This is a genomic window from Ensifer adhaerens, from assembly GCF_020035535.1.
Lineage (GTDB): Bacteria > Pseudomonadota > Alphaproteobacteria > Rhizobiales > Rhizobiaceae > Ensifer.
Genome location: NZ_CP083350.1, coordinates 1,206,596 through 1,264,266, shown reverse-complemented (window position 1 = coordinate 1,264,266; position 57,671 = coordinate 1,206,596). Strand labels below are relative to the sequence as shown.

Sequence of the window (57,671 nt, the reverse complement as noted above, 5' to 3'; positions counted from 1 at the left end):
CCCCAAACAGTAGAGCCTGAGTGTAGAGGTTGGCGTAGGCCGGGACCGAAAACAAAATAGTAACCGGCTTGGCGGCCTTTTCAACTTTGGCCGTCCCAAGCTGTTCGACGGTAAACGTCTGATCGCAAACCATTGGAGTGCGTTCTTCGTCCGTGAGAGTGAGTTCCTGAGCATATGCATTTGTCATCATTGTGATGGTGAAAAATGCGGCTGTGGTGGTCTTATTGATACGCATCGTAGTTCCCCTTATTGGTTAGAAATGCACGTAGTTCACATTCAGCGTGTAAGCACCCTTAGAAGAGATAGAAGTCCGCCAGTGCGGGCTTTTGAAACGATAACCGCCACGACAAGAACCACTCCGGTGGCGATCTGCTGCATGAATGGATTGACGCCGGCGATATCGAGACCTGTCGTGAGGACCGTTATAAACAACACGCCGAGAACAACGCCCGTCAGGCGTCCAGAACCACCGCCGATCAGTACACCGCCAATTACGGAGGTTGCGATCGAAAGCAATTCATAGCCTTGACCTAGGCTGCCCTGAGCAACAGATATCCGTGCGGTGAGCATCACCCCGGCGAGTGCGGCAAGAAGACTGCACATAACGTACGCCAGTAGTTCGTATGCTGCGACGGACACACCCGCAAGCTTAGACGTTTCGCGGCTTCCACCGATTGAGAATATGTAGAGGCCAGCCCGTGTGCGATGCAGAAGAAACCAGGCGGCGACAAGCGCTAACAAAGCGATGCACGCAGCACTGGGAAGCACGCCCCAGTTACTTCTGCCGAACATCGACAACGCGCGAGGCAGCCCGGAAATCGTTCCACCGTTCGCGAGTTGGTTGGACAGCCCTCCGACTGCCGTCATCATGCCAAGCGTCATGACGAATGGCGTCACACGAAAAATCGCTACGCCAATACCATTTAATAGCCCTACGAGCGCACCGACTAATAGGGCGACAGCGATGCACAGACTAACGTCCATTCCGGTCTTCATGAGAAGTGCGGCGACGACACTTGCAAGTCCCATCACAGCTGCAACCGAGATGTCGAAGCCGCCAACAATGAGCGCGAAGGTCTGACCAATTGAAACCACGGCAAGAATTCCTGCAACTCGTGCCATGTTCGTCAAGGTAGTGCTGCTTGCAAAGCTTTCCGGGAATGAGATCGAAAAGGACACTGCCAGCACGACGATTGCACCAAGGATTTGCATCTCTGCTGGGGTAAGCATTCCACGAACCAAAGAGCCCAAACGTGGGATCCTTGCTTCCGACATCTGAGAATTGATAGCTTCCATGACAAATACTTCCTTCTCGCTTGACGGGAGGTGGCCAGTAGCCCGCGGGGCTACTACGACCTCACCGAAAGAGGCGCATTCGGGCTGTCTAGAAACTCGACCGTGGTAAACATCAGGGTCGTAGCGCCGGTGTTTTCCAGATCATGGATCATGAACTGACCTGCATCGAAGCGATAGTGCTTAGTATCACCTGCCTCGTATGAGACATTCGCTACGTGACCGTCAGCGTAGTGTGAGCACGCACTGCCCGCTGTGACCGCAGTCCAGAAATAGTTGAGGACGTGCGTGTGGAATCCGATCCTCTCGCCCGGTTGAAGGGTCAAGGACCACACTCGAACATTGTCGGTCTCTGACAGCAATCGGGATCCTACACGACCATTGCCCAGACTCTCGGTGAAGTCGCGGCGACGCTCCTCACTGAAGGTGCTTGGGGCGGGTGGCCATTGGTCGACGACATATTTTCCCATTTTATTTCTCCCTCAACAGTCATTCAGACGGTTGCTCTTTCAAATAACGATGCCTGCGGTGACAGCGGTTTCTGCCATGACCCTGTCGGGCCTTCTGTGGATTTCGGCCAGCTTCCGCTCCTCGTCGGTAGCAATTTGCGCCTGCATGTACACTCCCAAGTGTCGAGCGCGCTGAACGACTGCGCGACCGAACGCAAGACGTTGGGTTGCGAAGGTCTTCAACCCTTGACCGATGTCGTCGGACTCCGCGGCGAGTGATTTGGCAAGCACATGGGCGTCGCCCGCGGCCTTTGTCACCCCCATGCCGACATGCGGACGGGCAACGAAAGCAGCGTCACCAATAAGTGCAACGCGGTTATTTACAACCATTTGCGGAGTTTCCAGGTCGAGTATCGCCTGGATTAGCGGTTGTTTGGTCTTGGTAACAACCTCCGCAAACTGCGGTGACAGAACATCGATGGCGTCTTCTCGGACCGCCTTGAGCACTGGCGGCCGGATGAGGTGCGGTGGGATTGATAACTCGTGAGTTGCTCCCTCCGTGTCCGTTAGCAGCTCTTTCAACACCGTGTCGCGGGGTGCGGGCCGATACCAGACGAAGTTGAAACGCCGACTTCCAGGCTCGGTTGCCTCATCCGCTCCGGCGACCGGGTAGCCTAGCATCTGTTCCCCGGGCGGTAGCGAGAATGCGAAGTAGTCGCAGATATCCGCCCGTGTTTTAGGTGAAAGGTCCCGCTCGTCGACGAGACCCCGCCACGCGATGTAACCGGCGTATGTTGGCATCACATCCGGCAAGAGCTGCTTGCGGATCGTTGAAAAGATGCCGTCTGCACCAACCAACAAATCAGCACTTACCTCTTCGCCATTTGAAAAGGCAACTGTGACGCCCGCAGAGTCGGTGTGCACGTGCTCCACATTGTAACCATGATGATAGATGCCGGCCGGAAGGAGGTCCCAAAGCAAGCGGTAAAGTCGACCCCACGAGGTGAGAACTTGGGCGAGCGGCAACTCGCCGATCATCTCCCCATCATTCGCGAAGACCCTACGGCCAGCAACGGGAACCCCGATTTTAATCGCCCGACTGTCGATCCCACACTCATCGAGGATGTCGAAAAGCTCCGGATGGGTAACAATACCGGCGCCTCGGCCTGCCATCTCCGAGTTGACCCTCTCGTAGATCCTTACAGCCCAACCCTCTTTTAAAAGAAGATGGGCTGCGAAGAGCCCCGCCATGGAACCTCCCGCGATGACGGCCTGCTTTTGCCTACGCGAGGCGTTTCTTCCACTTGCCATAGTTTCACCCCCAGCGCGGTTCGTGACCGCCACCGTACTCAGCCCGCCTTACGGACCCACATTCAAATTTCGTCTGTACTTCTGCTACGCGTTAGTTGAGCCGAGCGTCTCCGGCGTTCATGTCATACCAGTCGAACGGTTGGTCGCCGACATTCACCATGACCGCCTTCACGTCGAAGTAGGCGTCAAACGCCTCCTGTCCGAACTCTCGACCGATACCTGATAGTTTGAAGCCGCCCCAAGGGGAGGCCGCGTCGACGCGATGATGGTCGTTGACCCAAACGATCCCCGCCTCGATGCGATCAGCCACCCGATGAGCCCGCGCTACGTCGCGCGTGCGGATAGCTGCGGCCAGGCCGTATGGGGAATTGTTTGCGATCTGCACCGCTTCGTCTTCGTCGTCGAACGGGATGACTACTGTGAACGGCCCGAAAACTTCTTCCTGCGCTATCCGCATCTCGGGGCGAACGTCGGCAAAGACAGTAGGCTCGACATAAAACCCGGTTTTGTTCGGCGGGTTCTCAGGAACGCGCCCGCCCGCGACGAGTTTTGCTCCTTCGTCCAATCCCACGCGGACGAAGTCGAGAACACGATCCCGTTGTCTCTGGGATATAACTGGGCCCATTTGCGTCTTCACATCGAAGGGATCACCGACCCGAATGGACTTGGTTTTTTGAGCGAGCTTCTCGACAAAAGAATTGTAGATACTACGCTGCACGATGTGGCGCGCGGCGCAGACGCATGTTTGCCCGGCTCCAACGAAAGCGCCGAAGGCGGCGTAGTTTACCGCTTGATCCAGATCGTAGTCGTCGAAAACAACCACCGGCGTCTTGCCACCAAGTTCGAGCGTTTGCCGAGCAAAGTTTGCAGCCGCCGCAGAGCCTGCGCGACGACCGGCCTCCGTACCGCCGGTCAACACGAGTTTTCGAATCATCGGATGCTCAGAAAGTGCCCTACCCGCATTCGCTCCGTGTCCCGTCACAACGTTGAACACCCCTGGGGGCAAACCGGCTTCGGAAAACAGTTCCGCAAGTCGGAGTGTCGTCAAGGGCGTGTATTCGGACGGCTTGACGACTGTGGTGCAGCCTGATGCGAGTGTTGGCGCGATATTCCGAGACGCAATGAGAAGTGGATGATTAAATGGCGTCACATTTGCCACCACTCCGACCGGCAGTCGGCGGGTGTAAGTCAGATAATCCCCTTCAACGGGAATTACATTATCCCGGCGCGCAATGGCGAGACCTGCGTTGTAGCGAAAGAGGTCGGGCACCCTGCGCAACTGCGCTCTGGTTTCTCGAACAGGCCGACCATTGTTGAGCGTTTCTAGTTCGAACAACTCATCAAGATGGGCCTCCATCACGTCCGCGAGCTTGTTTACCAGGCGCGCCCGTGTGCGCACCGACATTTTGCTCCACTCCGCGCTTCGAAATGCGCGATCCGCGCTCCGAACTGCGTTGTCGACGTCCTCGGCAGTGCATTCCAGCACCCTTGCGATGACCTCGCCGGTTCCAGGCGAGACAATAGGCATTTCGTCCCGCGGACCCGGGTTCACCATTACGCCATCGACGAATAGACCGCGCTTAACCTCGTCGTCACCGGATGGCTGCGCATAGCGAATAGACTGAGACATCTCATTTCTCCGTTTGATCAAGCAGCAATGAGGCGAAGCGCATTTCCCCCGGCGACGAGGGAGCGCGCCGTATCCGACAGCCCTTCGATGGCATTGAGCGCGCTCATCGGGGCGAGATCGGCCATGTCGAACGGGATGTCCGTGCCGAGCAGAACCTGCTCCGGACCGACGAGATCCAGCAGGAATTTGAGGGCTTGGACGTCGTGAGTGATCGTGTCGAAATAGAATCTGCGGAGCAGTTGCTTGGCAGACAGACGCGTTGTCTGCGCTTCCTTGCGGACTAACTGGCCATGGACAAGTCTGCCAACCTGGTACGGAATAAACCCACCGCCGTGCGAGAGGCAAATCTTCAGCTTCGGCAGCTCTTCCATAACTCCGCTGAAAATCAAGTGAGCGGCGGCGACAGCAGTATCCAACGGGTTACCGATGAGATTTGTAAGGTAGTAGTCTTCGAGACCCGGTTTCGAACCAAAATAGTACGGGTGGAGAAGGACAAAGACGCCACGATCAGCTGCATGCTTGAGGACTGGACGGAATTGTGGCGCCGAAAGTTGCACGCCGTCAATGTGCGTACCGATCATGACTGATCGGATACCGAGATGGTCGACAAGATAATCCAGTTCGGCAACACTGTCCTCGGGCGACTGCATCGGCAGCGTGCCCATCCCCAACAAGCGGCCCTCTCCCTGCGCTGCGAAAGCCGCGATGTCCTCATTCAGTTGCCGCACGAACTCGACGTTTCGACGGGCCTCCGCGCGATAGAAGAAGAGGGTCGGCGATGGTGAGATGACAGCCTTGTCAAACCCGCGCTCGTCTAGCTGGCGGAGCTTTTCAATTGGATCGATAAACTCCCGGAACAGCGGGTAGGCAAATCCTTCGCGATGCGCGATCCGTCCAGCGTCCGCGTCAATGGCAACGCCGAACGTTTCAACGTCGGCGAGAAGCCTGTTGATCGACGCCTGAGGAATGATGTGGTTATGCATATCTACGATCATGTGTCCTCCCAGGGAGGCCGACTCCCGCGGCCCCCTCAACTAAAACTGATTGCCTCTATCACGAGGTGTGATATGTTATTTATCGTTCGATAAATGTAGCGCCCAGAAAATTCAGATGTCAAGGGAGAGCCTTCCCCTTTTTTTGGGCAAACGTTCGCCACCTTCTTTACAGAGCCTACTAGGAATAGATATCACTCGATAATCAACCTGCGGAGCCATATTGGTATGAGCGATACATCAACAGCACCCAAGACGGGCAGGGCCGTAGACCTTAAGGCGGAGCGGCACCGGTCACCAAAGGGCGAGGAAGTGGAAAAAACCAAACGTCTTCCGCCCGCGCAACGCGAAGAGTTCATCGTTCGAGAAGCGGTTCGCTTTTTTGCGGAATTCGGTTTTGAAGGTCAGACGCGCGAGCTTGCTAAACGCCTTCAAATCACCCAGCCCCTTCTCTACCGGTACTTCCCCACCAAAGATGCGCTCATTGAACGCGTTTACGACGAGGTGTTTCTGCGACGTTGGAATCCGTTCTGGGAAGAAGAAATCGCCCGCGCCGGGAGACCCTTGATCGATCGTCTGACGAGCTTCTATCAAGACTATTCCAAGGTAATCCTTACCTACGAGTGGGTTCGGCTCTTCACCTTCGCCGGCCTGAAGGGCTTGGATTTCAACACCCGTTACCTCAACCTTCTTAACTCACGAATCTTCAGGCTGGTCATCGCCGAACTAAGATCCGAGTTCGGTCGTCCCGGCATTGATGTTCTCGACGTCACCGAAATGGAGGTCGAAGCGATCTGGAGCTTGCACGCAAGCATTTTTTACCTCGGCGTGCGCAAGCATATTTATCACATGCCCGTCCATGACATCCCGGCCATAGTATCGATGCAAGTTTCGATATTCCTGAACGGCGTAGACGCGATCATAGGAAAGGAAAACTAGGAAGCCGCACCATCCTTTCCGTCTCGACTGCATTTGCTAGATGGCGCGGCTGCACATTTCGTGGTCGCTATATTGTTAAAAATGCCACCATGGCGTCACACCGCTTGGAACCCCACCTATCCCCACACATCCAAAAATGTCCGCGCAAAATGTCTAGCGCTGGCGGCCGATCGCCTTATTCCGAGTTGAGAGGCAAAGCAACGTTCCTATCCTACAGATGGGGCTCCGTTATTACACGATGTTTCGTAGGCGTATCTGCAATATAGATTGCGCAAAATTGCCCAGAGAGAGCATCCACCGGAATTCATGTTTCCGCTTACCGTCGCCACAGGGTTAGAGGATACGGTTCACCTGAATTCGCGCGGAAAGCACAACTTTGTTCAATTTGAATTTGCGGGAATTAAGCTAGCGTCGGGACGTTGAGCTCATGCTGGACCGACGTAAACTGAGGTCAGGAACGCCGCTGGGACAACATGGCGATGGCCAGGTCGACGAAGGCCCGTTGGCGTGCAGATCGGCGCGTATCGCGATGGAAACCCATCCAAATGTCTCGGGTTGGAGGGTCCTCACCAAGATCGACCCTCATTAGCTCGGCCTGCTGGTCACCCACGGGCCGAGGAAGCACGGATATGCCAATGCCAATACGACTCATTTGGGCCTGAACGTTTCTGTTGTTTGATCGCAAAGCTACTCGGGCTGCCGGAAGCTTCTGACGCAACCATTCGATATCGGGGAAAGCGCCTAGCGAAGTGTCCATCGTGACCAGCGAACAACCTAACCCTCCTCCCACTTCGGGAGGTTCTTTGTTCTTCGCCATGTAAACGCCGTAAGGCATCACGAGTAGACGCCTTTGTACAACGTCGGGCTCCTCAAATTGTGTGATCCTAAATGCCACATCCGCTTCTCGCTGGGCGAGGTTAAAAAGGCGTGTTCCAGTTAACAGCTCGACCTCCACGTGGTCATTGGCACGTGCGAACGCTGCTATAACTGGAGGAAGCACCCACGCCCCGAACCAGTCCGGCGAGGAGATGCGTAGCGTCCCTTCGAGCTTCCTCACGTCACCTGATAGACGGCGCTCGATCGACAGGGCGCTCTCCTCCATCTGCTCCGCCATTGTAAGCACCGCAGCTCCTTCGTCGGTCAGAACATAACCATCACTGGTTCGCTGGAAGAGCATCTGCCCTGTCGCGTTCTCCAGCGCGCGGAGTCTTCGACTTATGGTGGGATGGCTTAGGCGCAACGAACGCCCCGCAGCTCCGAGAGTACCTTCTCGCGCCACGGCCAGAAAAACTCGGATGTCGCTCCACTCCATGTAGCCCCCTTTATGCACGCGCCGATGCCGCCAAAAATTGCCCTGTTCAAGTAGAACGTTTCACCAAGAGCGCGGAGCCAAGATCGACGACCCCGCCACTTTCTCAAGTATCGCGGCTGGTCCCGCGTCACCTCGGCGCCGGAGCAACAGGTAATGCGGAATTAAGAACTTCCGCGAGGAAATCGATAAAGGCACGAACTTTCGGCGAACCTCTACGGTTAGGAAGGTATACAGCGTTTATATCCCCGGGAGAGTTTGGTACAACCTCCCATTGGCTCAAAATCTGCGTGAGCGCTCCGGTCCGCAAGTCGTCTGCTATGAGCCAGACCGGAAGCAATCCGACGCCGACACCTTTCAAAACCGAGTGTCGCAGGACAATCGAATTGTTGACGCGCAGATTGCCCTGCACCCGTACTCGACGAGCCTCGTCCTGTGACGTGAACGTCCAGAACCTGTGCGCCTTGCCGTAGTTGAATGTCAGGCAATTATGCGAAGTGAGCTCGTCTGGAATTAGCGGCAGCCCACGCTTGCTGAGATATTCCTTAGTTGCACATGCTACCCGCTGATTTGATCCAAGGCGGCGAGTGATCAGGCTCTGCATCTCTACCTGACCCAGCCGTACAGCAACATCAACGCGGTCATCGATGAGGTTGACGATTTGGTCGGTTAGCGTGAGATCGATTTCCACATTTGGGTAGCGTTCAAGGAACTTTGGGAGCTGTGGCGCGATATACAACTGTCCGAAGGCCACGGGGGCATTCACACGCAAACTGCCGTGCACTCGATTGCCGACGAGAGCCGCGCTGGCGTTGGCCTCTTCTAAGTCCTGCATGATCTGGAGCGCGCTGTCGTAGTAATCCGTGCCTGCATCGGTCAGCGTTAGACGCCGTGTGGAGCGATTGATCAGAATCGTTCTGAGATGTGCCTCGAGGCTGTCGACCTGGCGTGTGACTGACGACGTCGCCAGTCCTAGCTGCTTCGCAGCCCGGCTGAAAGCGCCCTCGTTCACGACAGCGACAAACGCTTTTACCGCGGCGAACATATCCATATGGACTTCCAACCTACAATTTGTAGCTCTCGACATCATCCGGAGTTTTGCGTCGTCCGCAAATGACGTTCGCATTGCCGACCAATTATCAAACAGCCCGTGGCTCTTCAAATACAGTTTGTCGCGGTTAAGACCCGTATTTCATAAGAGAGAGATTGAACGTGTCGGACAAACTGTTTTCGCCCATCACGCTGGCGGACCTCCAGCTTCCCCACAGAATTGTAATGGCACCCCTTACTCGTTCGCGCGCCTCGCAGCCCGGGAATGTGCCGAACGCAATGAACGCCACCTACTACAAACAACGCTCTAGTGCTGCACTTATTATTTCCGAAGCAACTCAAATTTCCCAGCAGGGACAGGGCTACGCCTGGACTCCGGGCATTCATACGAGTGAGCAGATTGCCGGGTGGAAATCGATAGCCGATGCAGTTCACGAAAGCGGCGGACGAATCTTTCTCCAGCTATGGCATGTTGGCCGGGTGTCACATCCTATGTTCCAGCCCGATGGAGGCCTGCCCGTGGCACCAAGTGCCCTCCCCGTGCCAGGTAAAACGTTCATTGTGGATTCGAGCGGTGCCGGCACTTGGGGAGATATACCGGTTCCTCAAGCGCTAGGTGAGGAAGGTATTGCATCTATCGTCAGGGACTATGCAACGGCCGCGAGGAATTCAATGATCGCCGGGATGGACGGCGTAGAGATCCACGCAGGAAATGGATATCTCCTAGACCAGTTCATAAACAGCAACAGTAACCACCGTTCTGATCGATACGGGGGATCGTCAGAGAAGCGTGCCCGTTTGCTTCTTGAAGTGACGGACGCCGTCTGCGAAGCCGTGGGGCCAGCTAAGGTCGGTGTCCGTTTAACCCCAATGGGCCGGTTCATGGGGATGGGCGACGACAATCCAAAAGCGACTTTCGGATACATCGCAGAGGCTTTGAACGAACGCGGCTTGGCCTACTTGCACCTCGTGGAACCCAGCGTCGTGGGCAACACCGTCGAACAGCACCACGACCCTGAATGGGATGAGATAATGTTTCTCTTGAGGCAAAAATTCCATGGCAGAGTCATCGTGGCCGGGAACTATACATTAGAGACGGCGCACGCCGCTCTTAACGACGGGCGGGCAGATCTAGTTGCTTTCGGGCGTCCATTCATAGCCAACCCTGACCTGCCTTTGAGGCTATCGAAGAAAGCACCACTTAACGAACCTGATGGATCCACATTCTTTGGGGGCGGCGCGAAGGGCTACATTGATTATCCTGCGCTGCCAGAAGAAGCCATCTAGCAAGCGTGACTTGAAAGCCACTCCGGCTTTTCTCTATCGCCTTCCGCAGCGACCGGCAACAGGGCTACGCGGATTGCCCGACGCGTTCTGTGAACTACCTGCCACAGAATACTGATTCCAAAAGACAAACGAATATTCAGGCGATCGCGTATTGAAATCGCCTGAATACTGCCTCGCTGTAGATGGATGGAGCCAGAAATCGATTGGCTCGTTGACGTTGTTAAGACGCTCTAATGGCTTTGATGGCTAGCGCCGCTACTGGTAGGACTCCTCCCACCACAGTTACTGCGTTCCAAGACCCGTACGTCCAGGCAGCCAAGGCTAGTGCCGAACCCGCAGCTCCCCCTAAGAACATTCCGGTCATAAAGATCGTGTTTAATCGGCTACGAGCCTCTGGCTCAAGTGCATAGATTATATGTTGATTCGACACCAAAGCACTCTGGATTCCAAAGATCAGGACGATCACTCCAATCGCGAGAGCAACAATCGACGCTCCGATCCCAAAGATCACCCACGAAAGCAGAGTGAGCATTGCTCCAACCCACACGACGAAATGAGGCCCTCGCTTATCAGCAGCCTTGCCTGCGATCGGAGCGGCGAACAAACCGACCGCACCAATGATTCCGAATAGGCCCGCCACATCTGCACCGAGCCCAAAATCTGGTCCCTCGAGATAAAGGCTGAGAACGGTCCAAAATGCTGTGAAGGACGCGAACAATGATGCCTGTACAACAGCAGCGGTTCGAAGCGATGGCTTGCCTTTCCAGAGATGCGCCAGGGATTTGATTGCGTCGCGGTAAGCCATACGTGAAACCGGCGCGTGGTCTGGAAGTGTGAGAAACATCATTAAAGCTGCGGTAAGGGCCATCGGAACGGCGATCCAGAACATTTCGCGCCATCCCGAGTATTCACCAACAAGCCCAGAAAGCGCGCGCCCGAAGAGTATCCCTGACAGTACACCCGCGGTCACCGTGCCAATGGTGGCACCCCGCTTTTCGGCTGGCGCAAGCGAAGCAGCGAACGGAACGATTTGCTGAGCTACGGTAGAACTTGCACCGACAAGAAATGATCCTGCGACCAGCATCCATGCGGACTGTGAAACGGCAGCGAACGAGAGTGCAACGGCTAAAATCACGAACTGCCCGATGATCAGCCTGCGTCGATGAACCAAATCTCCGAGCGGCAGCAATAGAAATAGTCCTAGTGCGTACCCGAGCTGTGTGGATGTTGAAATTAGGTCAGTGGCGGACTGGCCCGGAAACTCGGCTTCGATGAAGCCTAACATAGGCTGGCTGTAGTAGATGTTGGCAACGGCGATCCCGCTGGCCGCCGCCATCGCCAGCAAGGTCGCCTTACCCAGCTCCGTGTTCGGATTTTGATCTAGCGTCGCGACGTTCATTTCACTGCCTTTCGAACTGGTTAATATTCATCGGAGTTTTCTCACAAGTATCACTATAGGTTTAGTCATTTTTCGCGCAGACTATATTATTTTTCATCAATGGATATTGATGACGTTGCTTACGTTGTTGGGATGCATTCTCAGGAGGCATTGTCGTGGCGGGACGCCGCGTCGTTATAAGCCGACCTGGGCGTACGGCTACTGAACCAAACGATCCCTCCGTCACCTCGGAAGGAGAGCTTTCTGCCGCTCGCGCTCGCCATCGTGGGAAACGAACAGCAAAGTCGTGCGCGAGTACGTTCACCCAGGCACTTATTGTCGGAGTGGACCGTAGCAGGTGATCGATAAGCAGGGCGGCTGCGCCAAGAGTGCATGCGTCTCCCGAAGAGATCGGAATTTGGGCCGTCTCGCCGACCGCCCAAAAATGTATTGCCAAAGGTTCGCGTCTTCGTATCCGCTATTCGTTCGGCTCCAAAGTTGCCGGCATCGATTTGCTAGAGATTCACAACGGCCGCCCGTACAGTTGCCGGCGTTATCGGCATATCCCTGAAGCGAACCCCAGTCGCATCCGCGACTGCGTTGGCGAGAGCTGCCGACGTGGGTCCCTGCCCACACTCAGCAACCCCTAGGAACGGGGCCCCCGGCTGCGGTTCGATGGAGACGTTTATGTTTCCTGGGATATCAAGGAAGCGGAGTATGGGGTACCCACTCCAGTCGAACGTGGTGCGTAATGAAGGGGTCCGACCAACAGCTTCTCTTGTACACCAGCTAAGCGATTGGATAATTGCGCCTTCGACCTGATTGCGGATCCCGTCCGGGCTGACCGGCTCGCCGCAGTCAATTGACGCCTCCGCTCGCACAACACTGATCTGACCTGTGTTTTGTTCCACCTTAACTTCAAGGCATACCGCGAAGTAGGCACCGATATTCTTGTAACGAGCGAAAGCCATCCCGAAGCCATGCATGGGGGTCTCTTTCTTTCGACTCCGCCATCCGAATGCTTGAGTCGCGCTCTCCATTACCCGCCTCGCCCGCTCATCGGACATATGGGCTAGACGCAGATCAAGCGGATCCACGTCACCAACGAGTGCCAGTTCATCAAACATGCTTTCGATCGAAAACACGTTGAGATGAGCTCCTAATGAGCGGAGAGCTGAAACTCTGACAGGCATATCTTTGATGAAGTGATACAGTACATTCATGTTTGGCAGATCGTAGAGGGGATTAGAGTTTCGACTTCCGTCGCCCTCGGGCATTGGAATGGGCTTACCCACCGGCACAGGGAACGCAGGCACTACCTCACTACCGACCAAAACGCCTCCGGCGTTGACGGGACGGTTATTGTGCGGGTTGCTCCAAACCTCGTATTTCCAAGTCACGATTCTCTTACTAGCGTCGAGACCGGCTTGCACTTCAGTAATCATGCCGGGGCCCAATGGCTCCCAGCCAAACTCCTGCTCGCGCATCCATTGCAAGCGAATAGGGCGGCCAGGCACGGACATTGCGATCAGCGCCGCTTCGGCTGCGACGTCGTCTGCACCGTTCTGCCCATAGCAACCGGATCCTTCGACATGGATCGCTCGGATTTTTTCTATGGGGTACCTTAGCAAGTCGGCGGCGACGCGACGCACGTCAAATGTTCCCTGACTATGCGTCCATATCGTTAAAATGTCGCCTCTAAGCCAGGCCAACGCACAAGACGGACCGATCGAACCATGGCTTATCCAGTGCCGGGAGTATTTCGCGGCAACCGTTTCCACTGGGTCAGCAGCTGGCTTATGAACATCCAAGATAACGATATCTTTTGCGGGCAAGCTTTTTAGCGTTTCCTCTACGGAACCTGTCGGAAATTCCGCTCGTGCCAACTCGAATGGCGATGCCTGAAGCTTTCGCATCAGACGAATAGCGTCCCATTCCTTGTTTGCAAGTACCGCCTGAAAGCTACCATGCTGTACGAATTTCACTAGTCCGGGCATGGCCTCGATTTCCGAGCGCTCTGGCAATTTTAGACGAGTGCCTTCACTTGGACCGCGAACAACCCGCGCATGCAGCATCCCCGGCAACCTCATATCGTGGATAAAAGCCTGACCTCCGGTCGTTTTGGCCGGGATATCCAGGCGCGGTATACTCCGTCCCATGGTGCGGAAGTGCTCGGTTTGCCTCAATGGCGCGTTGGGGATCGCTTTGACATGCAGAGCAAGCGAGCTGGCAATTTCCGCGTACGACAGGGATCGGCCGTCGGCGGCCCTGATAGTACCGTCCCCTTGAGTCTCCAAGTGATCTACGGATACATTCAGCCTAGCAGCGGCGTTCTGTATCAGAAGCATCCGGACGTTGGCAGCGGCATTTCGGATCGCTGTGCCGCTGTCTTGCATAGAGTGGCTCCCCGCGGTGAGGCCCTCGTCGGGGGTCAGATCCGTATCGACGGTAACTACAGTCACTTTCCCGGGCTCGAGATCCAGCTCTTCCGCGGCCACTTGAAGCAAGGCAGTCTTGATTCCTTGGCCAAGCTCAGCCTTCCCGGTGAAAACAGTCGCGTGGCCAACGGCGTCGATCTGAATCCAAGCGTCGAGGTGAGGCCACGACTTAAGGCTACCCAGCAGTTCGGGAGCCACGACCGCGGGACCAGCGCCACCTTCACCTCCACCAGCATGCTGCGCTAGCGCGGGTCCGGCTAGGGCAAATGCCACCGCGATGCCGCTTGAAGCGAGGAAGGAACGCCTGGATAGCAATCGGTCTTGTGTCATATTATTTCGAGGCTCCGGTCGCCGCGATGATCGCGTCGCTAGCTCTGCGCACGGCTCGCAAAATACGAGCGTGTGTACCGCATCGACAAAGGTTAGGTTGCATGTGGACCCGTATTTCTTCATCGGTCGGCGACGGGTTGTTGTCCAGAAGGGCTTGCGCTCGCATAATCATCCCCGCAATGCAGTAGCCGCATTGCACAGCTTGCTCTTCCTGAAAGGCCAATTGAACTGGACCAGGCTTGTCTGCAGTGCCTAGACCTTCGATTGTAGTTACAGCGCGATCAGCGATGACCCGGATTGGCGTCAAGCAGGAAAAGATGGGATTGCCATCTACAATGACGGTGCAAGCTCCGCACTGTCCCAATCCGCAGCCGTACTTCGCGCCATTAAGTTCCAGCTCATCACGCAGAACGTAGAGCAATGGCGTACTGGGATCGGCGTCAACGGGATATTGGTCTCCGTTGATGTTCAGTTTTATGGTCATGGGTTATTCCTTGGATCGACTTGACGCCACGATTTCTTCGAGATTTTTCCACTCAGTTTGATGTGTGAACCGAGCGCGTACGTAGCCAAGCACCTGTGCAAGGTCCTTGTCGCTCATATTCCTCCCAAAGGCAGGCATGAACGCCCCCTTCCCCGGAAGGGCCGCAACCCCCTGCAACACAGCGGCGACCGCATTTGTGGGATCGCCCGTCTTGACCGATGTCAGGTGGGAAAGCGGCGGCCGACCTTGATGTAGCATCGGGGAACCAGACTCATGGCAACTCGCGCATGCGCCTTGGAAGATTTGCGCACCTTCTGGGAAATCGTTGGCCGCTCTCTGCGCATTGTCGATTGGGTCCGCTGGCTCCTTGACCGCTTCTGTGCCATCGTCTTTCATGATCGAAGAGATGTAGGTAGCGATTGCGCTCACATCGGAGTCGGCCAAGTTCGACAGACCCTCTGACACTGGGCCCATCGGCCCGGCTGCAACACCATGCATCTGATCGAAGCCCGTCTTGAGGTAGTCGAATAGCGATTCCTCAGACCACGTAGCCGCTGAAGGGTTGCTGGAATCAAGCGCAGGAGCAATCCAGCCTTCTGCCATGCCGCCAGCAAACTCGCTGCCTGACTTCTCCCCGCCAGCAATGTTGCGGGGAGTATGACAGCCTCCACAGTGCGCCAGCCCGTCGACGAGATATTTGCCACGGTTCCATTCATCTGTTTGCGAGGCGATAGGCTCAAAGTTCGCCTGATCGAGAAACAACATTTTCCAGCCCGCTAAAAGCGGCCTAAATCCCAGTCCTGGCAACAAATCGTTGTCTGGGGCTTGTTGCATGACCGGCTGACGGGTCATCAAAAATGCGTACACGTCTTTCAAGTCTTCGTCCCGGACATGAGTGAAATGTTCATAGGGCAGAGCTGGATAAAGGTGGCTGCCGTCGCGACGCACGCCCTGCTTCATTGCCCGGATGAACGCCGGCTCAGACCAAGTTCCGATCCCGGAATCCTCGTCGGGCGTTATATTCGTGGAATAGAGCGTTCCGAAGGGCGTCGGAAGTGGCCTGGCCCCTGCAAAGGGTTGGCCACCTTCCGACGTATGACAGACGATACAGTCGCCGACAGTAGCCAGTTGCTCTCCGCGCCGGATCGCGTCGGGGCTAAAGCTCTCGCGGTCCGGTCGAGAAATTTTGTCGATAGCCGGTTCATAAGCATACCAGAATGCAACAGCGATACCGCCAAGAGCAGCGATCGTCGTTGCGAATAATGCCGCACGGAGGCTTTTTCGGTTTGATGACATCTCGACTTCCGAAATTAACAAATGACCTCTCACTGTAGTGAGAGCTTTGGTGCGGTCTTGATCGAACGAACTTCGTTTGGATCAAAGCACTGAAAAATGCTGGCAGCATTCCTCACGGTTCCCTGCGGATCTCAGTTGCGCTCGGGACCTTTTTTTTGCAGAGGAAGCGGCTACCATTTGACTACACTCTGGCAGCCGCTTTTTCAGGGTAGCGCTTCAGATTGTCACGTTCATTTTCGAACCGCCTGTTAAATCGACGCCAGCGGCTGGGGGTCGTGCCGGTCGCACGACGAAATACCCGGGACAGGTGCGCTTGATCAGCAAGTCCACAATCCAACGCAATTTCGCTCAAGGGTGCGTCCGTTTCTGATAGCCTTTGCTTGGCACGCTCGACGCGTCTCCGCATGAGGAAATTGTGTGGTGACGTTCCAAAGCTCACTCTGAAAGCTACAGAAAAATAGCTCGTGCTCAATCTAACGACTTGGGCAAGGTCGGCGCGCGTCATGGGCATAGTAAGGTTTTGTTCGATGTATTGCTTAAGATGATTGATCTGCCAGGGGGCTAAGCCACTGCGCTCTACACGCTCGGGCCTTGGCTGAACGGAATGCACTGGGGATCGCAAGAGGGCCGCAGCCTTTTTGATCAAGTCGATGGCCGTTGTCTCATCGAGTTCGACACGGTTGATCGCATCTATCACCAGGCGAGATACCTCATCCGAAATTGCAAGATCGATTAGACCGTAGTGTTCTAGAAGCTCGCCGGATAGATCAGCGGGACACTTGGCCATTAGTCCCTCCGTAGCCGCGCCTTTTGCCCAGCCCTGCTGTCGCTCGCATCGTAATCCTCCTCCCCGTGAATTCCTTCATATCGGTGACGAGAGGTTCAATAAGGAATCTTGCGCCTACAAATTGCTGGAGATTGGAGTGTTGGGTCATTCATTGTTTCCCTAGTGGAGGGAACATGTCGGACGTTCCAATTCGTTTTGAAACCCACAAATCTGCAGAAGGGTCGTTCAAATCTGTACGGGAGCTACACGGAATCTGAAGCGGACTTGGATATGAGTTGGGAGTAAAATTGTTGAAGCTTGGATAGGCGTCTGTTGCCCAAGCGCCCGCTAAGGGAGGCGCTTTTAAGCGCTTTCGGGCAAATCCAATTTTTCCGTTCAAGCGCGAGTGATATCGTGCGCACATAAGTTGGGTAAATTTCGCCACGATTAACGATCCTATGACTGAGTTGCCGCTTTTCAGTTCAACACAATGCAAGTCGAACCATGGATGAATTTGCCCAAAAGTCAGATCGCCCGACAGAACTACAAAACTCCGGTATCACGGCCCCCAGAATGGGCCTTGTGACTGACGATGAGATCGAAGTATTGAAGTTTGCGGTAGACGCTTGGGGGAGCGGCCTCGGCTGCTGCCTTGTTACATTAGTGGAAACTCGTGGCGGCGCGCCGAGGGCTTTAGGCGCGCAAATGGCAGTACGCGAAGATTCTCTTTACTGTGGTTTCGTCTCGGGGGGCTGCACCGAGGCGGCGATTGCAGCGGAAGCGCGTGAAGCGCTAAAAAGCGGCGCGGATCGTTTTTTTCGTCTTGGCGACGGCTCTAAGTTCTTCGACATCGTCCTGCCATGCGGTGGGGGGATTGAGGTTTCAATCCATGTGTTACGGGAGGTCGAGACGCTTAGTGCGCTCTTGGCGAACATCGAACGACGGGTGCGGTCCTGTCTTTTTTACGATCCCGACGAACAAGCACTGCGCACCTACCCCTTTAGCGGGCAGTCAAGCTGGGAAGATGGCCGGTTTTTACGGGCGTATCGACCGCGTCCAAGGATTTGGCTTTCCGGCGGAATTGTCGAGACCACCGTTGCCGCCCGTGTTGCCACCGCAGTTCGGTATCAAGTCCACCACGACGGTGCACCGACCCCCCAAACTCCAGCGATCGATCAGGACACGGCGGTGGTGATTCTCCACCATGACCTCGAAAAGGAAATCCCGATGCTGCGGTCTGCACTAGACGCGCGCCCATTTTACATTGGCGCACTTGGGAGCAAACGTACGCATGAACGTCGATCAGAAGCTCTCCGTGAACTTGGGTACCAGGAAACTGATATTGCACGGATCAAGGCACCTATCGGCATTTTCGGCAAAACACGCGATTCACATTCCCTAGCGCTGTCTGTCCTTGCGGATATAGCGAAGGCGCGCGAAACGGAGCCTTGAGGCAATCGATAGGTCCGAACCAAAAGGGCGTCTTCATCGTAAGCGGGACGCCGGAGAAGGTCGCGGCCTCCAGGCGATATTGTCGTGGCGGGAACTTCCTGAGCGTTAAAGAGCGACGCACCAGCACGAGCCGTACATGGGATACATGGCCGCCAGACCTCGCGTGAGATACGGGGCAGAATCCAACTGCGTCCGTCAACACTCGATTATCGATAAGAATTCTTGATTTTCAGAAAGGCCGCGTGATAAGAGTTTGATTATAGGGGCTTTCCCTGGTCGTAAAATAAGGAGAGAGGATTGGGAACGGTCGAGACAACCCCTCCTCTGGAGCGTTATATCCGAATACTGGAAAGCATTGCAGTCTCTCAAGCGTGCAATGTTTCGGAAATCTCTCAAACCTGCGACCTTCCTATCGGCACCGCGCATCGCCTTATGCAAAATTTGCTGCAATCTGGTTTGATCGTTGCCGGCGGCGGAAAGCAAAAGGAATACCAACTCGGACAGCGGCTTCTTCGGCTTATTCACGCTGGATCGAATAGCGTACGGCTGGCTATCGCAGTACAGCCAATATTGGATGAGCTGGCGAACCGCCTGTCTTACACCTGCTTTCTTACCCGGTTGGTAGGCCACAAGGTCATTTCGGTAGCGTGGGCTGCGCCGGGTGACGGGCTCCATGGATATGTTGTTCCTGGCCATACGTTGGCACCACACGTAGCGGCTTCTGCGAAGGCGATCTTAGCCTTTCAGTCCAAGGACATCGTGGATAAGGCCTTGAGTGGCCCTCTACCCAAACTGACCGAAAGCAGCAAGATTGATCGCGCTGACATTGAGCGTGAATATGAACAGGTGCGGTTGAGCGACTACGCAACGTGTTGGAACGAGATGGAAAACGGGTTGGGAGCAATCGCGGTACCGGTGCCCCTCCCCATGGTCGGTGTAGCTTACAGTATCGGCACCGCTGGCTTGATCGACCGGCTTGTCCAGAGGCCGGAGCAGGAAACGGTCGAGATACTGCGGTCGGCTGTTGCTCCCATGCAGCGAGCGCTGCGGGAACCTTCACCAAAGTCCGACGAGCAAGCACAGATCTGATCCGTGCGCCGCCGATCCAGATCGCGGCGAGCCCCATCGGATTCATATTCGTCGATCCAAGCCGCTGCTTTCCACGACAAGGGTAGCCAAGCGCCTTGATGGTCCATGCCATGCAACGGCTGGCTCAAATAGTGCTCGACGGCAATCCGCTTCTGCTCATACGAATACCGTTGTTTGGTGCGAACATAACCTGCCGACAAGCCGGGACCGCGTTCGTACTCACGGCACCATTACTTGAGAGCATCCTTCGTCGGATCGCCTAGCTGACGGATCGTGGCCCTCACGCGTCTGCCGACGTCGATGTAGAACTGCACGGCTCTCCTGCGGTCTTCGTACGAATACATGAACTATCTCCTGTTAGTCCAAGTATTCGTCCGCACCTCCAAAGTGCCGAAGTAAAATTCTCCGATTATGCCGACGTGGACGGGACGGAGAATTGGGTATGTTTGGGCGGCCGACTTCTTGGACGTGGCGGCGGGGGGGAAGGAGGGTGGCGTAATCAAAGCTTTGGAACGGACGTGTCAGGCATCAGTTCAGCATGTTGGCGCAGACTGTAACTTGATCCTTCGATCTGGACGACAACGGCATGATGCAGAAGCCTGTCGAGCAGCGCGGTGTCGACCACCGCGCCTCCAAAAACATCGCCCCATTCTGCAAAGCCGCGATTTGACGTCAGGATCATTGCTCCGCTCTCGTAGCGGGCGTTGACGAGTTGGAAGAACAGATTGCCGCCGCCGTCGATGACCGGGAGATAGCCGATCTCATCGACGATCGGCAGACTTGGCCTGCAGAAGAAGCGGATGCGCTCTTGCAGCCGGCCCTCGCGTTCGGCCCTGGACAGCGCTGCAATGAGATCGGCCAGCGGCCAGAAGTAGACGCTCTTGCCAGCTTTGACGGCTTCGACGCCGAGCGCCACGGCGAGATGGCTTTTGCGGGTTCCCGGTGGTCCGAGAAAATGCACCGCTTCATGTCGGTCGATGAAACCCAGTTGCGCAAGCGTGAAGATCCGATCTCGATCGAGGGAGGGCTGGAAGGAGAAATCGAAGCCGGCGAGTGTTTTGATAGTTGCCAGGCGACCCATTCGCAGTGCCGTTTTATGCGGCTGTTCTCGCGCACTTCGGAGAGGATAAATTGACTCGATGAATCCGACCAACCAATCCAGATTGAAATAGCAAACCGCCCGGACACAAGTGTCCGGACGGCCGCCGTTTCCCCTGGGAGGAGGAACTTATTTGATGTATCCGGCGCGGGTCATTTCGCGCACTGTTGTGGTCTGCGCCTGCGCCAGCGCATCGTCAACGGAGGACTGTCCCGCGATGACCGCGGAGAAAAGCTGACCGACGGTCGTGCCAATGCCCTGGAATTCGGGGATCGCGACGAACTGGCCGCCGATATAGGGGACCGGCTGAACGGAGGGCTTGGTCATGTCGGCTGCATTCATCGCGGAAAGCGTCAGATCGGCGAAGGGGGCGGCCTTCAGGTATTCCGGATTCTTGTAGAGCGAAGTACGCGTGCCCGGAGGAACGTTTGCCCAACCCTCCTTGGAGGCGACCAGCTCGGTATACTGCTTGCTCGTCGCCCAGGCGATGAACTTCTGCGCGATTTCAGACTTCTGCGAACTCGCCGGAACCGTCAGGCTCCAGGCCCAAAGCCAGTTGCCGTGATTGCTTACCCCCTGCTTGGTGGGGAAGAGGGCATAGCCGACCTTGTCGGCGACCGTCGATTCCTTCGGATTCGAAACGAAGGATGCTGCAACAGTGGCGTCGATCCACATCCCGCACTTGCCCTGCTGGAAGAGTGCGAGGTTTTCGTTGAAGCCGTTCGAGGATGCGCCGATCGGGCCGGCATCCTTCATCAGGTCTGCGTAAAATTGAAGCGTTGCCTTCCACTCCGGCTTGTCGAACTGCGGCTGCCAGTTTTCGTCGAACCAGCGACCGCCGAAGGTGTTCGTCATCGTGGTCAGCAGGGCCATGTTTTCGCCCCAACCGGCCTTGCCGCGCAGGCAGATGCCGTTCACGCCCGTCGTACGGTCAGTCATCTTGCGGGCAGCATCGGCGATGAATTCCCAGGTCGGGGCTTCCGGCATCTTGAGGCCGGCCTTTTTGAACATGTCCGTGCGGTACATAATCATGGCGGACTCGCCGTAGAACGGAGCCGCATAAAGCTTCCCATCCAAGGACAACGCGCTGCGAACGCCGGGGAGCAAATCGTCGATATCATAGTCGGCGCCGAGTTTGTCGAGCGGCAGGATCCAACCCTGCTTGGCCCAGATCGGCACCTCGTAAGTGCCGATGTTCATGACGTCGTACTGGCCGCCCTTGGTGGCGATGTCGGTGGTCAGGCGCTCGCGAAGAACCCCCTCCTCCAACGTGACCCAGTCGAGCTGGATATCCGGGTTGTTCTTCGTGAATTCCTCGGACAGCTGCTGCATGCGCGTCAGGTCACCGGTGTTGACCGTCGCGATCGTCAGCGATTCTGCGTGTGCAGCAACCGAGAACATGGCCGCAACGCAGCCACCGAGCATCAGACTCATGCGCTTCATTCAAACTTCCTCCCTTACGCCGCCAACCGGCACAATGCCCCCGAGTGCGGCTCGGTAGAAACTTATTGGACTCTGTCCTACGTTGTCAATCGTATTTTATCGCTCTCTATTTTAACGATACTTGCAGGACTTGAATGGCGCTTACTCAATGATGACTACGTTGACATAACCAGTTGCGAGTATTACCAATAGACGCCGGAGTCGAGCTGGCGACCAAGGGAGGCTTTCAAAGGATGTGGGTGCCGAGAGCAGCCAAGAAGTTGGCGTAATCGCGTGAACGCTGCCACAGACAGGCGAAGGCGCCTTTCAATCAAATCAACCTAACACGGATGCCACTATGGCAGGAACCCTCAACTCTGCTGACCAGAGTTTGAGGCCGCTAGGCCCTTCGAAGATTTCACGGAGGTCGGCGCTGTAATCGATCGACGAATAGTGCCATTCGTGACGGATCACGCTAAGACTACTTGTCGAAAAGACTGGAAAGTTCGAGGATGATGACGGGACGGGTCAACAGAAAAGAAAGGGCCACGATTGCGAAACCCTTGCAGCGGGCCACAATGCGCGATGTTGCAGCACTGGCGGATGTCAGCATCAAAACCGTTTCGCGGGTTATCAACGGCGAGAGATACATATCCGAAAACATCTCACAACGCGTAAACGAGGCGATACAGCGTCTCAATTACCGCCACAATCTCGCCGCGAGCCAGCTTCGCGCCGGCGCCAACTCCTCTGCCGTCGGCGTTATCCTTGTCGATATTTCCAACCCCTTCTCCGCGGCTGTTCACCGCGCCGTTGAGGATGTCTTTCGCGAGACCGGGGTCGCCGTGTTCCTCGCATCCACGGATGAGGAATCCGATCGGGAAAGGGCCGCAGTGCACGCTTTTTCCAAGCGACGCGTTGACGGCCTAGTGATCATGCCGGCGAGCCACGACCAGGGCTACCTTCGCACAGAGATGGCAGCAGGAACGCATGTCGTCATTATCGACCGACCTCCAGCATTTCTGAACGTTGATTCGGTGGTCTCCGAGAATCGGAAAGGCGCAAAGATCGGCGTCGATCATCTTCTCCGCCATGGCCATCGGCGTATCGGATTCGTCGGTGATTGGCCGACGGTCGCCTCTTCTCAGTTGCGACTAGCAGGATACGAGGACGCCTTAACCGGCGCGAACATCGAACTGGATCCGACGATCGTTCTGCAGGGCTTTCCCGACGCGGTAGCTGTTCAAAGCGCAACAGAGAAGATGCTGGCGGCGGATCCCGCTATCACGGCGCTGTTTGTCGCGCAGAATGCGCTTTGCTCACCAGCGATGCGCGCCGTGTTTGCCTTGGGCAAACGCAAGGAGATCGCTATCGTTGGCTTCGATGGCTTCGATGGTGCCGACCTGATAGAACCCGGCCTCACCGTAATCGCGCAGGACCCGGCCTTGATCGGGAAGACTGCGGCAGAGCTTCTCCTCAAACGCATGAACGGAGAAAATCCGGAGCCGTCCGCACAAACTCTCCGCACTCATCTGATCATTCGCGGCTCGGGCGAGATCGCGGGTCCGTTCTTCGAAAACCGGTAGCCCGTCCGACGCCAATGTCGCAACAATCAATCCTCCGATCAGGAACGACCAAGACGAACCCGATCGAAGGATTTCCTTTTGAAACGCGCCCGGTGCGATATTGCAGTGCGCGCCAAACTTGTCGCTAGCGAATTGCCAGCCCGACCCGGTCGAAGCGATGGATGTGGGCGGGATCCGGCGTCAGGTATACGACGTCGCCATGCCTAATCTCGATGTTGCCCGGCGCTCGCACTGTCACATTGCCGGCCTGCTCCGTGTGGACATAGACGAAGGTGTCGGCTCCTAGGTGTTCCGCGACGCCGACAGAACCCCTCCATGCGCCCTCGGTTTTGGAGATCGCGATCTGTTCGGGGCGGACGCCGATCGTCTGCGCATTGAACGGGCCGGCTATATTGCCGGTGATGAGGTTCATCTTCGGCGAGCCGATAAACCCGGCAACAAAGAGGTTGTTCGGCCGATGGTAGAGTTCCATCGGGGACCCGACCTGTTCGATATTGCCGGCATTGAGCACAACGATCTTGTCGGCCATGGTCATCGCCTCGACCTGGTCGTGCGTGACATAGATCATCGTCGTTTTCAGCTGGTGATGCAGTTCGCTGATCTCCAGCCGCATGGACCCGCGCAGCGCAGCGTCGAGGTTGGAGAGCGGTTCGTCGAAGAGGAAGGCCGAGGGCTCGCGCACGATGGCCCGGCCGATGGCGACACGCTGGCGCTGGCCGCCCGACAGTTGGCCCGGTCGGCGCTCGAGATAGTTGGTGAGGTTCAGGACGCGCGCAGCGTCGGCGACCTTCTTGTCTATCGCCGCCTGCGACATCTTCGCCATCTTCAGGGGGAAGGCGATGTTCTTGGCGACGCTCATGTGCGGATAGAGTGCGTAGGACTGAAAGACCATGGCGAGCCCGCGCTTGGCAGGCGCGGCCGCGGTCACATCCTTGCCGTCGATCTCGATGGCCCCGCTCGTGGTATCTTCGAGGCCGGCTATGAGACGCAGAAGCGTGGATTTACCACAGCCGGACGGGCCGACGAAGACGACGAACTCGCCGTCCTCGATGGCAAGGTCGATTCCCGGAATGACCTGCGTTGCGCCGAAGGACTTGTTGACTTTCTTGAGAACGATATTGCCCATGGGTTTCCTCCACCGATTTTCGTTTACTTCACGGCGCCGAAGGTCAGGCCGCGGACAAGCTGCTTTTGGCTGAACCAACCCATGATCAGGATGGGTGCGATGGCGAGCGTCGAGGCTGCGGAAAGCTTCGCCCAGAAGAGACCCTGCGGGCTCGAAAACGAGGCGATGAAGGCGGTCAGCGGCGCAGCGTTCGTCGTGGACAAACGCAGCGTCCAGAATGCTTCGTTCCACGCCAGGATGATGTTCAGCAACATCGTGGACGCGATCCCCGGAACCGCCATGGGCGTCAGGACATAGACCACCTCGCCCCAAAGCGTCGCCCCGTCCATGCGGGCCGCTTCCAGGATCTCGCCGGGGATCTCCCGGAAATAGGTGTAGAGCATCCAGATGACGATCGGCAGGTTGATCATCGTCAACATCACCGTGAGCCCTGCCCGGCTGTCGAGCAGGCCCAAATCCCGGAATATCAGATAGAACGGCACCAGCACCGCAACGGCAGGCATCATCTTCGTGGACAGCATCCACATGAGGATATCCTTCGTCCTGTTCGACGGCGCGAACGCCATCGACCAGGCTGCCGGCACACCGATCAGCAGAGCGATGAGCGTCGAGCCAATCGACAGTACCACCGAGTTCAGGAAGAACTTGAAATAGCCGCTCTGGGCTTCCACCGCAGCGTAGCTCTCGATGGTGCCGGACGGGATAAGGTTGAAGCCGGTGATGGCTTCCGATTCCGACTTGAAGCTGGTGATGATGGTGTAAAGGATCGGGAAAAAGATGATGAGCGCCACGATCCATGCGATGACGGTGACAATGGCCACCTTTTTCTTGGAAACTGCTCGAGCCATGATCGCTCCTCCTACTTGTCGAGATTTTTGCCGACGGCGCGCATCAGGAAGAAGGCGACGATGTTGGCGAGGATGACGGCGATAATGCCGCCGGCGGACGCGCCACCGACATCATAGCCGAGGAGCGCGGTGCGATAGATCAGGAATGGCAGATTGGTCGAAGCGTAACCCGGCCCGCCGTTGGTCGTGACCAGGATCTCCGCATAAACACCCAGGAGGAAGATCGTTTGGATCAGGATCACCACGGTGACCGAGCGAGCGAGATGGGGAACGGTTAGATAGATGAACCGATTGTGCGCGCCAGCTCCATCCATCTCGGCCGCTTCCTTCTGTTCGGTGTCCAGTGATTGAAGGGCAGTCAGCAGAATCAGCGTGGAAAACGGCAGCCACTGCCATGCCACGATGATCACGATCGACAGGAGCGGGTATTGCGCAAACCAGTCGACCGGCTGCAGACCCAGGGCGCGACTGATGTCGGCGAGGACCCCATACCCAGGGTGCATGATCATATTCTTCCAGACGAGCGCCGCAACGGGCGGCATCACGAAGAACGGAGAGATTACCAGGATACGAACGAGCCCCTGCCCCGCGATTGGCTGATCGATCAGCAGCGCGAGCGCGATGCCGCCCGTTACGGTGATACAGAGCACGCCGAGAACAATGGCGAGCGTGTTCCAGATCGACTGGAAGAATGCCGGATCGGTGTAGAAATACTTGTAATTGAACAAGCCAGCGAAGCTGACGTTGGCGGGGTTGAGAAGATTGTAGTTCTGGAACGAGAACCACAAGGTCATCACCAAGGGCACGATCATCCAGATCAAAAGCAGCCCTACGGACGGCGCCATCATCATGCGCGCGAGAATTCGCGTGTTTTGCGTAGCCATGTACCCCCCTGAATTTCGAGCTTGGTCGATCCTCGTTGCATCGGCGCGACGGGAATCGGATTTCCTACTGAGAAAGGTCAGGCGCACCGAAAAACGGCCGATGAACCACGTTGCCGCACAAAAGCACGAGCAACGCCGCCACTTCCTCACATATGTCCCGCCATCTCCCCAACAGCGGCCAATGCGCGGCAATCGATCCGGAGCAGTTGTGAACTGGGGAGCTGTGAGCTGCCGGCTTCACTTGTCGACTCAGCGGCTGAGATAGGCTTCGAGCGTTGCCTTCGTGCCGTTGGACCAGATGCTCTCCAGGCCTGATTTGAAAGCAGCGACATAGCGGTCGTTTCGACGCAGGTCGCCGAAGATGTCCGTCATTTCGAGCCAGGCGCCCGCAGAGTTGCGCGCACGTCGCGCGAAGTCCTGGAGGCGATCCCAGTTTGGATCGTTGGCAGCAATCGGCGCGCCCCTGTCAGTCGCCCCGTAGCAGTACCGGCACCAGAACGCCGAGACGAGAGCGAGACCGTCCACGCTTGCACCGGCTTTCAGGCGGTCTGCAACTGTCGGCAAGATGAACTTCGGCTGCCTGTTGGTCCCGTCGTGGCAAAAGCGAGTGATCGTGTCGCCGATCTTCGGGTTGGAGAAACGCCGGTCTACCAGCTCGTAATACTCGTTCAGGTTCGTTTCGGGGACCGGCGGCACGACCGGGATGATCTCGTCGTGCTCGACCTTGCGGAAGAACCCGTTGATCAGCGGATGCTGCATGGCTTCATGAACGAAGTGGATATCGAGCAACGCTGCCGGATAGCCGACGATCGCGCCTCCACCATTGAGAATGCGGATCTTCATGAGTTCGAACGGAACGACGTCCGAAACGAACTGCACACCCACGTTCTCAAGAGCCGGGCGTCCGGCAGGGAAGTTGTCTTCCAGAACCCATTGCCTGTAGCTCTCGCAAAACACCGGCCAGTTGTCTGAAATGCCGTAGCTCTCCTCGAGCAGCTTTCGCTCGCGATTGCTTGTCAGCGGCGTTATGCGGTCGACCATGCTGTTCGGAAAAGCGACGTTTCCTCGAATCCACTCTGCGAATTCGGCATCGATCAGCTCTGCCAGCCCAACCACGACCTGCTGGGCGACATGGCCGTTACCGGGAATATTGTCGCAGCTCATGATGGTGAACGGCAGCATGCCAGCCTCCCGCCTACGCTTCAGGCCGGCAAGGATGAGGCCGAACGTCGTCTGGGGATTGGCCAGCCGATCCTCCACGTCCTTGACGATATCGGGGTGACCGGCGTCGAGGCGCTGCGTCGCCGGATCGATGAAATAGCCGCCCTCCGTGATGGTGAGCGAGACGATGCGTATGCCGGGCGCCACGAGGCACTTGATGATCGAGGCCGTGTCTCCGATTTCGAGATAGTCGATCATGGATGCGGTTACTCGCGCGGCCGATCCGAACGTCTCCTGCTCAACGACTGTGGTCAACCAGTCCTGCGCTTTCAGCTTTTCACGGATTTCCCCGTCGGCGCTACGCACACTGGCGCCGACGATTGCCCAATCCTGGTCTACGCCCGCATTGAAGAGATCGTCGAGATAGACCGCCTGATGCGCCCGATGAAAGTTTCCAACCCCAAAATGCAGGATCCCCGCGCGGAGCTGCTTTGCGTTGTAGTTGGGGATCTGAACCCTCTCGCCCAGCTTCGACAGGTTTTCCGGCGTCAATTGGATCGTCATAGGTTCCTCGGCGAGATGGGGCGGCGGACGATGGTCGGCGAGAACTCGCGCCATATATCGCGCCATGGATAGCTCAGAAGCGGAATTATGTCAACGTAGTCACAATTTGGAAATGGCCAGTCAGTTGAGACAATTCGCCGAAATATCACTGGAACTGACTACGTTGTCATGCCAAGGCCACTAAGGCCACCGCTATCGTTTGAGCACAACCCTATTGTCCGGCGCAAACTGCTCATACATGGGAACCAGAGCCGCACCGAGAGCGCGCGCATCAAAGCCGATGGAGCCCGCACGAAACTCGGGCAGATTGATCCCTTCGAGATTGTAGCGAGGAATCCGTTCACCGATCCGCGCGATCAGCCGGTCGAGAAGGACGCGGTGAAGCACGCCGTCGATCACGACGCTTTCTGCCTCGATGAAGCTTGTCCCTGAGATCGCGGCGTGCGCCAGGGCATCTCCAGCAAGGTCGCACCATTCGTCAAAGCAGGCCCAGGCGGCTTCGTCGAGGGCCGAGGCAGGGCCTCCATCCTCTCGGAAAACGCCTATGGGAACGCCCTGCCGCTCAGCGATCGTCTCCAGCCGATTGAGCGAAGCGGCCTCGATCAACTGTGCCGGCGGGCCGGATTTCGCGCCACCGGAAATGCCGAGCGGAACGGCGTTGACGGCGCCGGCATTGCCGGTTCGTCCGGTAATCAGGTTTCCCTCAAGGACCACACCGCCGCCGATAAGCGTGCTGACATAGAAATAGATCATCGACCGATTTCGCTGGTCGCGGCTGAAGTCTATCTCCGCAAGGCAGGCTGCAGTCGCATCGTTGAGCACGACAGCACTCAGCCCGGATGCCTTTTCGACTTGCCCGATCAGTTCCTTCTCTCGCAAGCGCGGCACGCTTCCGCCAGGGTCGCCGATCACCGCCTCCCCTGCTTCGATGGCCGTCGGCGCGGCGACCCCGACACCGACCAGTCGGGAGCGCTGCAGATCGGACAAGCTTTCAAAGAGGCGATCGAAAGCCTCGCCGATCAGACCCGAAAATTTTCCGGAATCAAGCGCATCGTAGGAGACGGTCTTTTTCACGACCACGCTTCGATCGAAGGAGAGTGCAAGAAGATCGAGAGAGCGCCTGCCGATTTTCATCCCGATCGAAATCGCTCCGTCCGGCGCAAGCTCTATCGGTGTCGAAGGCTGGCCCATGCGCCCGCGGATCACCTCTTTCTTGCGAACGAGGCCTTCCTCCAGAAGCTTGTTGACGATGGTGGTCACCGTCATGGACGAAAGCCGGGTAATTCGAGCAATCTCGGCCTTCGAGAGCGCACCCGCCTCTCGGACAAGGGCCATGATCAGGCGCTCATTGTATTGCCTGACACCCGCCTGGTTGCCGCCGCGGCGCGTGGCGTCGTCCATCAAATCTGTATAGTTACTATCGTCCGACATCGTCGAAGAGAGCTCACGTTTTTCTGGGGCACCGCCATTGGAAACGGCCGCGACCAGGTTGTTGGTGACGTTACGCCATCCAGCTCCTCGCCACCAAGATTTTCATCGGCCGACCAGAAGTTTCGTACCGTCACCACGTCTGTGCCATGGAGAACGACATTAATCAAACCGATAGCGATCGCAAGCTACTTTGTAAAGCCAGTGGATTTACTTATTGACGGCCAGCACGCAAATTGCGATAAAGCGCTCAACGCAGGATCTGACGTGAGGAGCGCTGGTCCCGCAGATTTCGCATCCGGAAACAAGGCAGTCCGAGCGTTCCATGCATCCGTACGCATGGGTTCGTGTGGCCTGCCGCCATTCGAAGTCGTCTGGCCCGACCAGCTCGACGCATGATCATTCGACGGAACCGACTGTGGGAGGCCGTAATGGACGACAATAAATATGGAACGCGCACAAAGCGCGGAGACTGGGCGCCGAACAAGCTTCTGGAACCCGCGCCGATTTGGTTGTTTCCTCCCAAGCCTTTGAAGGTCCTGAAGTGGCTGCCCGCCTACTTCTTCCCGTACAACCTCCTATTCATGGCCTCCGCCCTGGCCTACTGGTATCTCGTCGTCCCGGCTCCCGAGGTTCTTCAGAACTTGACGTGGGGCTGGCCGCTCACAATGATGGCGCTCAACGTCGTGCTGACGTTCCTCTGGTATCAGGCTTGGGAGTTGCCGCTCTACATCCGCCGGCGACAGGAAACCCGCTTCAAGTACAATCACAAATTCCCCGAAGATCAGCCGTCCGACGTCTTCTGGTTCCAGAAACAGACGCTCGACAACATGTTGCGCTCCTTGCTGATCGGCGTTCCGATCTGGACAGCGCTGCAGGTTTTGATGCTATCGGCATCCGCCAACGGCTACATTCCGTGGCTGAACTTTGCCGAGCATCCCTACTGGCTCGCGCTGGTCGCACTCGTTGTGCCGATCATCCACGATTTTCACTTTTACTGCATTCATCGCCTGATCCATGTGCCGGTGCTCTACAAGTACGTCCACTCGGTCCACCATAACTCGGTCAATCCGAGCCCGTGGTCCTCGCTGTCGATGCACCCGATCGAGCATTTTCTCTATTTCGGCACGGTCTTCTGGCACTTCATCATTCCGTCGAACCCGATCATCGCGCTCTATCAGCTGCATTTCGCCGGCTTCGGCGCTGTTCCCGGACACGTCGGCTTTGACAAGGTCGAGACCACCGAAGAAGGCGGCTTCGACACCCACGCCTACATGCACTACCTGCACCACAAGTATTTCGAGGTGAACTACGGCGGCGACGGCCTCGTCCCGTTCGATCGGGTCTTCGGCACCTATCACGACGGCTCCAAGGAGTCGGACGAGCAGATGAAGACCCGTTTCCGTGAAAAGAAGGAACGCCTGAAGGCGAAATCGCAGTGATGCTCGCGCGCTGATTTTCAAAGTTTCAATGAAAGAGAACGACCATGCCTTGGATTGATGTTTGCGAAGCAGAAGACCTTGAGGAAGAAAGCGGACGTCGCTTCGATCACGGCGGCAAGACCTTTGCGATCTTCCGCAACGATCGCAACGAGTATTACTGCACCGATGGGCTTTGCACACATGAGGAGATCCATCTCGCCGATGGGCTCGTCATGGAGAATACGGTCGAGTGTCCGAAGCACTCGTCTATCTTCGACTTCACGACTGGCGAGGTCGAGACGCCTCCGGCGTGCGAAAACCTGCGCACCTACGCTGTGAAAGTCGAAGACGGTCGCATCAAAATCGATGTCTGAGGATGCTCCAATGACCACCGCCAAACAGAAAATTCTAATCGCCGAGGTTACGGCGCGTCTCGAAACCGCCGACAAGGTCGAGGAATTGCTCCGCGACTACGGTCATGTCGTCCGCAACGAGCCCGGAAACGAAGCTTTCGTCTGCTACCGCGTCGATGGCCAGCGCGAAAAATTCGTCGTCTACGAGATCTATGCCGATGAAGTGGCCTTCCAGGCCCATTTATCAGCTCCCGAGAACGCTACTCTCAATGCCGCTCTCGCCCCGCTCGTCGAGGGCAATGGGTCGACCCTGACCTTCTTGCAGCGCGTGGATTGATCGAGACTGCGTTACAACAGCAAAGGGAGCGCAATGAGCCTGAAACAGAAACGACCGCACGTCGCGGACATCCGTGCACGCAAGCAGCGGGGCGAAAAGCTCTCGATGCTGTATGTCACCACGACGGACGAGGCTGCCGCGGCTGCGGCCGCTGGAATTGACCTTCTCTCCATAGAGGCCAAGGACTTCACACCTGAGATGCGGGAAGCTGCCGGCGCATGTTTCGTGCAGATTGGCCTGACACCACCGACGAAGGGAACCGTCGACGGAAAATTGCTCGTCACCGCCGAGCATTTTCTCGAAGCGGCTTACAAGTACACCGCCATCGGCGGGGATTGCTTCTATTGCGCTGCTTCCTTCGAGATACAGAAGGCAATGTGCGACAATCATATTCCGATCGTAGCACACGTCGGCCTCGTTCCGTCCTACATCACCTGGACCGGTTGGCGTGCGGTCGGCAAGTCCGCTGAGGAAGCCCTGGCGATGTGGCAGCAGCTGAAGCGCCTGGAGGAAGCAGGATGCTTCGCGGTCGAGCTTGAAGTCGTGCCGGCGCGAATAACGGAGTTTTTCGCGAAGAACACCTCGATGGTTTACTTCAGCCTCGGTTCCGGTTCAGGCGGCGACGTCCAGTATCTCTTTGCGGAAGATGTTCTCGGCTACGGCCGCACGCGCTTGCCGCGTCACGCCAAGGCTTACCGAGATTTCAAGGCCGAATTCGACCGTCTCAACGACGAGCGGGTTGCCGCGTTTAGCGAGTTCCGCGTCGACGTGGGAAGTGGCGCCTATCCGGCTGACGAACACAGCGTTGGGATTTCGGACGCCGAGTTCGAGAAGTTCCTCAATGGCGTTGGAGAACGGTAGCGCGTCGCGATTCTTGAACAACCGTTCTCGGCACCTGCCGACGAGGTCCCGGCGGCTCTAGCCGGGACATGAAGAGCGAGCAAGAGTTCGCCTCGAACGGATAGCCGCGCTCACGCCCTGTAAGCCCTCGGAGCGCAAGCTGAAATGAACGTTTCTCAGAGATCCAACTTAACGGGGGCCCTGACATGAGCATCGCGGGAATGGTTATCTTGGGTGCGGGAGAGTGTGGCGCATGCGCTGCGTTCGCCTTGCGCAGCAACGGATACGATGGGCCGGTCACGCTGATAGGCAATGAAAGCCATCTGCCCTACGAGCGCCCGCCGCTGTCGAAAACTACGCTCGTTGATGGCGCTGGCCACAAGCCTGTTGCCCCCATCGAGGCCTATCGTGATGCCAAAATCGACGTCCGCCTTGGTGTGATGGTCGACTCCATCTCCCTCGAGGACAGCCATCTATCGCTGAGCGATGGCAATCGCATCTCCTTTGAAAAACTGCTTCTTGCGACCGGCGCCCGTCCCCGCCGGCTTCCCGGATCGGAATTTGCCCACGGAAGGGTCAAATACCTCCGTACCTTCGGCGATGCAGTCGATATCCGCTCCAGCATTGGTGCGGGGCGCCGCCTGGCAATCATCGGCGCGGGTTTCATCGGCCTCGAACTTGCCGCTACCGCACGTACGCGTGGTTGCGATGTCACTGTCATCGAGGCGCAATCTCGCGTTTTGCAGCGCGGCGTCCCGGAGGCGATCGCCGCGGTCATTTCGGCCCGTCACCTCCATGAGGGGGTCGTTCTGAGTTGCGGGGTAGGTATCTCGTCGCTGATCGAGACCGAAACCGGCGTCGAAATCAGTCTTGCCGACGGAACCGAATTCACGGTCGATACCGTCGTGGTGGGTATCGGCGCGATGCCGAATATCGCCCTGGCCGAAGCTGCAGGCATCGAGGTGGACAACGGCATTGCCGTGGACGAAACACTGAGAACAAGCGCATCGAACGTTTTCGCCGCCGGCGACTGCTGTTCGTTCCCTCTTCCGATCTATGGCGGTCGCCGCGTGCGCCTTGAAGCCTGGCGTAACGCCCGCGACCAGGGAGCGCTGGCCGCAAGGAACATGTTGGGCGCCAACGAAGCCATCAGTTCGATCCCGTATTTCTGGAGCGATCAATACGACCTGACGCTTCAGGTGGCTGGGCTTGCCGATGGCGCGGCAACCACAGTTCGTCGAGACGTCGATGGCGACGCATTCCTCTTGTTCCACCTCAACGCCGATGGCGTTCTTGTGGCCGTCAGCGGGATCGGTGGCGGTCTTACCATCGCTCGCGACATCAAGCTCGCCGAAAGGCTGATAGCATCGAAGGTGGTGCCGGATCCGGTCGCCCTGGCATCACCCGATGTCCGCTTAAAAACATTGCTGGCCGGCTGAACCACATCCGACCGCTGCAACCCTCGTCCGTTTTTTAGACCAGACTGAACAGCCTTCCGTGACGGTTTGGCTGCAATTCAACTCGGAGGCCATGAATGAAGACCTTTGTCCTGACCGTATCCTGCCAATCCACCCGCGGTATCGTCGCCGCGATCACCGGTTACCTGGCCGAGAAGAACTGCAACATTGTAGATTCCTCGCAGTTCGACGACTTGGAGACCGGCCTGTTCTTCATGCGCCTGACCTTCAACAGCGAAGGCGGTGCGACGCAGGAGGAGATCGACAGCGGCTTCGCCCCGATTTCCAAGAAATTCGCAATGGTCCACCGGTTCCACAGCAGCCACGAGCGCATGAAGGTACTGCTCATGGTTTCGCGCTTCGGCCACTGCCTCAACGACCTCCTCTACCGCTGGAAGATCGGAGCCCTGCCGATCGACATCGTCGGCGTCGTCTCCAACCACTTCGATTACCAGAAGGTCATCGTCAACCACGACATCCCCTTCCACCACATCAAGGTGACGAAGGAGAACAAGCCGCAAGCCGAAGCCCGCCTGATGGAAGTGGTCGAGCAGTCCGGCGCCGAGCTCATCGTTCTCGCCCGCTACATGCAGGTCCTGTCGGATGCCGTGTGCAAGAAGATGTCGGGCCGCATCATCAACATCCATCACTCGTTCCTGCCGTCCTTCAAGGGTGCGAACCCCTACAAGCAGGCCTTCGAGCGCGGTGTGAAGCTGATCGGCGCGACGGCGCACTATGTTACGGAAGACCTTGATGAGGGTCCAATCATCGAGCAGGACGTCGCCCGCATCACCCATGCGCAGTCTTCAGAGGATTATGTCTCGATCGGCCGAGACGTAGAGAGCCAGGTTCTCTCCCGCGCCGTACACGCCCATATCCATCACCGCGTCTTCATGAACGGCAACAAGACCATCGTCTTCCCGCCGTCGCCGGGCTCCTACAAATCCGAGCGGATGGGCTGAATGATGAGCGCTATGACGATTGACGGGAAGCAGGTTGCCGCTTCCGTGATTGACGCCGTGAAGGCCGCGACCGTGACCCTGGAAAACGAGGCCGGGGTCAAGCCCGGTCTCGCCGTCGTCATCGTCGGCGAGGATCCGGCAAGCCATGCCTATGTCGGTGCCAAGAGCCGCATGTCGAAGGAGTGTGGTTTCACCTCCATCCAGCACACCCTGCCGAAACAGACGACGCAGGAAGAACTGGCCGCTCTCGTCGAGAGGCTGAATGCGGACGAGACCATCCACGGCATCCTCGTCCAGCTCCCTTTGCCAAAACACCTCAATTCCGAGCCGATCATCCAGTCGATCAGGCCGGAGAAGGATGTCGACGGCCTGCATGTCGTCAATGCCGGCAAGGTGGCGACCGGTGATCTCGACGGCGGCCTCGTCTCCTGCACGCCGGCCGGTGCCATGGTTTTGGTGCGCCGCACCCATGGCGATGATCTCTCCGGCCTCAACGCCGTGGTGGTCGGCCGCTCGAACCTCTTCGGCAAGCCGATGTCGGCCCTGCTGCTCGCCGCCAACGCGACGGTGACGACCGCGCATTCGCGCACGAAGGATCTCCCTGCCGTATGCCGCAACGCCGATATCCTCGTCGCCGCCGTTGGCCGTCCGGAAATGGTGAAGGCCGATTGGGTCAAACCCGGTGCGACCGTCATCGACGTCGGCATCAACCGCATCGATGCACCGGAAAAGGGCGAAAGCAAATCCCGTCTCGTCGGCGACGTTGCCTTCGGCGAGGTTGCTGAGGTAGCAGGGGTCATCACCCCGGTTCCCGGTGGTGTTGGGCCGATGACCATCGCCATGCTGATGGCCAACACCGTCATTGCCGCCTATCGCAAGGCCGGCAGCACACCGCCGAAATTCTGAGCCAATTTCCAGTTATGCTGCAACATGGCAGCCGTGACGCGATTTAGCTTGCCCCGGCGAACTAAACCGTCGCGACGGATTCGATCGTAGGAGAACCTTCCCCTCCGAGGAAGACAGTCCCGCGGCGTTCAGCGCCTGGCCTAGACTGACCAAAGGACACTCCTGCCTGACGAGCGAACGAACGAACATTGCTTCGCTTGATCATCCCCCTAGCGATCGTTCATATCCCGGGAAAACGGTAGAAGGATGCACCAACGATAGGCACCGGACATTGTGATCAGGTCTGACGGGTTAATCGCTTAGCTTCATTTGGACCCCATCCTCGAGGCAACCCAGCCGGCGAGGCCAGCTCGATCTCAGCTACCGCGCGCTACCCGCCAGATTCCCTTATTGGGGTCGGTTCCGGCATCCGCAGTCTTCAGGCGGCAGTCATTCGACCTGGCACAGGCGACCAGAATCGCAATCGCCACTTCGGTCTCCCGTTTCAGCCTCATCTACTTATCCTCCGTGATTTTGATCCACGAATTTAGCCTGCCGCCTCGATTGTGAATACACTTCCCCCTTCTCACGCTAGGTTGCTCTGGTCCTGAGCGGCATGGAGTGCGCGGTATCGTCCGGAGGTCTTCATTAGAAGGTCGCCATGTCTTCCCTCCTCCACGATACGTCCATCTTCGACCACGACGATGCGATCAGCATTGATGATGGTCGCCAGTCGATGAGCAATGACCAACGTCGTGCGGCCCTGCGAAAGTTCAGCGAGTGATTGCTGGATGGCCCGTTCCGTTTCGCTGTCAAGCGCGGAGGTTGCCTCATCGAGGATCAGCATCGGCGGGTTCTTCAAAAAGATGCGAGCAATCGCCAGTCTCTGCTTTTGCCCGCCGGACAGTTTAACCCCGCGCTCGCCGATCACCGTATCGAGACCGTCGGGTAAGGCTGCAATAACATCGTCAATACGGGCACGGCGTGCGGCCTCGATGATCGCGCTCTCGCTGGCTTCGAGGCGACCATAGGCGATATTCTCCCTGATGGTCCCGGCAAACAGAAAGACGTCCTGCTGAACGATGCCGATATTGGAGCGAAGGCTGTTGAGGGTGATATCTCTGATGTCCATGCCATCGATGCTGATGGCGCCGCCGGTCACCTCGTAAAAGCGTGGCAGGAGAGCGCAGATCGTCGTCTTGCCTGCACCAGAGGGGCCGACGAACGCAACAGTTTCCCCAGCCTCGATCGACAGGTTCAGGCCGGCGAATATCGGCATGCCGGCGCGGTAGCCAAAATGGACATCACGATAGGTAATGCGTCCGTTCAATCGTTGGATGGCGTTGGCACCGGGCCGATCCTTTGATATCAGGCTGCCGATCAAGGAATTCCGTATAGCGCTGGAACCCTGCAATCCCTTTTGGATAGGTCTCGATGATCGAATTGATCTTGTCGATCGGTCGGAAGAAAACACCGACCAGAAGCAGGAAGCCGACAAATCCACCGGCGGTCAGTTCACCACGCGTGACATACCAGGCGCCAGCCAGCATCACCACGACTTGGACGAAGCGCATCGACAGGTATGAGAGTGACATGGAAGCCGCCATGACCCTGTAGGCCTCTAGCTTGGTAACGAGATAGTTGCGGTTGTTGCTGGCAAACAGCGTCCGTTCATGTTCCTCGTTGGCAAAAGCCTGCACCACCCTGATACCGCCGATATTCTCCTCGATACGGGCGTTGAACTCCCCCACCCTTCCATAGAGGGCGTGCCAGGTCGTCGTCATGCGCTTGCCGTAGATCGTTGTGACCACAGCTGTTATCGGAACGATAAGGCCCGTCAGGACAGCAAGAGGCACATGGACCGATAGCATCAGCAGAAAGGCACCGATCAGGGTCATGACCGCGATGAACAGATCTTCTGGTCCGTGATGCGCGACCTCCCCGATCTCTTCGAGATCCTTGGTCAGCCGCGCCACCAGATGTCCCGTCTTATGCTCGTCGAAAAAGCCGAAGGAGAGTATCTGGAGATGATCGAAAGCCTTCCTGCGCATCTCGGTCTCGATCTTCAAACCCAGCACGTGGCCCCAATAGGTGACCACCACCTGAAGGCCAGCATTGATCAGATAGATCAAAAAGAGCCCGGCGATAGCGAGAGCAATTAACCCCAGCTGGTTGCTCGGCAGAAGCCTGTCGATGAACAGTGTGACGGCAACCGGAAACGCGAGTTCCAGCATGCCGGCGCCAACCGCGCTACCAAAGTCGAGAGCGAACAGGCGGCGATGCGGGCGATAATAGGCCGCAAAGCGCTTGATCAGATCACTCATGGAAGAGCTCCTTATGCCGCCGCGTCTTGGGCACGATCATCGGAGTGCCGGTTACGGGATCGGGAATGACGATCGCGGGCAGGTTAAAGACGGTTGCGACAATATCCGCCGTGACGATCTCGTCCGGTCGGCCGCTTGCAACGATGACTCCGGCCTTCATCGCGATGAGGTTCGAGGCATAACGGCAGGCATGGTTGAGATCATGCAGCACCGCGACGATAGTGCGACCTTCCTCGTTCAAGCCCGACAGGAGATCGAGAAGCTCGATCTGATGGGCGATGTCCAGAAACGTCGTCGGCTCATCGAGGAGCAGGATCGGTGTCTCCTGCGCCAGCACCATGGCAACCCAGACCCGCTGGCGCTGCCCGCCAGACAGTTCGTCGACCGGACGATCGGACAGGTCCGTCACACGGGTCGCCGCCATCGCGCGCGCGACAGCCTCCTCGTCAGCCCACGACCATTGGCGTAGGAACGACTGGTGAGGATAGCGTCCACGGGCAACCAGATCGGCAACCGTGATCCCGTCCGGTGCAGTTGCACTCTGCGGCAGAAGCCCGAGACGACGGGCAACTTCCTTCGCCGCCATTGCATAAATATCGTGGCCATCAAGGATGACCGCGCCTTCAGACGGGAAGAGCAGGCGCGAGAGCGCCCTGAGTAGCGTGGACTTGCCACAAGCATTAGGCCCCACGATAACGGTGAATGACCCGCCCGGAATCGAAACCGAGAGATCCTTTGAGATCGTCCGCTCGTCATATCGCAGAGTTACCGCATCGGCCTGCAGTCGGTCTGAGATGGATGGAAAACTTGTGCTGGTCATTTGCGACCCTCGCGAAACAGAAGGAAGAGAAAATAGATCCCACCGATGCTGACCGTCATGACGCCGATCGGAATCTGGACGCCAAATGCATGCTGGGCGGCCCAATCGGCGGCAATCAGCAGAAGCCCGCCCATCAGTGCCGACGGGATGAGTGCTACACCCGCCGAGCGGGTCAGCCTTCGGGCGATCTGCGGTGCTGCCAGCGTGATGAAGGAGATCGGCCCGGCAGCCGCCGTGACGACTGCCGTCAGCGCCACGCCGAGTACCATCAGGGCTAAACGAGAACGACCGGCATTGACACCCGAGGCGCGGGCCAGATCGTCACCCATTTCCAACTGCCGCAAGGATCGAGAGAAGAGACAGCTTGTCGGCATCACGATCAGAAGCACGATCATCACCGGGACCAGCTGCTCGAACCCCAGTACGTTGAGCGAGCCTGCGCCCCAGATTGCCGCAGACAACGCCACCTGCAGATCCGCTTGGCGGATCATCCAGGCATTGAAGGCGGACAGCATGGCAGCGACACCGATGCCGACGATGATCAGCCGAAAGCCCTGCACCCCGCGACGCCAGGACAGAAGATACACCACGGCTGCAGTGACGATCCCACCGGCAAGCGCACCTGCCGCCGTCTGGTAATACCCGCCGGAGAACAGCAGAATGACGATGAGTGCGCCAGTATAGGATCCTGCAGAGAAGCCGATAATGTCGGGCGAGCCGAGCGGATTGCGCGTCAGCGACTGGAAGATCGCACCGCTCATGCCAAGGGCTGCTCCCAGCAGGATGGCGAGCACCACCCTCGGCAGCCGCCATTCGATGATGATCATCCGCACCATGTCGTCATCTGCCTGACCATGCCCGAGCAATATGTTGACCACAGCCGCGAGTGGAACATCATAGCTACCGCTGATAAGCGAGATCAGCCCGATCCCGCAGGCGACAAGCATCAGCATTACCGTAACGGCAATGCTCCTCGTTCCGATGCTGAGCGACAGGCGCTCGCCGAACAGGCGAAGGACCGGCCGGTGGGCAAGGTCGGGCATATGGTCTGCCGCACGTCCTTTCACAAGCCGCTCGCCTTCGAGCGCCGCGCGAGCAGGATCAGCACCGGCGCCCCGACGAAGGCGGTGACGATGCCGGTCTCCAGTTCACCCGGATAAAGCACCAGACGGCCGATAATATCGGCCGTGAGAAGAAGACAAGGGGCATAAATCATCGTCAGGCCGAGGATCCAGCGCTGGTCCGGGCCGACAAGCCAGCGCATCACATGCGGCACCATCAGTCCGACAAAGGCGATTGGACCGGCACCAGCGGTTGCCGCTCCGGCAAGCAGCGTGATTGCGGTGACGGCGAGGATGCGGGTTCTCAACAGGTTGCCGCCCAGTGTCCTTGCCAGATCATCGCCCAACGCGACGGCATTGAGCGACCGGGCCAGAAGGAGCGCGATCACCAGACCCGTCATGACGAATGGCGCGACGGTCTGCACAACGGCCATGTCGCGGCCGGCGATCGAACCGATCGACCACATGCGCAACGCATCGAAGGCCTGGGGATCGAAAAGGGTGGTCAACGAACCGATACCGGCAAGCACTGCCGAGATCGCAACGCCGCAGAGCACCAGCCTGACCGGCGTCGCACCGTCGCGGCCTGCGGCGCCGAGTGCATATACGAGCGCGGTTACGGTGATGGCGCCGGCAAATGATGCCCAGATATAGGCCTCGATCGACTGCCAGCCGAGAACACCGACGGCAAGCGTGACGAAGAACGCTGCCCCTGCATTCACGCCCAAAACACCCGGATCGGCCAAGGGATTGCGGGTGGCGGCCTGGATCAGTGCACCAGAGATGCCAAATGCCGAGCCGCAGAGCAGCCCGAGCAGCGTCCTTGGCAGCCGGTAGTCATGAGCGATGATATGGTCCGGAAGACTGTTATCATAGGCGAACAGTGCATCTACAGTCATCGAAAGAGGGATCGAACGCACGCCGACCGAAAGACTGGTGACGCACAAGGCCAGGAGAAGCAGGCAACCTAGGCCGAGCGCGGACCACTTGATCAGTTCCTGCCTGGCCCTCCCACAGCGCTCACGGCCTGCCGCGGCTGTTTCTGCCACGGTCACACCCGCGCCTGCCCTTCGATCCAATAGCCGATCGCGTCGATCCGATCCTTGTCGAAACCGAGCCGATCGCGGAAATGCTTGCGGCAATCGGATACAGCCCGTGCTTCACCTGCAATGTAGATATAGCCCGGCCCATCGGGCAGAGAGGAGATCTCCCCAGCGATACGGGAGAGTTCGGTGTAACCCGGCCGCTCGTCTCTGGGCCCATGGCAGGCGTGCCAGTGGATGTCGGCATCCGCCACCGTTCCGATGTCCTGGCAGTCCGCATCCGACGGCACTTCGACATGCACGATGACTTTGAAACCATCCGCCAGCTCTTCCAGCACGCGAGCGACGGCAGGAAGCCCGGTAATATCGGTCAGCATCAGCAGCCACTCGCTACCCTTCGGCATCCAGAACCGGCCTTCGGGATTACAGATGCCGACCACATCGCCGACTGCCGCGTTCATCGCCCAGCCGGCTGCGACGCCGCCTTCATGGACGACGATGTCGATTACCATCTCGCACCGTTCGGCATCCCAGCGGCGGATCGTGTAGGGGCGGTTCGGGCAGTGTTTCGAGCCATCCGGCCGCCCCCACTTGCCGTTCTCCATCAGGACCGGGATCGTCACCGGCGTGGCATCATCGGGACTCAGTGCAAGCCGCACCCATTCGTCCGGATGGCCGCTCGGCAGCAAGCGTTCGCCGCCATCCACCTTGACCACGACACGGATCATCGACGGTGTCAGCCGCACGACCGAAGTCGTCTCGGCCAGAAAATAGTCCTCGAAATAGGGATCGTGGTGGTCATGGTCGTGGTCGGCTGCACCTGAAAGAGCTTCGGCATTCGCTGGCATGTCATCGTCCGTTCGCATGAGCCGCGGCCTCGGCAAGGCGAGGCACAAATCTGGGGAAACCATAGGGGATTGATAGAACGCTCAAGGCAGACGTCGACCACACATCGACCGGATCCTCCAGCGCCACATAGGAGCCACGCTTGACCGCGCCCAGCATGTTAAACAGGGGCTGCGCTTCGGCTGCCGCACGCGCACCGGGGCCGTACCACATGATGAAGACGTCAGCGTCGATCGACGAGAGCTCCTCAAGCGATACCGAGACGGAGGTCTCTTCGGGCGCCCGCTTCGACAGGTCTCTTACGCCTTCGGAAGGCAGCAAGCCGAGCCCGGTCAGGGCCGCCACCCGCGGATCCTTTGGCAAATACACGACAATACCATTGCTGCCGGGAAAATAGGTCCCGAAAGTGAAGCTTTTGCCCTCAAGCTCGGGATGTGTCTGACCGAGGGCACCCAGCTGTTTTTCGGTGCCTTCGATAAGCGCCTCGGCTTCTCTGGCCTTGCCCAGCGTTTCTCCAATGATAGTTGTCTGTTCGTGCCAGTCTGCGCTCCAGGGGCCACTGCGATACACCACGGTGGGCGCAATGGCGCTGAGGCGCTTGTACGCCCGCTCGTCTATGCCCGAATAAACCCCAAGGATCAGATCCGGCTTCAAAGCGGCAATCTTCTCGTAGTCGAAGTCTCCGCTCAGCAAGGTGGGGGCAGGTCCGGCAAATTTTTCCTCCACCCACGGAAACATACCGCTCGCGAATGCTCCATATCTTGTCATTGCGACCGGTGTCTGCCCCAGCGCAAGAACGACGTCCTCACCACTCCAACCTAATGTCATGATACGCTGCGGATGCGACACAATACGTGTTTGACCAAGTGCATGTCGGACGACGTGAGTGCTATCCTCGGCGCGTCCAATGTCTTTCGGTGCCACCATTGCGGTCCCACAAAACACAAGCATGGCAACGCACCGAAGCAATCGTCCCTGCTGGAAAAAAGCCAGTGCATCGAAGCTGGTCCGCATGTTAGTATCCTCGTTTACGGGAAGTCTGCGGCCTCACGGCCGCCAATTCGGCTAGAATTTGTAAGTTCCGGTCAGCATGAAGCTTCGCGGCGCCCCGAGGATGTTGGCGTTGTCGGTGTAACCGACGCTCTTGTAGTAATATTTGTCGAAAACGTTGTAGACGTTTAGGCGGAATTCGGTCTTTTCATTCGGATTGTATGCGGCCATCAGATCGACAGTCCCAAAGCCACCTTGTTTGGTTGTGGTGACGCCTGCGACATCCCCCTCGATCTTGCTCTGTGCTCGGGCTGAAGCGCCAATACGCCAATTCTCCCACTCACCAGATAAGGTATAGATCGTCGATAGCGTCAGAGTATTCTGCGGGAGATCGCGGCCATAGCGTGAACCCGCAGCGCCACTGGATGAGCCCTCGACATAACGAGAATCCACATAGGTATACCCAGCGAATACATTCCAACCGTCAGTGATCTCGCCAGAAACCTCAACTTCGAGGCCGCGGCTGCGAACTTCGCCAGCGGCGGTATAGCAGTCAAGACCACCGCAGCTGCCGACGACCTGTTGCGGAAGGTTCGTCTGGTCGATCTGGAACACGGCCACGCTAGCGTTCAGTCGGCCGTCCATGAACTCGCCCTTCAAGCCCACCTCGTAGTTCGTGCCTTCAACAGGATCGATCAGACCCCCGCCGGCCGTCTGGTAGTTCTGAGGCTTGAAGATATCCGTAATGCTGCCGTAGACGGTCAGATTGTCAGTGATATCGAAGGTCGCAGCAATGTAAGGCGTGAATTTGCCCTTCGCGTTGAAGGCTGTTGCCTCCTCGTAGGTGCCGCTACGGTAATGCGTTTCAGTATCGTTCCAGCTTAGGCGCCCACCAAGAAAGATGTTGAGTGGATCAGCAATGTTGATCTTTGTCGTTCCGTAAACGCCAAAGTTGACGATCTCGGACTGGAGGGACCAAAGATAGTTGAACTCAGGATAGGGAGCATCGATGGAATTTTGCCAGTTCAGAGGGTCGAACCGGTAAGGGAAGGATGCCGGCCATCCGCCAGGGCCATCGTCGCTCCTGTTCTTGCGATAATTCGCGCCGACGGAGAATTCATGGGTGCGGCCGAACGCGACAAAATCGCCTTTGAGATTAGCATCCAGCGCTGTCTGCTTGTGGTGATAGAAATACTTCCCAACATTGTACTGGAGTTCATCCGCAGAAGGATCGAGGCGGTAGAGAGACGCGCCCAACATATCCAGTTTCGTATCAAGATAGCTGCCCTTAACGTTCAATTCCCAGTCGTTTTCGAACTCGTGTTTGACCTCGCCGAAGACATTAAAGTTTTCCTTGTCCCAATATGTCCAGGATGGGCTCGAGCGAACTGAACGATCGAAATCGTAGAAGGATCCATCAGGCCGAGCAGGTAGACCATTCCAGTCGGCTCCCGGGTTTCGCTCACTGTTATAGTATCCACCAAAAGTCAGCATTGACCTGCCACTGAACTTTCATCCAGCGGCGATTAGAGCCCCGGCGGTTTTCGATACGCCATTTGGCGCGGTGGGAGCAACCGGCGGAAACGCGTAGCCTTCATCTTGCGCAGCGTTGGAGCCGGTTGCGGCGATGGTCCCGGCATAGTTGGCCGGGGTCTGATATCCGAGCGATGAGTGTGGCCGGAAATTGTTGTAATCCTCCGCCCATTCGGAAATGGCGCTGCGAGCGTGGCCGAGACCGAAGAACAGGCTCTCGTTCAGCAGTTCGTCGCGCATGCGGCCGTTGAAGGATTCGACGTAGCCGTTCTGCATCGGCTTTCCCGGCGCGATGTAGTGCCATTCGACCTTGTGCTCCTTTGACCAGGCGAGGATCGCGTTCGACGTGAACTCCGTGCCATGGTCGGAGACGATCATGCCGGGCTTGCCGCGCCGTTCGATAAGCGCCGTCAGTTCGCGGGCGACCCGACGCCCGGAGATCGATGTGTCGGGGATTGCCGCCAGGCATTCGCGCGTCACGTCATCGACGATGTTGAGCACGCGAAACCTCCTTCCGCAGGCAAACTGGTCGTGGACGAAATCCAGCGACCAGCGGGCATTGGCCTTCGCTTCGACCAGGATCGGCGCACGCGTGCCGACGGCACGCCGTCTGGCTTTCCGCTTGCGGACCGACAGCCCTTCCTCGCGGTAGAGCCGGTAGATGCGATTGACGCCGGACGGCTCTCCGTCTCGCTTGAGCAGGACGAACAGCCGCCGATAGCCGAAACGCCGTCGCTCGTTGGCGAGGTCGCGCAGTCTTGCCCGCAGTTCGACCTCCGGCGGCCGGCAGGACCGATAGCGCACCATCTTCCGATCAGCGGATATGATCTGGCAGGCCCGCCGTTCCGAAAGACCCATCACGGTCTTCAGATGCGCGACGGCTTCGCGCTTGGCGGCAGGCCCTACCATTTTTTTGCCAGAAGCTCGCGGAGCGCGGCAGCGTCCAGCATCTGCTCGGCCAACAGCTTCTTCAGCTTAGCATTCTCCTCCTCGAGCGCCTTGAGACGCTTCGCCTCGGAGACCTCCATACCGCCGTATTTGGCTTTCCAGTTATAAAAGGTCGCTTCCGAAATCCCGTGCTTGCGGCAGAGCTCAGCCACCTTCGCGCCAGCCTCCTGCTCCTTCAGCACCGCAATAATCTGCTCTTCCGTAAATCTCTGCTTCTTCATGCGTCCGTCCTTAATCAGGCCGGACTCTAATCCAATCTGGAGGAAATTACCCGTGGCAGGTCAGCATGGTGTTGTCGGTAATATCAGCCTCAAGAACTCCGTAGTAGAGCTGCCGCTTGTGCTCGTAATCCTGAGTGTATGTATTGGCATCCTGAAGTGAGGTAACGAAGCGCCCGCGCAGGCTACCATCCGCATTGAGCGAACCGCCGGCATCCAATATGCCCATGTAGTCTGCCCAACTTCCGGCCGAGCCCGTGACCGAAATCTGGCGCGTGTCCGTCGGACGCTTGCGAACCAGGTTGATCGAGGCAGAAGGGTTGCCTGCACCTTCAAGAAGGCCTGTCGCCCCGCGAACCACCTCAATGCGATCATACATGGCCAGTGAGGCGGAACCGAGAGTGTCAGAATCGTGCGCGATCGGCACACCATCCATCATGATGTTGTCGACCTGGAAGCCTCGTGAGAAATAGTTGCTCCGTTCGCCACCGGTGGCTAACACGGTGATGCCTGTTGTCTTACTAAGAGCATCTTCCACCGTAGTCATGCCGTTATCACGCATGCGTGCGCTGGACACGACACTCACCGATTGCGGGGTTTCCCTAATCGACAAGTCCAACCCTGTGGCCGTGCTCATTTCGCCGGTGGTATAGGAGCCGGTTCCTTCCGTGGTGGAACCTTGAACTGCAACAACAATTGGCTGCAAAGTGGTAGTGTCGCCACTGCTCGCATCATTACCGTTCGACGATGCGACAACCAGTGCTGCGGTCCTTGCACCAGCCATGCGCACGATCACGCCGGTTCCTGCGAGCAGAGTTCTGAGCGCCTGCTCTGGCGACATAAGTCCTGTGACCACCGTCGAGCGTTTGCCAGAGACTGCGTCGGATGTGAAGCTGACATCCCACTCACTGGCGCGCATGAAAGTTGCCAATGCTGACGCCAGAGGCTGAGCCGGGATATTGAAGGAAAGGGTTTCTCTGGCCTCTTGCGCCAGCGCGGTCGTGTAACCTCCAGCGACAATGGTCCCCAGGAACGTCGATAGAAATAATAGCGAAAACCTGCGCGACTTCCGCTGACTTTTCCGTTGAGTTACAGCTCCCGGTCCTGAACCGCCCGCTGTTGCCCTGCCCGTCATTCCCGTATCCCTCTCAGCAATGTTCAGGGACCGAAAATTTGTTGAAACGAGATCCCTGTAACTGGGACACGCGACGAAGAGTAATCTCACAAAAAAAGTTGAGCTATTAACGAAGGATTAGAATTCCGCCCGGCAGGCGGGTCACCGAGGCACCTACCGTTGTCGCCAGAGACCGGATAGCAAGCTCGGGATTATCGATGCGGTAGCGCCCATTGACCTTCACGTCATCAAACGATGTGCCGGTGCGGACAACTGAGTGGCCATAATATCGCTGAAGTTCATTTAGCACAGTCTTGAACGGTTGATCCTGGAAGGCGATCTGGCCTTTCAGCCATGCAAACCTCACCGAACTGTCGATCGCCTGAACCGCTGAAATGGTCGAAGCCGAGGCGACAATCGCCTGACCTGGCTGGAGGTCGACCTTCTTTCCTGGATGCGACAGGCTCCTCACCTCGACGTGGCCGCGCTCAAGAGCGACGGCGTCCTTGTCGTCATCACGCCGGACTGAGAATGCGGTGCCTTTGACCTCTACTTGCGAAAATGCGGCGGCGACATCGAACGGGCGGGAGGCATCGTGAACCACATCAAAATAGGCTTCGCCCTTCAGAAGCCGAACGGACCGCTTGATCCCTTCGAAGTCGAGTGCAATGGCAGTATCGGTATTCAGTACAGCTTTCGATCCATCCGGCAAGACGACCTCCCGCTGCGCACCGGCGGCTGTAACATAATCCGCCTCCCACTGTATCCGCAGCGCTGGATACTGCTGGTACCCGACCGTTAAAAGTATGACCGCGGCCGCAGCAGCGACCCAAGACCGGAAAACGCGGCTGGCCCGCTTCAGCTCGACAACGTTAGTCGGCTGAGGCATTTCTTCGGACCTGATCCGCTCCGCGAGCGACCGCGCAACCTCTTCCGCCTCGGGTATGGCCCACGCTTCGGCGACCGCATCGAATGTCTGTTCATTGACGCTATTCGCAACTCGCCAGGCCTCAAACCTCATTTTGAGATCGTTGTTGTCCGGCTCGCCTTTTAGCTGGAAAAACCAATCCAAAGCGGCATCCATCACGGGATCAGAATGGGCGAAGCCTTGCTCGCCAGCGGAATTTGATCGGTCGTGTCCCACTCAGTTCCATCCCATCACGGGTCCGGCAGCATCGGCGGTCTTATACATGAGACAGTCGGCGCCGGGAAATCTCACAAAATAACTCGGTTTACCCATCAGCGGTCACCCCTGTCGATGTTAGCCAGTGCTTCCATGCAGTAGGCGTGAGCCATTTTAAGGTCATTGAATACGGTATTCGGAGACACGCCAAGATGCTCGGCTATCCTGGGATAGGACCATTTCTCGACCTTACTGAGGATCCAGACCCTCTGAGCCCGATCCGGCAGTCGGGAGACCGCCTCCTCCAGCAGCCGAAGGCGCTCGCGATGGATAATCTCGGCTTCTTGTAAAGGGGAAGCAATCGTTTCAACATCCGTGCCAGCGATATCATCTAGCTCCACCGCTCCGCGGATCTGGCGGCTGCGCTTATAGTTCAGAGCAAGGTTGCGGGCCGTCTGGAAAAGGAACGCCTCGATGTGCTCGACAGTGCCACCTTCGACGGCCTTACTCACACGGACGTAGGCCTCCTGCGTCACATCCTCCGCAGCTTGATGGTCTCCGACGATCCTCATGGCCGTCCAGATCAACGCCTTTCGGTTGCTCAGGAATATGTCGGTAAAGCTCGCGCTCACGCGGCAACCTCTTTCGGCGTCCCCAATCGGTATCGCTGGGAAAGCGTAAGGTTTCGAAGCCGCTTAACCCTACTTTGTCAGCTCTCCGCCTCGTTATCGCGAGATAGTGCAGATAGCAATACTAGAGTTAATTACTCATATTAATTTATCAACGAACCATCGACCAGCTCTCAGAGAAATGAATAAGGCGTTGATAGGATGAGCCAACCTCTACGAAAATCTGTAAGTCGGAAATGCAACCTGAGCAGCATCGATGAGATCATCGGCATCGCATACCAATGAGTAATCATCGGTCCGATTGAGCGAAATTGAGGTGATGCCGACCACAGTGAGTGTCATACTCGTCTTCGTCACACACCCCGTCCTGGTCCAGGTCGCGCCACACGCGCAATTGCTCAAACGTCGCATCGTTCTGGTCAATCTTACTGTCGCGATTGCTGTCGAACGTCTCAAGCACGGCAAAGCCGTCCTGCAACGGCGAGCCAAAGAGCTTGTTGGCGCCGTCGACTGATCCATTTCCATTGGCGTCGATGACCAAGATGCCATCGTCGGCGGAAACCCAGCCCCGTTTTCTCGGCGAAACCATCACGATCGTAGTCAAAATGGATATTGGAGCCCGAGAGTGCAGAGCTCGATACGATCCCCGTCGAGGTCGAGAACGACTCGGCAATCAAAAGTATCAATAGTCGATTGCTGACAACCGCATGAGCCATACGCCTCTTCGGCCCTTGTAGCTTTCAGTCGATATATTATGCGATCTGCTTGCCCAGGCAGTGAACATTCTCGCAACCGGCCGTGCACATGGTCCGTCTCCAGCTTGCGCCGTCACGCTCCAAGCAGATCAGTCCAAGATAACGTGGGGTACGAACCGCGACAGATTGGCGGTGATACAGGTGCGATCCTCGCGAATGCCGAGGCCGCAAGCACGATCACCGACTATCCAGCTTCCGAGAACGGCGTAGCCAGCGTCACTGTGAAAAAGCGGCGCGTAGGCTTGGACGACGAACCCCTCCCCGCCGTAGCTCCCTCCCAGGGACAGGAATTCCTTACCATCACGATAGACAGACACATTCTCGCCTTCACGAGAAAGCAGTGGCTTGCGAACGTAGTCTGAAAGTTGCCAGGCGCTGGCATCGTCGGCGAAAAAGCTTGGCAGAAGATTTGGATGGTTCGGATAGCGATCCCAAAGCAATGGGAGGAGGCCTTTGTTCGAAAGGACGGCTTTCCAGGCCGGCTCGACGAAGACAGATGCCGAATGCGGCAGGTAGCAGCTAAACGGCTCTCGCAGCATCAATTCCCACGGATAGAGCTTGAAGCAGCGGTCGATGACGCGGTTTTGCAAATCTGTAAACCGGCCACTGGCATCTACGCCAATGTCACGAACATCGAGCAACTCGACCCGGTGGCCTCCCTGCACGGCACAGTCCATAAGATAAACCGTCGTCCCGCGATCCTCATCATTGTCCATGGTTGCGGCGAAATGAAAAATGGAACGCTGATTGAACCCCTGGAACGCCTCGATGAGGCACTCCTGCAGAGAGTTGAACTGATCAGCGTCAGGCGGCAAAACGCCGTTGGCCATCTGATCTGTGAGCCAGTTGTATTGAAAGAAGGCGGACTCGAATATCGACGTGGGCGTATCCGCGTTGTACTCGAGCAGCTTGGCCGGGCCTCTTCCGTCGTACGCCAGATCGAAGCGGCCGTAGAGGTGCTGATCTCGGCGTTGCCAGGACGTGCAAACGAGATCTCTGAACTCTTCCGGGATGGCCAGCCGGTGCAGCATTTCGTCGCTCGTAACGATATCTGCGACGAGCTCGACACACATTTCATGAAGCTCTTGGCTTGGTCCCTCGATCTGTGTCTCTATCTGCTCAAGGGTGAACACGTATGCGGCATCGTCGAGCCAGTAAGGCTCGCCATACATTTCGTGGAAGCCAAAGCCGACTGCTCGTGCCTTGTCCTGCCAGTCCGGGCGGGCGGGGAGTGTGATCCGTCGCACGTCAGCCGCCCAAACCAAATGAGAACGAACGGCTGCCAAAACCGCGTCGCGCCACTGTTTGTGTGCTCACATTGACTGGCTTGAGGCTGTATCTGGAAGATGCGCTAACGTTCTGCGAGCCGCTGTCTGAAACAGGCACCGCTGTCACTGTCTGGCCCGAGCGTGTTTTGTAGATGGGCGACGAGCCGTAGTGTCCACCACCACCGCTGCCACTGCCGGAGCCGGCACCACTTCCTTCCTGCTCCTCTTCTTTGCGGCGGTATTTATAGTAGTCGTCAATTTTCTCGATCCCGGTTGATAGCAGGTATCCCGCCATAAAGGGGATGAAGAAACTGCCCGCGCTTCCACTGCCGTCCGCCGCGCGCGCCTGCGTGCACTGCGCCCAACCGTATTCCGCCTCGCATGCCGCAAGGCGGTCGAACCGGGGAGCGCCAGCCAGATGGACGCGCATGGCGTCCTGGTAGCCGGCCCGGCACACCTGCTCATCCATGCCGGCCTGCACGCACTGATCTACGGAGCTAAACATGACATCCTCGACCGGCAGTTTGCCGCCGCAGCTCGCCAACGCCAGGCTCGAAACCGCAATAGTGCCAAGGGCAAGGACAGGAGGCGTGCGGCCACTCAAACGTCTGCGCATCGGGTGCCCTCTCAATAGGTCATGCAAGCGGCATTGAGGATGCCGATCGAAAACGCAATTCCTCCGCCCCAGAGACCCGCGGCCATGTCACCTTGTGTGATCTTCTCGTGCAGGCTTGGCATCGTGAAGCGCGCGATAAAAAAGGCGAGCACTTGCATCACTGTGCCAATGATTGCCCAGATGATGTAGTCGACAACGCTCACAGAGTTGGCGGCAGCCGAAGAGAGCGGCAAGCTGAACCCGATCAGGGCTCCCAGGAAAGCCGTGACCGCGGCGAGGTTTCCCGATCGAATGAGTTTGATCTCTTCGTGGGGCGTAAGCAGGGTGTAGACCCTCGCAAAAATCGCATAGGCGGCTAAACCGATGGCGAAATAGGCGAGAAAGGCCGGCAGCCCGGCAACATATCCAAACATTCGCAATTTCTCCAAAATGCTAATGACGTTCGCGCTGCTCAGGACCTTGCCCTTCGCTCCTGGCCGACATTATCTTTCCTTCATCGCACTGGATGAGACCTCGGCCAGCGGCGAGAACAGGTATTCGAGGATCCGCCGCTGCCCGGTCTTGACCTCAATGGTCACGGCCATGCCTGGAGACAGCGGAACAGCTTTTCCGTCGATGACAATGGAAGTCTCCGTCGGTTCGATGACGACGGGATAGACCAGGTTCTGCATGCGCTGCGCATTGCTGAACGGAACCGATGTCTGCAAGCTGGCGGAGGAAGACTCTTCCGTCTGCCGCGCGTCAGGCTCCGGGATCGCGTCAGTGGCGACGCGGATAACCTTGCCGTGAAGAATGCCGTAGCGGGTGAAGGGGAAAGCCTCGACCTTGATCACCGCCTCTTGGCCGGCTTCGACGAAACCGACGTCGCGATTCGGCAGATAGGCCTCGATCTCCAGCTTTTGGCCGGTCGGCACGATGCGCATCAGTTCCGTGCCGGGTGACAGCACCTGCCCGACCGTGGTGATCGCCGATGCCTGGATGACGCCGGTCTCCGGGCTTTTGATCGTCATCGCCGCAAGCTTGCGGCGCGCCTTGGCAAGCAATTGGGCCGCCTGGTCGGCTTCGCGCTGCGCTTCCGTCAGACGTTGGGTGTTGTCGGCGAGAAACAGGCTGAACTGGCTTGCCGCCTCGCTTTTGACGACGTCAAGCGCCGTCTCGGCTTCCTTGACCTCACCCTTTTGCGAGGCGAGATCACGCTCAGCCTCCAGCAGAGTTTCCTGCGCATCAATCATCGCCGCCTTGCTGCCTGCTTCCGCATCGACGAGCTTGCTGCGCATCGACACGCGTTGCGCCAGCGTTGCGACGAACACCTGTTGCGCGGCGATGGTCCCGGCCAGCCGCTCGGTCTGTGCCTGCCCCTTGGTGTACTGTGCGCGCAGGTTAGTGATCGTACCGGAGAGCTTGGCGACTTCGGCTGCATAGACCTGACGCTCACGCTCCTGGAGCATCGCGTTGATCTCTTTGGGAAACGTGATCGGGCGGCTAGGAGGGCCATCGGCCTCTGTCCAGATATCGAGAGATGACCAGATGCTGACGACCTCGTTCAGCGCCTGCCGTCGGGCTATCTCCGCCTGGAGTGACTGGAGACGGAGGAGGAGTGCCTGCTCCTCTGCCTTCGCGGTGGTTGGATCGAGCTCGATCAGAATCTCATCCTTCTCAACACGCGCGCCGTTGATCGCATTGGTGACGTTGACGCGTCCTGGCTCTTCGGACTGAACAATCTTCACCCGCCCGATCGGCTGGATCTTGCCTTGTGCCGTCGCGACGATGTCGAACTTGCCGAAATAGGCCCAGATGAGACTTAGCGCTGCCAGCAGGCAGATCAGCCAGATCATCGCCGCTCGCACCGGCGAGGCCGGCGTCTCCAGGATCTCGATCGCCGCCGGCAGGAACTCCTGGTCGGCGCGATTGGCGGGCTTCTTCGGGCGTGGCTGGTGGACGTTCATCACTGGCCCTCCGCAGCGACGTCCGCCATGCCGTTCTGCAGGCGCCACAGATGGGCGTAGAGGCCGTCGGTGCGCGCCAGCAGCTGGTCATGCGTGCCGACCTCGACGATGCGCCCCTCCGACATGCCAATGATACGGTTGCAGGCACGAACCGTTGCCAGCCGGTGGGCGATGATGATTACGGTGCGTCCGCGGACGATCTGGCGCATATTGGCAAGGACGATGCGCTCGCTGTCATAGTCGAGGGCGCTGGTCGCCTCATCGAGGATCAGCATCGGCGGGTTGGTCGAAAGCGCTCTCGCGATCGCGATCCGCTGCCGCTGACCGCCGGAGAGATTAGCGCCGCGTTCCTCGATCATCGTGTCGTAGCCGTTCGGCAGCTTGGCGATGAATTCGTCAGCGCCGGAAAGGCGCGCAAGACTGATCACGGCTTCGCGCGACATGGCCGGATTGGAGAGTGCGATGTTGTCGTGGATCGTGCGGTTGAATAGCAAGTTTTCCTGCAGCACGACGCCGACGTGTGAACGCAGCCAGGCCGGATCGACCTGAGCGATATCCTGGCCGTCGACAAAGACCTGACCGGTGTCAGGAATGTAGAAGCGTTGCATCAGTTTGGTCAGCGTCGACTTGCCCGACCCGGACGGACCGACAATACCGATGACTTCGCCGGGCTGAATGTCGAGATTGATGGTCTTCAGGATCTCGGGCCCGTTTGGCGAATAGCGGAAGCTGACGTTCTTGAAGCCAATGGCGCCGCGCGGCTTTGGCAGCGCCACCGGCTGCAGCGGCCGCGGCTCGGCCGGCGCGTTCAAAATGTCGGCCAGGCGCGTGACCGAGATCTGCACCTGCTGGAAATCCTGCCAGAGCTGCGACAGACGCAGGATCGGCTGCGACACCTGACCGGCGATCATGTTGAAGGCGACAAGCGCGCCGACGCTCAAACTGCCGTCGATCACGGCTTGCGCCCCAAGCATCAGAAGGGCAGCACTCGTCAGCTTGTTGACGTACTGGATCGCGTTCTGGCCCTTGGCCGCAAGCATCGCCGCAAGGAACGACGAGCGGACGTAGGCGGCCAGACGCTCTTCCCATTGCGAGGCGACCACGGGCTCGATCGCCGACGCCTTAAGCGTCTGCATGCCGACGACGGATTCGACCAGCAACTGCTGGCTATAGGCGCCGCGGTCGAATTTCTCGTCGATGCGCTCCCGCAGGAACGGCCGGATCAGGAAGCCGATGGCGACATAGAACGGGATCGAAGCGACGACCACCCAGGCGAGCGTCGTCGAATAGGCAAATAGAACCGCGATGAAGACAAAGGTGAAGATGAAGTCGAGACCGCTGAACAACCCCTGCCCTGTCAGGAACTCTCGGATCGTCTCAAGCTCGCGCATGCGCGCCACCGTCTGGCCGGCGGCGCGTGTCTCGAAATAGCTAAGCGGCAGGTTGAGCAGGTGACGGAAGAGGCGACGTCCCAACTCGACATCAATGCGGCTCGTCGTATGCGTGAGCGCGTAGGTGCGCAGATACTGCAGCACCACATCGAAGAGGCCGATCGTCACCAGACCGATGACGAGTACGGTCAGCGTCGAATAGCTGCGATGCGCCAGAACCTTGTCGACCACCACCTGGAAGAACATCGGCGTCACCAGCGCGAACAGCTGGATGAACAGGCTGGCGATCAGCACGTGGCCGAGCGAGCGGCGGTAGCGCCAGATCGACGGCAGGAACCAGCGGAAGCCAAATGATGTCGCCGAGACACCGGGGCCTAGAAACTTGCGCTGCAGCAGGATGAAGTTGCCGCCGGTCAGCCGCAGCAGTTCCACGGCATCGACCTCGAGAGTTTCCATCGTCGCGGGATTGACGAGGCGTAGCCCCCCGCTAGACGTCGCGCCCGCAAAGATCGCGAAGCCACCGGCTGCAAGGCAGGCGATCGCCGGTGTCGGCAATGCTGAGAGACGGGCAAGCGAGATTGAAGACACCTGCCGTGCCTTGAGACCGACGCGCGTGGCGGCGCGCAACAGGTCATCGGCGGCGGCTGGTGCGCCAAGTGCGAGTTGCTTGGCTATGACCTCGGCCTGTGCGGCGATGCGGTAGTAGCCAGCGACGAGGCAGAGCGCGCGCATCCCGGTATCAGTTGCGACTGCGGCTGTCTCTGAGCCCTTTGGGCCTTGAGCGCCAAGTGGAGCGTTATCCATGAACGGGAAGCATCTGAATAAGAGGGTTTGTTAGGTGTGGTTGCCCGCCGATCGGCCTTTAGGACCGATCGGCGGGCAAGTGGGCAAGCCCAGGCGACTATGCTACCGCGGCTTGACGGCTCGGGCGGTAACCCACCTCCGCATCGCCGACGAGCGCTTTCGTCCCGTCCGCCTTCAAGTAGCTGCTGATGCCGGTGATCTGCGATCCATCGGCAAAGGCGCTTCCGCCGTTCATCGAAGGCACGAGTTCGATGATCCGGATGTCAGCTTCCGCAAGGGTTTGAAGCTCGCCGGCGTCGGTAAGCCCGTCCTGATTGAGATCCCGCCAGATACGGAACTCGCTCCAGCGAGCATCACCTTCATCGAGCATAAAGTTTCCGTTGGTGTCGAAGGCATGGCGCAGGCCCTCGAGATCGGTAACCACCTCTTGCTCGCCGTTGATCTCCTCCGGCGTCTTCCAAAGTGAGAAGCCCAGCTCCTTCGCCTGATCGATGAAGCCATCCCCGCCGGCACTGCCGTCAGCGGCCAAATCGATCGCCAACAGGCCATCCGTGGGCCCGGCCCAGCCGGTCAAGTCGCGGACGCCGTCCCCGTCCCAATCAAATCGCGGAGCCGAGGCGCCGGGGTCCTGATTAGGGTGAAATGGACGAAGATCGAGATGGTCATCGCGGTCGAGGTCGAGAACTACCGGACGGCTGATCCCGTCATAATAATCACCACGACCGCCACCGCCGGTGTTGTTGTTGTTCGACAGGTTTGCCGGACGGAACCGGTTTGCGGCGTATTCGGGATACATACCCAGGACAGTCCGATTGTCTGAACGAATGACCTCGTTGGACTTGGCGATCTGGTACGAATCCGCACTCGAACGCGGCCACTCGCGCGGAGACTTCAATCGCCACCAGTTTATCACGTCCCTGGCGGCGCGGCGCATTTCGTCGATCCGCGCGAGTTGCATCTGTGAAAACTGCTGATCGCTGATACCGGCGAGATCTGTCTGCGCGCGACCGTCGAATCTCTGGTAACCCGCAAACGGCGATCGCCCTTCGGCATATCCATTTACACGCCAATGCTCGAACGGATTGAGGCCGGCATTTTTGACGTCTGGGTTCTGCTGTAGGTAGTAATTACCATCAAACCAGGCGTTCGGCTTGCGGCCTTCTTTCCAACCGAACTGATTATAGTGCTCGATCGGCGGGGCATGCCAGCCGGCGGCGATATCAGGGTTGGCCGCGACGTAGAAGTCCGCGTCGAAGGTGGCAATTTGGCGGGCCGTCCCCTGACCATTGAATCGGAGTTCTTCAACCGACCCGTTGTCGAGCCTTTTAAGCTGCGCGGTTAGTGTTCCGGCGGCGTCAACATATTGTTCGAGTTGAGACCACGTCTCGGCATTGCCGGGATCCCAGAACTTCACATATCTCGAACTGTCGTTCTGATACGCCGCTTCCGACGTCAACGAGCCGCCGGCATTCTTGGTTTGGACGAAGCGCGCCCAGGGTTTGTTGTTATTGACGTTGAACGTCGTTGTTTCGGTGACCCCGTTATCGAACTCGTTTGCCTGCCACTCGAGCGCCCCAGCGGCATTGTACACTTGCGTGATTTTGGTCCAGGTCTGCGTGTTCGCCGGATCAAACTGATAGACGTGCTTGGTGCCGTCATCGTTGAAGTTGGCCTGATTCAGAACGCGGCCGCTGCCGTCAATGTACTGCTCATACCGCGACCAGCCTTGGTTGTTCGCAACGTCATAATGGATGGTGTTGTGCGTGCCGTTGTCGTTGGTCTGATCGACAGAGGTGAGCTGGCCGGCCGCGTTATAGTTCTGCTGATAAAGCGACCAAGCTTGGGCATTTGTTGGGTCGTAGGTGTAGGTCGTCCGGGTGCCGTCGTCGTTGAAGTTTGTTTGGCTCAGGACCCGGCCAGCACTGTCCTTCAGTTGCTCATACCGCGACCAGCCCTGGCTATTGCTAACGTCGTAGTTGATCGTGCTGCGTGTACCATTGTCGTTGGCCTGGTCAACGAAATACAGCTGCCCGGCTGCGTTGTAGTAAGACGCTATTGTGGACCAGGATTGCGCACTGGTCGCATCAAAGTGGTCGACCCTCTTTGTGCCATCATCGTTGAAGACTGACGTCTGAGTGGTACGGCCCTGCGCGTCTATAATGTGCTCTCGCCGGCTCCAGGCTTGATTGGAGAGTGCGTCATACTCCGTCTTGCTCGTAAGTACTCCCGACGTGGAAAAGACTTGCGCCTCGTACAGCTGACCACCGGGCGAACGGAAGTAGAGATCCGTTCGCGTCCCGTTGTCCTGGAACTGCTTTTCAAGCGTTTTCACGCCAGCAGCATCGAAAGTCTGCTCGGCCCGTGACCAACCGTTTT

At 57.8% G+C, this 57,671-nt stretch carries 48 protein-coding genes and 3 pseudogenes (2 of these 51 running past the window's edge); 12 read left to right on the top strand and 39 right to left on the bottom strand.

Annotation, left to right across the window (positions count from 1 at the left end):
- The 6 genes from LAC81_RS26130 to LAC81_RS26105 all read right to left on the bottom strand — a co-directional run.
- Positions 1-235, bottom strand: partial view of a sugar ABC transporter substrate-binding protein gene (locus LAC81_RS26130; protein ID WP_223730033.1) — the beginning only. Its footprint begins 806 nt before the window's first position; only the first 235 of its 1,041 coding nucleotides appear in the window; it begins with the start codon at positions 233-235; its stop codon lies off the left edge, out of view.
- A gap of 41 nt (positions 236-276) precedes the next feature.
- Complete coding sequence (locus LAC81_RS26125; RefSeq protein WP_223730032.1) at positions 277-1,296, bottom strand: ABC transporter permease; 1,020 nt, start codon at positions 1,294-1,296, stop codon at positions 277-279.
- 53 nt (positions 1,297-1,349) lie between these two features.
- Positions 1,350-1,763: a cupin domain-containing protein gene (locus LAC81_RS26120; RefSeq protein ID WP_223730031.1), complete on the bottom strand. Its 414-nt coding sequence runs from the start codon at positions 1,761-1,763 to the stop codon at positions 1,350-1,352.
- A gap of 39 nt (positions 1,764-1,802) precedes the next feature.
- Positions 1,803-3,053 carry an FAD binding domain-containing protein gene (locus LAC81_RS26115; protein ID WP_223730030.1) on the bottom strand — a complete coding sequence of 417 codons (1,251 nt, stop codon included), beginning with the start codon at positions 3,051-3,053 and terminating at the stop codon, positions 1,803-1,805.
- Between the two features lie 91 nt (positions 3,054-3,144).
- Positions 3,145-4,608: an aldehyde dehydrogenase gene (locus tag LAC81_RS26110; protein WP_223730328.1), complete on the bottom strand. Its 1,464-nt coding sequence runs from the start codon at positions 4,606-4,608 to the stop codon at positions 3,145-3,147.
- 92 nt (positions 4,609-4,700) lie between these two features.
- Positions 4,701-5,678, bottom strand: a complete 978-nt coding sequence (locus LAC81_RS26105) for an amidohydrolase family protein (RefSeq protein ID WP_223730029.1) — start codon at positions 5,676-5,678, stop codon at positions 4,701-4,703.
- A 225-nt stretch (positions 5,679-5,903) separates the two neighbouring features.
- On the opposite strand from LAC81_RS26105, the gene LAC81_RS26100 reads away from it, so the two are divergent.
- Positions 5,904-6,614: a TetR/AcrR family transcriptional regulator gene (locus LAC81_RS26100; RefSeq protein ID WP_223730028.1), complete on the top strand. Its 711-nt coding sequence runs from the start codon at positions 5,904-5,906 to the stop codon at positions 6,612-6,614.
- Positions 6,615-7,065: 451 nt separating this feature from the next.
- On the opposite strand, the gene LAC81_RS26095 is transcribed toward LAC81_RS26100, so the two are convergent.
- Positions 7,066-7,926, bottom strand: a complete 861-nt coding sequence (locus LAC81_RS26095) for a LysR family transcriptional regulator (RefSeq protein WP_223730027.1) — start codon at positions 7,924-7,926, stop codon at positions 7,066-7,068.
- A gap of 127 nt (positions 7,927-8,053) precedes the next feature.
- Complete coding sequence (locus tag LAC81_RS26090) at positions 8,054-8,974, bottom strand: LysR family transcriptional regulator (RefSeq protein WP_223730026.1); 921 nt, start codon at positions 8,972-8,974, stop codon at positions 8,054-8,056.
- Positions 8,975-9,135: 161 nt separating this feature from the next.
- Between LAC81_RS26090 and LAC81_RS26085 the strand changes: the two genes are divergently transcribed.
- Complete coding sequence (locus LAC81_RS26085) at positions 9,136-10,260, top strand: alkene reductase (RefSeq protein WP_223730327.1); 1,125 nt, start codon at positions 9,136-9,138, stop codon at positions 10,258-10,260.
- A gap of 220 nt (positions 10,261-10,480) precedes the next feature.
- Here the strand turns inward: LAC81_RS26085 and LAC81_RS26080 are convergent, their stop codons facing one another.
- From LAC81_RS26080 to LAC81_RS26060, 5 genes are all read right to left on the bottom strand, one after another.
- Positions 10,481-11,659 carry an MFS transporter gene (locus LAC81_RS26080; protein ID WP_223730025.1) on the bottom strand — a complete coding sequence of 393 codons (1,179 nt, stop codon included), beginning with the start codon at positions 11,657-11,659 and terminating at the stop codon, positions 10,481-10,483.
- 494 nt (positions 11,660-12,153) lie between these two features.
- Entirely contained in the window at positions 12,154-14,406 is a 2,253-nt protein-coding gene (locus LAC81_RS26075) for a molybdopterin cofactor-binding domain-containing protein (protein WP_223730024.1), read from the bottom strand.
- A 1-nt stretch (position 14,407) separates the two neighbouring features.
- The gene (locus LAC81_RS26070; protein ID WP_223730023.1) at positions 14,408-14,890 is read right to left on the bottom strand and encodes a (2Fe-2S)-binding protein; all 483 of its coding nucleotides are present in this window, start codon (positions 14,888-14,890) and stop codon (positions 14,408-14,410) included.
- A 3-nt stretch (positions 14,891-14,893) separates the two neighbouring features.
- Positions 14,894-16,186 (bottom strand): c-type cytochrome, encoded by a 1,293-nt coding sequence (locus tag LAC81_RS26065; protein ID WP_223730022.1) that lies wholly within the window; start codon positions 16,184-16,186, stop codon positions 14,894-14,896.
- Between the two features lie 181 nt (positions 16,187-16,367).
- Entirely contained in the window at positions 16,368-16,973 is a 606-nt protein-coding gene (locus LAC81_RS26060; RefSeq protein WP_223730021.1) for a helix-turn-helix domain-containing protein, read from the bottom strand.
- A 483-nt stretch (positions 16,974-17,456) separates the two neighbouring features.
- Here LAC81_RS26060 and LAC81_RS26055 point away from each other — a divergent pair, with 483 nt between their 5' ends.
- The gene (locus tag LAC81_RS26055; RefSeq protein WP_273700208.1) at positions 17,457-18,404 is read left to right on the top strand and encodes an XdhC family protein; all 948 of its coding nucleotides are present in this window, start codon (positions 17,457-17,459) and stop codon (positions 18,402-18,404) included.
- 297 nt (positions 18,405-18,701) lie between these two features.
- Positions 18,702-19,493 (top strand): IclR family transcriptional regulator, encoded by a 792-nt coding sequence (locus LAC81_RS26050; protein ID WP_223730020.1) that lies wholly within the window; start codon positions 18,702-18,704, stop codon positions 19,491-19,493.
- A 47-nt stretch (positions 19,494-19,540) separates the two neighbouring features.
- Here LAC81_RS26050 and LAC81_RS26045 read toward each other — a convergent pair.
- The 3 genes and pseudogenes from LAC81_RS26045 to LAC81_RS26035 form a co-directional block, all read right to left on the bottom strand.
- Positions 19,541-19,837, bottom strand: a pseudogene (locus LAC81_RS26045) (IS3 family transposase); the annotation flags it as partial.
- 65 nt (positions 19,838-19,902) lie between these two features.
- Positions 19,903-20,621: pseudogene (gene istB / locus LAC81_RS26040) on the bottom strand (IS21-like element helper ATPase IstB); the annotation flags it as partial.
- A 100-nt stretch (positions 20,622-20,721) separates the two neighbouring features.
- The gene (locus tag LAC81_RS26035; RefSeq protein ID WP_223730019.1) at positions 20,722-22,035 is read right to left on the bottom strand and encodes an ABC transporter substrate-binding protein; all 1,314 of its coding nucleotides are present in this window, start codon (positions 22,033-22,035) and stop codon (positions 20,722-20,724) included.
- Positions 22,036-22,526: 491 nt separating this feature from the next.
- Here LAC81_RS26035 and LAC81_RS26030 point away from each other — a divergent pair, with 491 nt between their 5' ends.
- Positions 22,527-23,600 carry a LacI family DNA-binding transcriptional regulator gene (locus tag LAC81_RS26030; protein ID WP_223730018.1) on the top strand — a complete coding sequence of 358 codons (1,074 nt, stop codon included), beginning with the start codon at positions 22,527-22,529 and terminating at the stop codon, positions 23,598-23,600.
- Between the two features lie 124 nt (positions 23,601-23,724).
- Here the strand turns inward: LAC81_RS26030 and LAC81_RS26025 are convergent, their stop codons facing one another.
- The 5 genes from LAC81_RS26025 to LAC81_RS26005 form a co-directional block, all read right to left on the bottom strand.
- Positions 23,725-24,726: an ABC transporter ATP-binding protein gene (locus LAC81_RS26025; RefSeq protein WP_223730017.1), complete on the bottom strand. Its 1,002-nt coding sequence runs from the start codon at positions 24,724-24,726 to the stop codon at positions 23,725-23,727.
- A 23-nt stretch (positions 24,727-24,749) separates the two neighbouring features.
- Complete coding sequence (locus tag LAC81_RS26020; protein ID WP_223730016.1) at positions 24,750-25,574, bottom strand: carbohydrate ABC transporter permease; 825 nt, start codon at positions 25,572-25,574, stop codon at positions 24,750-24,752.
- Between the two features lie 11 nt (positions 25,575-25,585).
- Positions 25,586-26,458 carry a carbohydrate ABC transporter permease gene (locus LAC81_RS26015; RefSeq protein ID WP_223730015.1) on the bottom strand — a complete coding sequence of 291 codons (873 nt, stop codon included), beginning with the start codon at positions 26,456-26,458 and terminating at the stop codon, positions 25,586-25,588.
- Positions 26,459-26,707: 249 nt separating this feature from the next.
- Positions 26,708-28,183, bottom strand: a complete 1,476-nt coding sequence (locus tag LAC81_RS26010) for a mannitol dehydrogenase family protein (RefSeq protein WP_223730014.1) — start codon at positions 28,181-28,183, stop codon at positions 26,708-26,710.
- 192 nt (positions 28,184-28,375) lie between these two features.
- Positions 28,376-29,614 (bottom strand): ROK family transcriptional regulator, encoded by a 1,239-nt coding sequence (locus LAC81_RS26005; RefSeq protein ID WP_223730013.1) that lies wholly within the window; start codon positions 29,612-29,614, stop codon positions 28,376-28,378.
- Between the two features lie 428 nt (positions 29,615-30,042).
- Between LAC81_RS26005 and LAC81_RS26000 the strand changes: the two genes are divergently transcribed.
- From LAC81_RS26000 to folD, 7 genes are all read left to right on the top strand, one after another.
- Positions 30,043-31,053: a sterol desaturase family protein gene (locus LAC81_RS26000; RefSeq protein WP_223730012.1), complete on the top strand. Its 1,011-nt coding sequence runs from the start codon at positions 30,043-30,045 to the stop codon at positions 31,051-31,053.
- Between the two features lie 44 nt (positions 31,054-31,097).
- Positions 31,098-31,406 (top strand): MocE family 2Fe-2S type ferredoxin, encoded by a 309-nt coding sequence (locus tag LAC81_RS25995; RefSeq protein WP_223730011.1) that lies wholly within the window; start codon positions 31,098-31,100, stop codon positions 31,404-31,406.
- 10 nt (positions 31,407-31,416) lie between these two features.
- Complete coding sequence (locus LAC81_RS25990) at positions 31,417-31,722, top strand: putative quinol monooxygenase (protein WP_223730010.1); 306 nt, start codon at positions 31,417-31,419, stop codon at positions 31,720-31,722.
- Positions 31,723-31,755: 33 nt separating this feature from the next.
- Complete coding sequence (locus LAC81_RS25985) at positions 31,756-32,583, top strand: 3-methyl-2-oxobutanoate hydroxymethyltransferase (protein ID WP_223730009.1); 828 nt, start codon at positions 31,756-31,758, stop codon at positions 32,581-32,583.
- Between the two features lie 191 nt (positions 32,584-32,774).
- Positions 32,775-34,001 carry an NAD(P)/FAD-dependent oxidoreductase gene (locus LAC81_RS25980; protein ID WP_223730325.1) on the top strand — a complete coding sequence of 409 codons (1,227 nt, stop codon included), beginning with the start codon at positions 32,775-32,777 and terminating at the stop codon, positions 33,999-34,001.
- A 95-nt stretch (positions 34,002-34,096) separates the two neighbouring features.
- Positions 34,097-34,981 carry a formyltetrahydrofolate deformylase gene (purU, locus tag LAC81_RS25975; RefSeq protein ID WP_223730008.1) on the top strand — a complete coding sequence of 295 codons (885 nt, stop codon included), beginning with the start codon at positions 34,097-34,099 and terminating at the stop codon, positions 34,979-34,981.
- Positions 34,982-34,993: 12 nt separating this feature from the next.
- Positions 34,994-35,887: a bifunctional methylenetetrahydrofolate dehydrogenase/methenyltetrahydrofolate cyclohydrolase FolD gene (gene folD / locus LAC81_RS25970; RefSeq protein ID WP_223730007.1), complete on the top strand. Its 894-nt coding sequence runs from the start codon at positions 34,994-34,996 to the stop codon at positions 35,885-35,887.
- A 565-nt stretch (positions 35,888-36,452) separates the two neighbouring features.
- On the opposite strand, the pseudogene LAC81_RS25965 reads toward folD, so the two are convergent.
- The 18 genes and pseudogenes from LAC81_RS25965 to LAC81_RS25880 all read right to left on the bottom strand — a co-directional run.
- Positions 36,453-38,181, bottom strand: a pseudogene (locus LAC81_RS25965) (ABC transporter ATP-binding protein).
- Between the two features lies 1 nt (position 38,182).
- Positions 38,183-39,010 carry an ABC transporter ATP-binding protein gene (locus LAC81_RS25960; protein WP_223730006.1) on the bottom strand — a complete coding sequence of 276 codons (828 nt, stop codon included), beginning with the start codon at positions 39,008-39,010 and terminating at the stop codon, positions 38,183-38,185.
- Complete coding sequence (locus tag LAC81_RS25955; protein WP_223730005.1) at positions 39,007-40,053, bottom strand: FecCD family ABC transporter permease; 1,047 nt, start codon at positions 40,051-40,053, stop codon at positions 39,007-39,009. Before LAC81_RS25955 ends, LAC81_RS25960 begins: the two co-directional genes overlap by 4 nt.
- 20 nt (positions 40,054-40,073) lie before the next feature.
- Positions 40,074-41,120, bottom strand: coding sequence for a FecCD family ABC transporter permease (locus LAC81_RS25950; protein WP_223730004.1), 1,047 nt, complete (start codon positions 41,118-41,120; stop codon positions 40,074-40,076).
- A 2-nt stretch (positions 41,121-41,122) separates the two neighbouring features.
- Positions 41,123-41,962 carry a siderophore-interacting protein gene (locus tag LAC81_RS25945; RefSeq protein ID WP_223730003.1) on the bottom strand — a complete coding sequence of 280 codons (840 nt, stop codon included), beginning with the start codon at positions 41,960-41,962 and terminating at the stop codon, positions 41,123-41,125.
- Between the two features lies 1 nt (position 41,963).
- On the bottom strand, positions 41,964-42,974 hold the full coding sequence (locus LAC81_RS25940) for an iron-siderophore ABC transporter substrate-binding protein (RefSeq protein ID WP_223730002.1): 1,011 nt from the start codon (positions 42,972-42,974) through the stop codon (positions 41,964-41,966).
- Between the two features lie 51 nt (positions 42,975-43,025).
- Positions 43,026-44,444: a TonB-dependent siderophore receptor gene (locus tag LAC81_RS25935; protein WP_223730001.1), complete on the bottom strand. Its 1,419-nt coding sequence runs from the start codon at positions 44,442-44,444 to the stop codon at positions 43,026-43,028.
- An 18-nt stretch (positions 44,445-44,462) separates the two neighbouring features.
- Positions 44,463-45,652, bottom strand: a protein-coding gene (locus LAC81_RS25930) for an IS3 family transposase (protein ID WP_223725348.1) whose coding sequence is annotated in 2 segments (ribosomal slippage) — positions 44,463-45,400 and positions 45,400-45,652 — 1,191 coding nt in all. Because the reading frame shifts where the segments join, the coding sequence is not laid out codon by codon here.
- A gap of 46 nt (positions 45,653-45,698) precedes the next feature.
- Complete coding sequence (locus LAC81_RS25925; protein ID WP_223730000.1) at positions 45,699-46,784, bottom strand: TonB-dependent receptor plug domain-containing protein; 1,086 nt, start codon at positions 46,782-46,784, stop codon at positions 45,699-45,701.
- Between the two features lie 106 nt (positions 46,785-46,890).
- Positions 46,891-47,907, bottom strand: coding sequence for a FecR family protein (locus LAC81_RS25920; RefSeq protein WP_223729999.1), 1,017 nt, complete (start codon positions 47,905-47,907; stop codon positions 46,891-46,893).
- Positions 47,908-48,002: 95 nt separating this feature from the next.
- Positions 48,003-48,518, bottom strand: coding sequence for an RNA polymerase sigma factor (locus LAC81_RS25915; protein WP_223729998.1), 516 nt, complete (start codon positions 48,516-48,518; stop codon positions 48,003-48,005).
- A gap of 286 nt (positions 48,519-48,804) precedes the next feature.
- The gene (locus LAC81_RS25910) at positions 48,805-49,056 is read right to left on the bottom strand and encodes a hypothetical protein (RefSeq protein WP_223729997.1); all 252 of its coding nucleotides are present in this window, start codon (positions 49,054-49,056) and stop codon (positions 48,805-48,807) included.
- A gap of 303 nt (positions 49,057-49,359) precedes the next feature.
- Positions 49,360-50,517, bottom strand: a complete 1,158-nt coding sequence (locus tag LAC81_RS25905) for a glutathionylspermidine synthase family protein (protein WP_223729996.1) — start codon at positions 50,515-50,517, stop codon at positions 49,360-49,362.
- A gap of 1 nt (position 50,518) precedes the next feature.
- Positions 50,519-51,154 carry a DUF1190 domain-containing protein gene (locus LAC81_RS25900; protein ID WP_223729995.1) on the bottom strand — a complete coding sequence of 212 codons (636 nt, stop codon included), beginning with the start codon at positions 51,152-51,154 and terminating at the stop codon, positions 50,519-50,521.
- A gap of 11 nt (positions 51,155-51,165) precedes the next feature.
- Positions 51,166-51,567 (bottom strand): DUF350 domain-containing protein, encoded by a 402-nt coding sequence (locus LAC81_RS25895; protein ID WP_223730324.1) that lies wholly within the window; start codon positions 51,565-51,567, stop codon positions 51,166-51,168.
- A 69-nt stretch (positions 51,568-51,636) separates the two neighbouring features.
- Positions 51,637-53,100, bottom strand: coding sequence for an HlyD family type I secretion periplasmic adaptor subunit (locus tag LAC81_RS25890; RefSeq protein ID WP_223729994.1), 1,464 nt, complete (start codon positions 53,098-53,100; stop codon positions 51,637-51,639).
- Positions 53,100-55,223 (bottom strand): type I secretion system permease/ATPase, encoded by a 2,124-nt coding sequence (locus tag LAC81_RS25885; RefSeq protein WP_223729993.1) that lies wholly within the window; start codon positions 55,221-55,223, stop codon positions 53,100-53,102. The genes LAC81_RS25890 and LAC81_RS25885 overlap by 1 nt, the downstream gene beginning before the upstream one ends.
- Before the next feature lie 169 nt (positions 55,224-55,392).
- Positions 55,393-57,671, bottom strand: partial view of a hypothetical protein gene (locus LAC81_RS25880; protein ID WP_223729992.1) — the final stretch only. 7,489 nt of this gene lie beyond the right edge of the window; only the last 2,279 of its 9,768 coding nucleotides appear in the window; the start codon falls outside the window, past its right edge; its stop codon occupies positions 55,393-55,395.

Excerpts from the sequence above, each read along its gene's own strand:
- LAC81_RS26125 (WP_223730032.1), bottom strand. The coding sequence starts at position 1,296 with ATGGAAGCTATCAATTCTCAGATGTCGGAAGCAAGGATCCCACGTTTG.
- LAC81_RS26120 (WP_223730031.1), bottom strand. The coding sequence starts at position 1,763 with ATGGGAAAATATGTCGTCGACCAATGGCCACCCGCCCCAAGCACCTTC.
- LAC81_RS26115 (WP_223730030.1), bottom strand. The coding sequence starts at position 3,053 with ATGGCAAGTGGAAGAAACGCCTCGCGTAGGCAAAAGCAGGCCGTCATC.
- LAC81_RS26110 (WP_223730328.1), bottom strand. The coding sequence starts at position 4,608 with ATGGTGAACCCGGGTCCGCGGGACGAAATGCCTATTGTCTCGCCTGGA.
- LAC81_RS26105 (WP_223730029.1), bottom strand. The coding sequence starts at position 5,678 with ATGATCGTAGATATGCATAACCACATCATTCCTCAGGCGTCGATCAAC.
- LAC81_RS26100 (WP_223730028.1), top strand. The coding sequence starts at position 5,904 with ATGAGCGATACATCAACAGCACCCAAGACGGGCAGGGCCGTAGACCTT.
- LAC81_RS26095 (WP_223730027.1), bottom strand. The coding sequence starts at position 7,926 with ATGGAGTGGAGCGACATCCGAGTTTTTCTGGCCGTGGCGCGAGAAGGT.
- LAC81_RS26090 (WP_223730026.1), bottom strand. The coding sequence starts at position 8,974 with ATGGATATGTTCGCCGCGGTAAAAGCGTTTGTCGCTGTCGTGAACGAG.
- LAC81_RS26080 (WP_223730025.1), bottom strand. The coding sequence starts at position 11,659 with ATGAACGTCGCGACGCTAGATCAAAATCCGAACACGGAGCTGGGTAAG.
- LAC81_RS26075 (WP_223730024.1), bottom strand. The coding sequence starts at position 14,406 with ATGACACAAGACCGATTGCTATCCAGGCGTTCCTTCCTCGCTTCAAGC.
- LAC81_RS26070 (WP_223730023.1), bottom strand. The coding sequence starts at position 14,890 with ATGACCATAAAACTGAACATCAACGGAGACCAATATCCCGTTGACGCC.
- LAC81_RS26065 (WP_223730022.1), bottom strand. The coding sequence starts at position 16,186 with ATGTCATCAAACCGAAAAAGCCTCCGTGCGGCATTATTCGCAACGACG.
- LAC81_RS26060 (WP_223730021.1), bottom strand. The coding sequence starts at position 16,973 with ATGGCCAAGTGTCCCGCTGATCTATCCGGCGAGCTTCTAGAACACTAC.
- LAC81_RS26055 (WP_273700208.1), top strand. The coding sequence starts at position 17,457 with ATGGATGAATTTGCCCAAAAGTCAGATCGCCCGACAGAACTACAAAAC.
- LAC81_RS26035 (WP_223730019.1), bottom strand. The coding sequence starts at position 22,035 with ATGAAGCGCATGAGTCTGATGCTCGGTGGCTGCGTTGCGGCCATGTTC.
- LAC81_RS26030 (WP_223730018.1), top strand. The coding sequence starts at position 22,527 with ATGATGACGGGACGGGTCAACAGAAAAGAAAGGGCCACGATTGCGAAA.
- LAC81_RS26025 (WP_223730017.1), bottom strand. The coding sequence starts at position 24,726 with ATGGGCAATATCGTTCTCAAGAAAGTCAACAAGTCCTTCGGCGCAACG.
- LAC81_RS26020 (WP_223730016.1), bottom strand. The coding sequence starts at position 25,574 with ATGGCTCGAGCAGTTTCCAAGAAAAAGGTGGCCATTGTCACCGTCATC.
- LAC81_RS26015 (WP_223730015.1), bottom strand. The coding sequence starts at position 26,458 with ATGGCTACGCAAAACACGCGAATTCTCGCGCGCATGATGATGGCGCCG.
- LAC81_RS26010 (WP_223730014.1), bottom strand. The coding sequence starts at position 28,183 with ATGACGATCCAATTGACGCCGGAAAACCTGTCGAAGCTGGGCGAGAGG.
- LAC81_RS26005 (WP_223730013.1), bottom strand. The coding sequence starts at position 29,614 with ATGTCGGACGATAGTAACTATACAGATTTGATGGACGACGCCACGCGC.
- LAC81_RS26000 (WP_223730012.1), top strand. The coding sequence starts at position 30,043 with ATGGACGACAATAAATATGGAACGCGCACAAAGCGCGGAGACTGGGCG.
- LAC81_RS25995 (WP_223730011.1), top strand. The coding sequence starts at position 31,098 with ATGCCTTGGATTGATGTTTGCGAAGCAGAAGACCTTGAGGAAGAAAGC.
- LAC81_RS25990 (WP_223730010.1), top strand. The coding sequence starts at position 31,417 with ATGACCACCGCCAAACAGAAAATTCTAATCGCCGAGGTTACGGCGCGT.
- LAC81_RS25985 (WP_223730009.1), top strand. The coding sequence starts at position 31,756 with ATGAGCCTGAAACAGAAACGACCGCACGTCGCGGACATCCGTGCACGC.
- purU (WP_223730008.1), top strand. The coding sequence starts at position 34,097 with ATGAAGACCTTTGTCCTGACCGTATCCTGCCAATCCACCCGCGGTATC.
- folD (WP_223730007.1), top strand. The coding sequence starts at position 34,994 with ATGACGATTGACGGGAAGCAGGTTGCCGCTTCCGTGATTGACGCCGTG.
- LAC81_RS25960 (WP_223730006.1), bottom strand. The coding sequence starts at position 39,010 with ATGACCAGCACAAGTTTTCCATCCATCTCAGACCGACTGCAGGCCGAT.
- LAC81_RS25955 (WP_223730005.1), bottom strand. The coding sequence starts at position 40,053 with ATGCCCGACCTTGCCCACCGGCCGGTCCTTCGCCTGTTCGGCGAGCGC.
- LAC81_RS25945 (WP_223730003.1), bottom strand. The coding sequence starts at position 41,962 with ATGCCAGCGAATGCCGAAGCTCTTTCAGGTGCAGCCGACCACGACCAT.
- LAC81_RS25940 (WP_223730002.1), bottom strand. The coding sequence starts at position 42,974 with ATGCGGACCAGCTTCGATGCACTGGCTTTTTTCCAGCAGGGACGATTG.
- LAC81_RS25935 (WP_223730001.1), bottom strand. The coding sequence starts at position 44,444 with ATGCTGACTTTTGGTGGATACTATAACAGTGAGCGAAACCCGGGAGCC.
- LAC81_RS25925 (WP_223730000.1), bottom strand. The coding sequence starts at position 46,784 with ATGACGGGCAGGGCAACAGCGGGCGGTTCAGGACCGGGAGCTGTAACT.
- LAC81_RS25900 (WP_223729995.1), bottom strand. The coding sequence starts at position 51,154 with ATGCGCAGACGTTTGAGTGGCCGCACGCCTCCTGTCCTTGCCCTTGGC.
- LAC81_RS25895 (WP_223730324.1), bottom strand. The coding sequence starts at position 51,567 with ATGTTTGGATATGTTGCCGGGCTGCCGGCCTTTCTCGCCTATTTCGCC.
- LAC81_RS25890 (WP_223729994.1), bottom strand. The coding sequence starts at position 53,100 with ATGAACGTCCACCAGCCACGCCCGAAGAAGCCCGCCAATCGCGCCGAC.
- LAC81_RS25885 (WP_223729993.1), bottom strand. The coding sequence starts at position 55,223 with ATGCGCGCGCTCTGCCTCGTCGCTGGCTACTACCGCATCGCCGCACAG.